Genomic DNA, 50,544 nt, shown 5'->3' with positions numbered 1-50,544 from the left:
GTCGGGGTTAGCGTGGAGCCATGCCCATCGAAGAGCTCCGCGGAGTGCGCGTCGATCGCCTCGACGTCGACGGTCCCACGATCGCGACCGACGACGACACGTCCGATCTCATCGGCGGCGCCTGGTCGGCGCAGGCCGGCCTCATCGCGATCCCGGTCGAACGACTCGACGAGACCTTCTTCGACCTCTCGAGCGGGTTCGCGGGCGAGCTGCTGGGCAAGTTCGGCAACTACCGCCTGCGCATCGCGATCGTCGGCGACATCTCGGAGCGCCTCGCCGCGGACGATGCGTTCGCGGCACTCGTGCGTGAGACGAACCGCGGCGACGCCGCCTGGTTCGTGCCCGACACCGCCGCGCTCGACGCGAAGCTCGCCGACCGCGCTCGTCGATGATTCGAGCCTCCGACGATCATGAGTGAACGCGGCATCACGTCGACGGCGACGCGCCTCGACACCTCGGCGCTCGAAGAGCACATCGACCCGGCATCGCTGCGGGCGTACCGAGCCCGGTTGCCGGCGTCGGTCAGGCCGAGCCCCGCCACCGTCGTCTGGCCGGGAGTGCTCCTCGTCGCGGCCCTCGTGCTGCTCGCCTTCTGGACGTCGCTGCTCGGCGATGACCTGTTCGCCCCCTCCGACCCGAGTGAGGGCTTCGCGGCCTGGTTCCTGCTCCTGCCGTATCTCGGCTTCGTCGTCGTGTCCGCCGTGCTCGTGGTTCGCGCACTCGTCCGTCGCGCCGGGCGGCGCCAGTACCGCCTCCACCGATTCGCCGAGGCGAACGGCATGACCTACGCGCCGGTGCAGCCCGGGCCCGCGTTCCCCGGCATGATCTTCACACGGGGCGGCACGGAGCTCGCCTACGACGTGGTGTCGCGGGCCGGGCGGCATCCCGTCTCCATCGCCAACCATTACGCAATGACGGGCGAGGGCAAGAGCCGCGAGCAGCACCGGTGGGGCTACGTCGCGATCCGGCTGCCGGCGACGCTGCCGCACGTCGTGCTCGACGCGAAGGGCAACAACTCGCTCGGTCGCCGGAACCTGCCCGTCGAGTTCGCGCGGAGCCAGCGGCTGCGCCTCGAGGGCGACTTCGACCGCTACTTCGAGCTCTACTGCCCCGACGGCTACGAGACCGATGCGCTCTACCTGTTCACGCCCGAGGTGATGGCCGGATTCATCGACACGGTGGCGGAGCTCGACGTCGAGATCGTCGACGATCATATGTTCCTGTACTCGCGCAAGGACCTCTCGACCCTCGATCCCGAGACGTGGCGCTGGCTGTTCTCGGTCGTCGATGCGCTGACCGAGCAGGTGGCGCGCTGGGCGCGCTGGCGCGACGAGCGACTCGGCGCCACTCACGTCACGCAGTCGACCGGCGCCGCTCCGGTGATCCACCGCCCGCCGCCCGGCGTCGCCGCACAGGGCCGGCGCCTCACTCCTCGCGTCGAGTGGCTCTGGATCGCAGCCGGGCTACTCGTGCTCCTGATCGGGGTGGCCTCGATCATCGAGGACGTCGTCACCTGAGCCCGCCGGCGGCCCGCCCAGTTCGGTCATGGCAGCGCCGATGGTGTGCTCGATCAGTGCCGTGTCGATCGTCTGCAGGCCGGGCAGCAGCGCTCGCATGAGGAGCGGGCCGGTGAGCAGGTCGCTGATCCACTCCACATCGACGGATGCCGGAGCGGCCCCGCGATCGATCGCCCGCTGCACGGCACGCGTGGTCGCCGTTCGCCGAGGCCCGAGGAACTCCTCGGAGAAGCGCCGCGCGGCATCGGGCTGGAGCGAGAGGTCGTCGATCAGCCCCGGAAGCCCGCGCACGATGAGCGGATGGTTGAACAGCTCGAGGCGATGCCGCTGGATCGTCCGGAGATCGGTCTCGAGGTCGCCCGTGTCGACGCCCGGGTCGGTGCCGAAGCGGTCGCCGAGCACTGCGATCGCGAGCTCGGCGGTCGTGCGGAAGCGTCGGTACACGGCGGCGCGCGTCGTCGCGGCATCCTGGGCCACTCGCCCGACGGTGAGCGCTCGGTAGTTCTCGAGCTCGATGATGCGCGCTGCCGCGTCGAGGATCGCCCGATCGATGCTCTCGTGCCGTGGCCGCCCCAACGCCGTTGCCGTCATACGATACATTCTGTACCGTAAAGCTACGAGCCCGCCATCCGACCACGATGGCAGCCTCGCCCGGCCGGGGACACGATCGAGACGGCCACCAGATCCTGACGTTCCCCTACTCCGCCGTTGAGGTGCCCATGCCCGTTCCAGCCATACTCCCCCGCCCGTCGCAGCGTTCCGGCGGCACGACGCGATCGCCGGTGCGCGATCTCCTCGCGCTCACCGAGAACCCCGACGTCATCTCATTCGCCGGCGGCCTGCCCGCTCCCGAGCACTTCGACCTCGACGGACTCCGACGCTCCTTCGACGCGGCGCTGCGGCGACCCGGCGGGCTGCAGTACTCGACGAGCGAAGGCAACCCGGCGCTCCGCGAGTTCATCGCCGACCGCTACACCGCCCAGGGGCTGCCCACGACGCGCGACGAGATCCTCGTGACGACCGGGTCGCAGCAGGCGCTCAGCCTCTTGGCGATGTCGTTGCTCGACCCGGGCGACACCGTGTTCGTGGAGCGCCCGAGCTACCTCGCCGCACTCCAGGCGTTCACGCTCGCCGGAGCACGGATCGTCGGGGTGCCCACGACCGCGGACGGCATCGACCTCGACGCGCTGGACCGGCTCGCCGAGCAGCACCGCCCGAAGCTCATGTACGCGGTGCCGACGTTCCAGAACCCCACCGGCACGAGCCTCGACGTCGCGACGCGCGAGGGGCTCGCCGCACTCGCCATCAGGCACGGCTTCCGCATCGTCGAAGACGAGCCGTACCGCGAACTGCGCTACTCGGGCGATCCGCTGCCGTATCTCGCCGCCTTCGCGGACGACCACGTCGTCACGGTCGGCAGCTTCTCGAAGGTGCTCGCCCCGGGTCTCCGGCTCGGCTGGATCCGGACCCGCGCCGACATCCACTCCACCGTGGTCGTGACCAAGCAGGCCGCGGACCTGCACACCTCGACCGTCGACCAGGCCGCCGCCGCGCACTACCTGACCACCGGCGGCCTCGAGACCGCCCTCGATCGCATCCGCGTCGCCTACGGCGAGCGCCGGGACGCGATGCTCTCGGCCCTGCCCCAGACGCTTCCGGCCGGGAGCACGTGGAGCAGCCCGCACGGCGGGATGTTCGTGTGGGCGACCTTGCCACCCGGGCACGACGCCGCCCACCATCTCACGGCGGCGATCGAGCAGTCGGTGGCCTACGTGCCGGGGGCGCCGTTCTACGCGGAGCGGCCCGACCCTGCGACGATGCGGCTCTCGTTCACGACCTACGAACCGTCCACCATCTGCGAGGGACTCGGACGTCTGGAGCGATCGTTCGCGCGGCCGTGACGCCGATGATCTGATCGGCGCGCCGGCAACGAGGGTTCGGGACCATACTGGGAGCATTCTCGCGGAGGAGGTCTTCCATGACGACGTCACCGGCTGCAGCCATCCTCCTGATCGTCCTTCCGATCGCGTTCAACGCGGCGTTCGCCGCGCTCGCGAAGGTGTTCGACTATCCCGAGATCCTTCGGCGGCCGACCGGCGAGATCCTCGCGCGCTTCCGAGCAGGAGGCTCCGGCCTCGTGCTGCTCTGGTGGGGCTTCGCGATGACGGCCGTGCTCTTCGCGCCCTTGGCCGTCCTGCTCGCGTACCGGCTCGACGGCGCCGACCCGGTGCTGCTCGCGCTCGGTGCGACCGTCGGCGTGCTCGCGTCCATCGTGCAGTTCCTCGGCCTCGTGCGGTGGCCGTTCCTCGTACCGTATCTGGCCCGCGCCGATGCCGAACCCGGCGCAACGGACGCGCGACGCGCGGCGATCGATGTGGTCTTCCAGTCCTTCAATCGCTATCTCGGCGTCGCCGTCGGAGAGCACTTGGGCTATCTGCTCACCGGGGCATGGAGCGTCCTCACGGGGGTCGCCCTCGTGCAGAGCACCGAAGCCCACCCGCTCGTCGGCACCGTCGGCATCGTGATCGGCGCCGTGCTCGTCGTGTGCTCGTTCGAGTTCGTCGGCCCCTTCGAGCGGCATGGCTGGACGCTCGCCGCCCGGCTCACCCCGGTCACGTACATCGCGTGGTCGCTCTGGCTCGTGACGAGCGGGGTGGCGCTGCTCCTGTGAGCAGGCGCCGAGCCGCAGCGGTTCGGCGTCGTTCAGTCGCGTGAGGCCGCCGGTTCGACGCGAACGAGCATCTTGCCCGTGTTGGCGCCGCGCATCATGTCGAGGAACGCATCGACGGTGTTGTCGATGCCGTCGACGATAGTCTCGTCGTAGGCGATGCGGCCCTCGGAGAACCAAGCGGTCATGCGACCGTTGAACTCCGGCGCGAGGTGGAGGTACGCCGCGAGCGTGAACCCCGTGACCGACAACCCGCGCGTGATGATGTTGGCCAGGTTGTCGGGTCCGACCGCCTTCTCGGTCGTGTTGTAGCTCGTGATCGCACCGCAGAGGGCGATCCTGCCCCCGTCGTTCATGACGTCGAGGGCCGCTTCGAGGTGGTCGCCGCCGACGTTGTCGAAGAACACGTCGACCCCGTCGGGCGCGAGCTCTGCGAGCTGCTCGCGCACCGGGGCATCCTTGTAGTTGAGAGCGGCGTCGTAGCCGTACTTCTCGGTCAGCAGGCGCACCTTCTCGGCCGACCCGGCCGACCCGATGACCCGGCCGGCGCCGAGGAGCTTCGCGATCTGCCCGGCGGCGGTGCCGACGGCACCGGCGGCACCGGAGATGAAGACCGTGTCGCCGGGCTTCAGGCCCGCGATCGCGGTGAGGCCGACGTAGCCGGTCAGCCCCGTCATGCCGAGCATGCCGAGGTACAGCGACAGCGGCACGCCCGGCAGCTCGGGCACGACGCGGAAGGTCGTCGCCTCGTGCTGCACGATGTCGGACCAGCCGTGCTGGTGCAGCACCACGCTGCCGACGGGGATCGAGTCCGCCTCGGACGCGACGACTCGGCCGATCGCTCCGCCGGCGATGGTCTCGCCGAGGGCGTATGGCGCGACGTAGCTGCGCACGTCGTTCATCCGGCCTCGCATGTACGGATCGACCGAGACGAACTCGTTCTGCACGCGGATCCAGCCGGGTTCCAGTTCGCCGTATGCGACGGTGGCGATGCGGAAGTCGGCCGGGGTCGGCCATCCCTCGGGGCGGGCGATGAGCTGGACGTGCGTGCTGGTCGTGTTCGACACGGTGGTGATTCGCTTTCTCGGCCTCGTGAGCCGATGTCATGGTGAGCGGGTGTGCGGGTGAGCGAGTGAGCGGATGCTGCGGCGAAGCTAGATCGACAGGCCGATGACGAGCGCGACGACGGCGAGCAGCGGCACGACGCCCTGCTTGAGGGCCGCCGCGCGCTTGGCCGGCGCCGAGATGAGCAGCACGAGGGCCGCCGCCGCCATCGAGCCGGTTCCGACGAAGACGAGGGTCGCGCCGATCGGCACCTGACCGGCGGCGAAGAAGACGATGCCGAGCGTCGTGACGATCGCGAGGAACAGGTTGTAGAAGCCCTGGTTGAAGGCGAGGAGCTTCATCGTGGCCGCTTCGTCGGCCGTGAACCCGAAAGTCGCGCGAGCTCGCTCCCCCGTCCAGGCGATCGACTCCAGGAAGAAGATGTAGACGTGGATGAGCGCGGCGACGCCCGCCAGCACGAGTGCTGCGATGACCATGACGTGATTCCCTGCTGCCCCGTGGGCGTTCGTTGTCGATGACTTTTTGTACTGATCGTTCTAATATATACTGGAACGACCGTTACGCAAAAAGGAGCCGATTCATGGGTCGTCTGCAGACGTTCGACACCGCAGAAGTCGTTCGCGCCGCCCGCGCCGTGTTCTGGCAGCACGGGTACGAAGACGCGTCCATTCCCGACCTCGAGGCGGCGACGGGCCTGAAGCGGTCGAGCCTCTACAACGCCTTCGACAGCAAGCGGGGACTCTTCGACGCCGCCGTGAACAGCTATCTCGACGAGGTCATCCGCCCGCGGCTCCGCCCGCTCACGGGCGCACGGGTCTCCCCCGATGCGATCGTCGAGTACTTCACCGGCCTTCGCGCGGCACTGGCACGATCCGACTCCTTCACCGCCGAGAACGGATGTCTCCTGATCAACGCCGCCGGCGGACCGATCGCACACGACGACGCCGTGCGCGAGATCGTGGCCGACTACCGCGCCGAGCTGCAATCGGCCATGCGGAGCGGCATCGCGGCGCGGCATCCCGATCGCCTCGCCGGCGAGGTCGACCGCATGGCCGAGACCTGCACGGCGCTGCTCGTCGCGACCTTCGCACTCACCCGGGTCGATGCCGCCGCCGCGCTCGGCAGCCTCGACGCCGCACTTCGCCTGGTCGACTGACCGATCCGGCATCGGAATGTCGTCGAACGAGCGATAGCGTCGGAGTCACGAGGCATCCGCTCTGCTGAAGGGGACGGCGATGGAACACGTCGACACGATCGTGATCGGTGCAGGGGTGGCCGGCTTGACGGCCGCACGCCTGTTGACGACGGCAGGCCGCCGCGTCGTCGTGCTCGAGGCCCGCGACCGGGTGGGCGGCAGGGTCTGGACCGACCGCCGTGACGGTCACGTCACCGACCTCGGCGCATCGTGGATCCATGGCATCACCGACAGCCCGGTCGCCGCGGCGGCCGCGGCGTTCGGCATGCCGACGGTCGAGTTCACGGTGGGCGGGTACCAGTCCGACAGCCGTCCGATCGCGTACTACGGTCCCGACGGCGTTCGACTCACGGATGCCGCGGCGCACCGGTTCGCCGACGACATCCGTGTGGTCGATGCCGCGCTCGCCGAGGCCGTCGCGGCATCCGACACGGATGCCTCGTACCGCGACGTCACCGAGACGGCACTCGCCGAGCAGGGCTGGGACGCCGAGCGCACCCAGCGCGTGCGCGAGTTCCTGGAGCATCGGGCGGAGGAGCAGTACGGCGCGTGGATCGAGGATCTCGCCGCCCACGGCCTCGACGACGACTCCATCGACGGCGACGAGGTGGTGTTCCCCGACGGCTACGACCGACTGCCCGAGCGACTCGCGGCCGGACTCGACCTCCGCCTCGAACACGTCGTCTCGCAGGTGCGATGGTCGACCGGCGGCGTCACCGTCACGACCGGACGCGGCGACTTCACGGCCGGCAACGCCGTGGTGACGGTGCCCGTCGGTGTGCTGCGGTCCGACGACTTCACCATCGAGCCGCCACTGCCCGAGCCCGTCGCAGGCGCCCTGGGCAGGCTCGAGATGAACGCGTTCGAGAAGGTCTTCCTGCGGTTCCCGACGAAGTTCTGGGACGACGGGGTCTACGCGGTGCGGCAGCAGGGGCCCGAGAGCCGCTGGTGGCATTCCTGGTACGACCTCACCGAGCTTCACGGCACGCCCACGCTCCTCACCTTCGCGGCAGGACCGGCGGCGCGTGCGACCCGCGGGTGGAGCGACGAGCAGGTCGCCGAATCCGTTCTCGTACAACTCCGCAGGCTCTACGGCGAGCGCGTGGAGCAGCCGAGCCACGTGCACGTCACGGCGTGGCAGGACGACCCGTTCGCCCGCGGCTCGTACGCGTACATGACGCTCGGCTCGACGACGACCGACCACGACGATCTCGCGACACCGGTCGGCGGTGTCCTCCACCTGGCCGGCGAAGCGACTTGGACGGACGACCCGGCGACCGTGCCCGCGGCGCTGTTCTCTGGCCACCGGGCGGCGTCGAGGATCGTGGGCCGCGACATCCCGATCGATGCGGTGTGGGCCGGATGAGTCGCGACGCACGCCGACGGTCACGTACTGATACGCCCGCGATATACCGCGCCTCCTAGCATTGCGAGTATGCGTGTGCTGGTGGTTGAGGACGAGCCCTTCATGGCGGAAGCCATTCGCGACGGGTTGCGCCTGGAGGCGATCGCGGCGGACATCGCCGGCGACGGGGACACCGCGCTCGAGCTGTTGAGCATCAACGCCTACGACATCGCCGTGCTCGACCGCGACATTCCTGGCCCATCCGGCGACGAGGTCGCCGAGAGCATCGTCGCCTCCGGCAGCGGCATGCCGATCCTGATGCTCACGGCGGCCGACCGGCTCGACGACAAGGCGTCCGGGTTCGGCCTCGGCGCCGACGACTACCTGACCAAGCCGTTCGAGCTGGAGGAGCTCGTGCTCAGGCTCCGAGCACTCGACCGCAGGCGGGCGCACAGCCGGCCGCCCGTGCGCGAGATCGCCGGGCTGCGGCTGGACCCGTTCCGGCGCGAGGTCTACCGAGACGGCCGGTACGTCGCGTTGACCCGCAAGCAGTTCGCGGTGCTCGAGGTGCTCGTCGCCGCGGAGGGCGGCGTGATCAGCGCCGAAGAGCTGCTCGAGCGGGCATGGGACGAGAACGCCGACCCGTTCACGAACGCCGTGCGCATCACCGTCTCGGCGCTGCGGAAACGGCTCGGCGAGCCGTGGATCATCGCCACGGTCCCCGGGGTCGGCTACCGGATCGACACCGGCGCCTCCGCCGGCGGCGAGGCGGGCGATCGTGAGTAGAGCACCCGGCATGAGCGTACGGCTCAGGCTGACCCTCAGCTACGCCGGGTTCCTGATGGTCGCGAGCGTTCTGCTGCTCGCCGCCGTGTGGCTCTTCCTCCTGCGCTACGTGCCCGCTCGCGCGACCCAATCGATCGACGGATTCGTCCCGGGGCGCGACGACCTGATTCGCGCGTTCGGCCCCGTGGTGACACTCGTGCTGCTGTTCCTACTGGTCTTCGGGCTCCTGGGAGGGTGGTTCCTGGCGGGCCGCATGCTCGTTCCCCTCGATCGGATCACGGAGGCCACGCGCAAGGCGGCCGATGGTTCGCTCTCGTACCGCATCGCGATGGAGGGACGGAACGACGAGTTCCGTGAGCTCGCCGACAGCTTCGACGCAATGCTCGCCCGGCTCGAGGCGCACGTCGCCGAGCAGCAGCGATTCGCGGCGAACGCCTCGCATGAGCTGCGGACCCCGCTCGCGATCACGCAGACGATGCTCGAAGTCGCACGCAACGATCCGGGTCGCGACGCCGACGCGCTCATCGAACGTCTCACCGCGGTCAACACCCGCGCGATCGACCTCACCGAGGCGCTGCTCCTGCTGAGTCGCGCCGACCAGCGGTCCTTCACACGCGAGGTCGTCGACCTCTCGCTCCTCGCCGAACAGGCCGCGGAGACGCTCCTGCCGATGGCGGAGCGACGCGGGGTCGCCATCGAGACATCCGGGGACATCGCCCTCGCCCTCGGCTCGCGGGCGCTCCTCCTGCAGATGGTCACGAACCTGCTGCACAACGCCATCGTGCACAACCTGCCCGAACACGGCATTGCGCGGGTCACGACGACGGTCGACGCGGGATCCGTCGCGCTCGTGGTCGAGAACAGCGGCGAGCGGCTCCCGCCGCACCTGATCGCCACGCTCACCGAGCCGTTCCAGCGCGGCAGCGAGCGCATCCGCGGCGACCACGGCGGAGTCGGGCTCGGCCTCGCCATCGTCAAGAGCATCGCCCAGGCGCACGAGGGAACGCTCTCGATCGCCGGCCGCCCCGAGGGCGGGATGCGCGTGACGGTACAGCTCCCCTCAGCGCCGGCCGGTGTCGTCTGACGCACTGCTCGCCGATCAGGGCGAGCGCCACCGGTTCCGGTTCACACTTCGACGCGTCGCCGCCGGGCAGCCGTGTACACGCGCTCGGCGATCCACAGCACGACGCCGATCCCCAGCAGCGCGATCGCGATCCCGTACTGCCCGGCCGGACGGCCGGAGGTCCATGGGAACACCAGGTACAGGCACGTGATCGCGCCGATCACCGGCAGCACCGTCGGCGTGCGGAAGTGCTTGTGGTCGACGGGCTGCCGCCGCAGCACCAGCACGGTCACGTTGACGATCGCGAACACGGTGAGCAGCAGGAGCGAGGTCGTGCCGCCGAGCAGGGCGACGATCGATCCCTCGGCGTCGAGCGAGACGTAGACGATGAGGCCTGCGGCGAGCGCGCTCGTGAACAGGATCGCCGCCCACGGCGACTGCCGCTTCGGCGCGACCTTGCCGAGGAACGGGGGCAGCACCTCCTGCCGGCTCATGCCGTAGAGGAGCCGGCTCGCCATCATCATGTTGATCAGCGCGGTGTTGGCGACCGCGAACATGGAGATGAACGGCAACAGGTCGTTGATCGGGAACCCGGGCGCCGCGGCCTCCACCGCGGTCACGAGCGGCGTCTCGCTGCCGACGAGTTCGCCGATCGGCACGAGGGCCACCACCGTGATCGACACCAGCACGTAGATCACCGCCGCGATGCCGAGCCCGCTCAGCATCATCTTCGGGAAGATGCGGCTGGGGTCCTTGGTCTCCTCAGCCATGTTGACCGAGTCCTCGAAGCCGACCATGGCGAAGAACGCCAACGACGTCGCCGTACTGACCGCGAGCAGCACGCCCTTGTCCTCAGGCGTCTCGAACGCGACGACCCGCGACCAGTCGGCGTTGCCGCCCGCGATCGCCCACATGCCGATGAGGATGACGAGCAGCAGGCCCGACAGCTCCACGAGGGTCAGGAAGACGTTCAGCCACACGCTCTCGCTCACACCGCGCAGGTTCACCAGCATGATCAGCACGATGAACGCGAGCGCGATGAGCATCGTGGTCACCGTGGCATCCGGAATTCCGAAGGCGACGAGCAGGTTCGCGGCGAATGCACGCGAGGCCGTCGAGGCCGAGGTGATTCCCGAGGTCATCACGATGAAGCACACGATGAACGTGAAGAAGTGGATGCCGAATGCCTTGTGCGTGTACAGCGCCGCGCCGGCGGCCTGCGGGTACTTCGTGACGAGCTCGAGGTACGAGAAGGCCGTCACTGTCGCCACCGCGAACGCGAGCAGGAAGGGCAGCCAGGCGGCCCCTCCGACCTCAGCGGCGACCTGGCCGGTGAGCGCGTAGATGCCAGTGCCGAGGATGTCCCCGACGATGAACAGGAGCAGCAGTCCGGGCCCCAGTACCCGCTTGAGTTGCGGCTCCTCCGGTTCGACGGCCTTGACGACTTGCGTCCAGGACGGGTCATCGTTCATGTCGCACCCCTTCCCCCGAACACAGCCGACCACATCCTGCCCGCCACATCAAGCATCCGGAGGCGAAACCACGAGCGCGTCCGGCCTGCTCGGGGAATGGGCGGGCGGCACGTCGCGCTGCCCGTAGTGCAGCGGCGAGGCGAAGAACGCCAGGCAGGCGAGCACGGTCACCGCGGTTCCGACAAGGCAGATCCGCGTCACGACGATCGTGCTCGCTCCAAGCCGGCGCGTCAGCAGCGCCGTCACGAAGAGTCCGGTGATGCCTCCGGAGGTGTTGGCGATGACGTCCGTTGCGTCGGAGCTGCCGACGGCGAGGGCATACTGGCCGATCTCGAGGAGCAGACTCGCCCCGGCAAGCGCTCCCACGTGCTTCCAGAGCGGCCAGGACGGCCGGAGGAGCACCAGGTACGCCCCGAACGGCACGAACAACAGGAAGTTCGCCGCAACCTCGAGAGGTTCGCTGGCCGTGTCCGAGCCGCTGGCGACGAATGGCACGAGCTTGACGTGTCGGAGGCCGCCGGCTCCGAGGAAGGGAACTTCAAGCTTCCACAGGATGATCCAGGCGAGCAGGACGAGGTAGACGGCGAACAGGAGGACCAGCAGCGGCGATGTGCCGCGATGCTGCCCCGAGGCGGCGACGTCCCCGTTCCGGGCGGTGGCGTGACTCATCCCACCAGCAAAGCCGGTGGGATGTTGCGTCAACGTATCGATCTCCTGCCGACCCGCCGTCACCGCACTCGCTGTGACCCTCACCGCGACGTCGGCAGAAAGGGGTGCAGCCCCACCGGCGTGAGGTCAGGAGTCCTCCGGCGTCAGCGTCGCTCGAGCACCGCTCTCCGTCCGGCGGCGCACGAGCGGGAGGATCGCCGCGGCGACGAGCGCGATCGCCGCGACGAGAGCGGCGGTGGCGAATCCGCCGTCTGAGACCGCAGCGATCGTCCCGAGGATGGCGATGCCGAGCCCGCCGCCGAGCGCGAAGCCGACCTCCTGGATCGCGCCGACCTGGCCGGCGTCGTCGTCCGTCGTCGCGTCGAACAACGCGGTCGCCGCAAGCGTTCCAGCGATGCCGAATCCGAGGCCGACGCACACCAGGGGCACCGCGACGAGCTCCGGGTCCATGACGAGCCATCCCATGCCGGCGGCCTGCAGGAGCAGCGCGACGACAGTGAGGGTCTGTGCGCGCATCCAGCGAAGCGCGATCGGGGCGACCACGCCGCCGATCGCGATCGCCGCCGCCTGCGGCAGGATCGCGAGTCCGGCATCCGCGGCGCTCCAGCCCCTCGTGTCCTGCAGATGCAGGCTCACGAGCAGGACGGACCCGGACGCGACGCCGCTGGCGATGAGCACCCGAACGATGGCGGGGCTGAACCCCTGCAGCCCGAACAGACGCATATCGATGAGCGGCTCGCTCAACCGTCGTTGCCTGGCGATGAAGAAGACGAGACTCACGACGGCGATCGCACCGGCCACAGCGGCGGACACCGGCGCCGCAAGCGCCTCGTGCAGCGCGAACGTGAGGGCGCCGAGAGCGACGATCGAAGAGACGATGCTCGGGATGTCCCAGGACTGGGGCCGGGAACTGCGCGAGTCGGGGACCAACCAGAACGCGAGAACCCCGGCGAGCACCGCGAGCGGCACGCTGCCCAGCAGCAGCCAGCGCCACCCCGGTCCGTCCGAGAGCAGCCCGCCCAAGACGGGACCGAGAGCGCTTCCGACGCCGAACGTCGCCGTCCACAGGCCGTACGCCAGCACGCGCTCCCGGGCCTGGTAGTTGGCGCCGATGGTGGCGACCACTCCGGCGACGACGAACGCTTCGGCGACGCCGAGCAGCCCGCGGATGACGATGAGCAGGGTCCCGCTGTCTGCGAGGCCTCCGACCGCGTTCAGCACCGCGAATCCCGCGAGGCCGATGATGACGATCCGCTTGCGACCGAATGCGTCGCCGATGCGCGCGGCGACGATGAGGGTTGCGGCCAACGAGAGCGAGTAGATGTCGACGAACCAGAGTCCCTCGGTGTCGGTGAAGGCCAGGTCGGCACGTATTCGGGGAAGCGCGGTGGAGACGCTGCTGATCGCGAGCGCGCCGATGAAGATTCCGAGGAGCAGTGGGACCATCGCGAACCAGAGGCGGAGGGTCGAGCGCGAATCGATGATGGCGGTGGGTGAAGTCACATCACGAGTCTGTAAAGTACAGACAAAAGGTGCAAGTACCGACAGAATTGTCACGTACTTACCTTTTGGATACTGTGCGCTGCCGACAGGAGGGAGCTCTCCATGAGGGAGAAGACGGAACGGATCGTCCGCGAGTGGTCCGATTCGTGTGACGCCGAGGTGTCGATCGCCGTGCTCGGCGGAGCCTGGAAGCCGAGCATCCTCACCCTCCTCGGCGAGCACGAGGTGCTGCGGTTCGGGGAACTCGGCCGGCTCCTTCAGGATCCGACGTCACGCGTGCTCACCCGCCAGCTGCGCGAGCTCGAAGAAGACGGCCTCATCACGCGCACGGTGTACCGACAGGTGCCCCCGAAGGTCGAGTACCGGCTGAGCGAACTCGGAGTCAGCGCGACGCCGCTGCTCGGCGAGTTGACGCGCTGGGGCACGCAGTACGCGGAACAGCAGCGCTCGTCGACCGAGCGGGTTTCGAGCCCGTCGGAAATGACGGGACAACCCGGGTAGCACCCGCGACCCGACCGCCCTCACCGCCAGGCGATCCCGCAGATCGCGGTGTTGACCGGGTAGAAGATGCTGCCACGCAGCACCCGCTCGAACATCGTGGTGCGCTCGAACCCGGCACGTTCGATGACCGCGCCGGTGTCGCGATGCAGATCGCATCCCTCGAACGTCCACCCCCACGGCCCTCGCAATGCGCGCTGCACCCGGGATCGCACGCTGCGCGGTGGCGCTGCGACGTGCTCGACGAAGCGGAACCTCCCCCCGGGCCGGAGCACACGCCGCACTTCTCGGACCACCGCGTCGGGGTCGGGCACGGTGCACAGCACGAGGGAGCAGATCACCTCATCGACCGAGGCGTCGGCAAGAGGCATCCGTTCTGCGGAGTCAGCGATGAGTCGGAGCTCGACTCCAGCTCGCTCGCAACGAGCCGCGAGGGCAGCGTGCATGCGAGTGTTGGGTTCGACGGCGACGAGCAAGGCTCCCGCGGGGAGATACGTCAGGTTCGCGCCGATGCCTGGGCCGAGTTCGACCACGGTCGTCGCGGCGAGGCTTCCGAACGCCGCCTGCTTGAGCGGTTCGGTCACGCGGTTGATATAGGTGTCGAGCGTTGCGAAGAACCAGGCGTTGAAGCGCCCGCGCACGAAGTGATCGAACGGCTCGGCATGCACGTGCGTGATGGGGCGACTGCTCATCTCTCTCACCTCACAGGACGCCATGGGCAGTCGCCCATGCCGCGGCCGCCGCGCGGGAGCTGACGCCCAGCTTGATGCGGACATTCGCCACATGCCGGTGCACGGTGTGCGGGCTGAGCACCAGCTCCCGTGCGATCTCGGAGTCGGTCATTCCCCGAGCGATCAGGGCGACCACCTCGCGTTCCCTCCCCGTCAGTTCCGCCTGCGGAGCCCGAGACGAGTTCTTCCGGTCCGAAGGAGTGCCGTTGAGGAAGGCGACCACTTCGTTCGCCATCTGCGCTCGATCGCCGCGCCACGGGAAGTGGTTCGCGCCGTCGACCGCGACGAACTCCGCACCGGGAATGGCGGCGGCGAGTTCTCGACCGAGTTCGAAGCGGATCGCCCGATCGTCGCGACGGTGCAGCACGAGCGTCGGCACCGTGATGTCGGCGAGCTCGCTGGTGCAGTCGAACGTGTACAGAGCGCGCAGGGATGCCGCGGCCTGCTCCGGAGTGGCGCACCGACGCTGGAACTCGGCGAACTCGGCGCGCTCCCGAGCCGAGGCATCGGGGATGAAGACGTCGGCGAGCAGACGGGATCCGAGCCCCCAATGCGTCTGCACCGCGGCGATGAGCGTGTCGCGCACTGCCGGCGGCGAGATGTCGGCGCCGCGGGCGTAGCCGCCGCACAGCACGAGCTTGTCGACACGATCGGGATGGCGCGCGGCGTACACGGCGGCGGTGCTGCATCCCGACGATCCTGCGAGCAGCGCGAAGTGGTCGAGTTCGAGCGCATCGACGAGGCCGGCCAACGCGCGGTACTCCTCTTCGAGCGTCGCAGGCGGAGCACCGGCCCCGCCTGACAGCCCCGTGCCTGGCCGGTCGTAGCGGATGACGGTTCGGTGCAGGCTGAGGCGCTCGATGTAGTCCCGGAACGCGGCGTCCGCCCAGTTGAGCCGGAGATGGCTGCACCACCAGCCGGTCACCACGAGCGGCGGACCGTCGCCCGTTGCCGCCCAGGCGACGGGAGCGCCGTCGAACTCGGCGTAGTGCACGAGAAGGTCTTCGGTCATCAGGTCGCTCGAGAGTTCATCGAACCCGTCGTAGCGCCAGTATGGATGGTCGGTGCGAGGGATCACAACACCTCGTTCGATGTGATGGATCATGCTGCTGCCAATCTCGAGGGGCACTCGCGTCAGACGACCGACTGGACCAGCGCGGTCGCGGTCGCGGTCGGTGGAGCGAATTCGACCCACGTCATGTCTCCCGACGCGACGACGCGGCCGGCTTCGTCGAGGACGACGGACGCGGTCCGGTGCGAACGAGTGCCGGTGCTGGTCTGCCAGCCGACCGCGACGAGCCGCTCGTCGGCGGCGACCGCACGCTCGATGTGCGCGGTCAGCTGCCCGGTGACCGCGACGGTGCGACTCGGCAGCAGATCCGCGGGGAAACTGACGCAATCGAGCGCACCCCACAGCATCTCGGGACGCAGGGCGCCGTCGGCGACGAATGGCGTGGATGCCGAGAGGGGTGCGATCAGTACGTCAGGCAGCAGACGAGAGGTCCCGAAGACCACGCCGAGGCCGCCGGGGCGGGTCGGCGAGCACACGATGCAGTCTGCGAACGGGTGGCGAACCCCGTGCAACGGGTGGCGCTGGGCCGCCTCCAGAGCATCGACGTATGTCGGCGTGAGCGGGGCGTTGTGCCGGAACGGTGCGGTCGGCTCGACGGTCGCGATGACGCTGCCGTCGTGCTCGATCGCCGCCGCGCCGCCGCGACCCTTCCGGACGTCGAGGTCGACGTCGAGCGGGACGGGCTTCATCAGCCGAACGCGCGCGGTGCCGCCGACGATTCGTGCGAACAGGCCCGACGCGATGCCGCCTTGGGCGGCATCTACGAGGCCGTTGAGATGGGGAGCGATTCGGATGCGTGTCATGCGATCATTCCAGCAGCCGGCCTCGAGCCGGGGCATCGCTCGAATGAGTCAAGTCGGCATGGCCGATTCGGGCCAGATCGCGGAGCCGGAGGGCGCTTCCTCCTGGATCGCTTGTCGAGCGCCATATTCGGCGCCCTTGCGAACGGCCGGTCACAACGTGGCTGCGCCGACGGTGATGAGAAGCTGTGGTGGTGACGACGACGCCGAGCGCAAAGCGACGACCGATCCTGCTGTTGGCAGCGCTGCCGATTCTGCTCACCGGTTGCCGCGCTGAGTATCACGGGCACGACAGCGGGATCGACGGGGTGTTGTGGAGGCAGATCGCGGCCTTTGAGGATCCTCTGTCTTCGGGCTTCTATCGGCCATCGGCGGGTGATCCTGCCGCCTACCTAGCGGGGCTGGAGGTCCAGCGGTGGGACGGGTTGGACGCGTCAGCGCCTGGGCTTGACCTTCGAAACGGCGGGGTGGTCCTCTACGACGTATCCTCGACCGATTCTGCTGCCGAGTTCTCTGTGTTCATCACTTCCGGACCGCGAGCCGATGTAGTGACCGACGAGGGCGGAAAGTACACCGGGCCGAGCACGGTGTACACGTGCTACGGAATGGAGACCGAGTTCCGGTCGAGGGAGCAGCCCTCCGCCGACAGGATCATCTTCGATGATTGCCCTCCAGCTCTCGTCGAGCTGCTTCCCGAAGACGCGGCGTTTGCCAGCGGCGAAGTATTCGATGGGTGAGCGCGCGAGCCTCGTCCAGCGACCCACGCCCTGAGTCTGAAGTAGATCCCGTCCTGCCGCCGCAAAGCGGGTCCGCCAAGAGGTCGCTGATCGGACGGCCGTAGTGGATCCAGTTTCGGGCCCTCGCCTGGTGTCCGCGGCAGATTCGCACGTTCGGATACCGTTGGTCGGAATCACGACCCAATAGGAGCAGCTCATGACGACCGGCCTCAAAGCGATCATCATCGGGGCAGGGGCTCTGACTGTTCTCGGACTCGTTCTCGTACTGCTCCCGGAACCGACTGCCACTTTCGGATGGTTCGCGTATCAACCTGTGGGTGACTTCGGTTTCGTTGGCGGTGCGCCGTTCGTACCGGCCTCCCGGCTCTGGGGCATGGGAATCCTCGCCATCGCGGCGGTCATCGGCGCTTACGCCTTGGGGTGGGTTCTTGGGAAGCGGCGCGGCTTCCAAGAGTCCGGGCCGGGTTCGGTCGACCGCGCACCCGACAATTCGGCGTGATCATTTCCGGAGGCCCGGCATGATCGCCCATGAGTAGCCGCTGCCTGACTCGGATTCACACGCAGTCATCGCATGGGTCAGGCAATGCGAAGGTCGCGATCGATTGCCTGACGTGGGTGACCGGTTCGGCTCTTCCGTCACCACTGTCACCTGGCTGCAACGTTGAGTTCCACGGCCTCGGCCACGAGCGCCTTGACCGCCGCTTCGTCCACGCGGTCTCCATCGAAGTAGTCGATGGCTCGGACGACTTTGCTGTCCAGCCGGGTGTTGAAGAGATCGCTGCTCTCCATGCGGGCACCCCTCGCGAACGTCAGCCTCACGGCGCTCTTGAGCACGTCGACGAAGCAGACGTCTCCGTCATGCGTCCAAAACGGAACTCCCTCCGGTTTTGAGGGCTTCTTGTACTTGACCACCTCGACGGCAGCGGGGTCGGCGGCCATGATCGCAGCTCGAAGCGCGACGAGCACGTCCTTTTTCCAGCCGCTCTGCTGCGCGATGATGTCGTCGATCTGCTCGGAATCGGACTTGTCACTCATGCGCGAATACTTGCGAAGAGAGCTGACGAAGTCAACAGCCGAAGTCTGTCGCAAACGCGCGTGGCAGGCCCCCTCACCGACGGATCGCGTCGGCCATGCGAGGAGATCGGCGTAGTGCATCCCTGCGATGGACTCGGCGCCGATATTGACGGGCGGCCGGCGACGGGTTTCGCCGGGTGAGCACCGCAGGCCGGACTCCCACCGGCGCTCGCGTTCTACATCAGCGCCTAAGCGACAACCAGCCGCCCGAGATTCCCCCTATGACCCGGGACCATCCGCGACCCCCTGCTCGATCTTTTCAAGGACTACGGCATGGGAATGAGATCTGTTCAATTGGGTGGAATCGTAACGGAATAGCCGGAAGCGGATCCACGTGCGGGCAGAGTCAATGCAGACTCAGGTCTCTCGGCCGGCCTACGCGGTGGCGTAGACGAGGAGCCCTTCCGCCTCCATACGTTTGAGCGTTTCCAGGACATCGGTGGAAGCTGGCCACGAGATTCCGACGAGCCTCTCGGTGTAGATGTCGACGATGCATCCTTCAGCCGCAAGCTGCTCCGTCGGCTCACGCCAGGTCACCCCTCCGTTCTCGAACCACAGCCGTGCGCTGTCAAAGCCGCCGCGAGCGACGACCTCGGTCACCACGAGGCCCCGCTCACCTGAGGCGATCACTCGCACGGTGTCGCCAAACGCGACCCCGGCGGACAGAACGGGGCACCCGCACAGGACGTAGATATCTGACGACGTTCGCGTGGCATTCAACGCCTCCCACAAGACTGGAGCGTCCGGGAAATCCGGGTCGGGAGGCACTGCGAACCACACCGACTCTTCCGCTGCAGCCGCAGATGATTTCGGGACCAGCCGTGCGCCGTCCCAGACAGACGCCAACGATGGGTGCTCGCGAAACTCAGTCACGACGAAACGCTAACAGGCTGCAACACGGCGCATGTGCCAGTTCACCATCCGGTACGCTCCACGCATGAATGAGGGCCTGGACGAGGAAGCCGACCCCTTCCGTGCCCAGTTGCACTCCCGGTGGGAGGAGTACCTGTCAACCGGCCAAGCCGCTGATGACCACGGACAATGGATCACCATGGCTCTCGCCTATTACCGTGACGAGATCGTTCACTACGGAGCGCAGCTCTTGAATGACTCCGCCATTCGGCCTTGGGACGCCGAAACTTCGCAGGCTCGGTTCATGGACTATCAGGACGCCGCCCACGCGTACGACGCTGACCCACCGAATTGGGAGGCTGCCTTCTGGGCGCGGGTTCGTCGTCGCGCGTCGGCCGGGTCGAACTCGCCGTTCGATGGACAGGAGCCGTAGGCAGGCAGCTTCAGGCCTGCTTGTGCCGGGCCGCCCGCAAATGGATCGAACGGGATGCCGAGCGCCGAGGCTGAGTTCAGAGGAGGATAAGGCCCGGAGTCAGAAGGTTCTCCGACTTGTCATTCGGGAGAATGACCACTGGCCGGTCTTCAGAGGAGCGAGGCGTTCATACCGGTGAGGTGCGCATTGCGCCCCTCACAGATCGGAACCGACCGGTATGAACACGGCCGTCTCGGACGGCAGGTCCGGCTCAAGGGTGCGGCAAGGGTGAAGTGACGGGGGTTCGATGAGAGGATCAAATCTCTTAACCGCAGAAGTCCCGGAAACCCTAGAGTTTCCGGGACTTTCTGGTCGGGCTGACAGGATTTGAACCTGCGACCCCTTGACCCCCAGTTGAGCCCGACGCCTCCGCCGACGTCCGCTGAAGTCCACCCTGAGCCGCCCTCTCGCCCGGAATACCACGGATGCGCGGCCCTCGCGACCCTCTGAGCGTCCACCCCCGTCCGAGGCCGTCTGAGGGCCTCTCTGGGGTCTGGTTGGGGTCAGCGTTGGGGTCAGTCCAGAGCCGCCGCAAGCAGCTCCGCCGCGCGCTTCTGCCCGTCCGTCGAGACATGCCCGTAAATGTCGCCAGTGATCGCGACGGAGGAGTGACCGAGCATCCGCGAGACGTCTGTCAGGGGCACGCCCGCCGAGAGCATCGTCGAGGCGGCGGAGTGCCTGAGTGTGTGCAGACCGATGCTCTCGACGCCCGCCTTCTTCGCGGCCGTCGTGAGCGCACGGAGCGCGTTCCGAGGGTCGACCGGGCCGCCTGTCTCGGTGGCGAAGACGAGCCCGCGGTCCGCCCACAGCTCCCCCGCCCGGAGCCGCTCGGCGGCCTGTGCGGCTCGATGCTTCCGGAGGAGCTCAACCGTCGAGGGCGAGATCGTCACAGCGCGCCGCGAGAGGTCCGTCTTCGGCTCTGTGATGATGAGCTCGCCGCCGACTCGCCCGAGGGTCCCGCGGACGCGCAGCTCGCCGCCGTCGAGGTCGACGTCCTGCCAGCGAAGCGCGAGGGCCTCGCCTCGGCGGAGGCCGGTCCGCGAGAGCAGCGAGAGGAGCGTTGAGTACCTCGACCCCTCCGCCCCGGCGAGCACGGCCTTTACCTCTTTGGACTCCAACGAGCGCGCCTCGACCCGCTCAACCGCGGGCCGCTTCACGAGCGCGGCGACGTTGCGCGCTACGTAGTGATCGCGCACGGCGGCGTCGAGGATCGCACGAAGGACCGTGTACGTCTGGCGCACGGTCGACGACGCGAGCCCGGCCTCTTGCATCAGCAGGACCATTGCCTCGACGTCTTTCGCGCGCAGCTTGTCGAGCGCGATCGCCCCGATGGGCGCGTTCTGGATGTGCTTCCGGGCGAGGATTCCGTAGGTCGCTTTCGTCGTCGCCTTGCGATCGGACGCGCGGAGCGTCGTCTCGATCCATCCCTGCGTGAACGCGGCGAGCGTCTGCCGGGAGTCGTTGACTGGCTTCCCCTCTTCGGCGCGTCCCTGCTTCTCCTTCATCTTCGCTCGGACCTCGGCCTGGGTCTTCCCATACGCCGATCCGCGGCGAATCTCGCCCGTCGCCGCGTCGGCGTAAGTGAAACGCGCCTCCCAGCGCCCATCCGTCCGCTTCCGGACGTTGCCCTCGCCGTTCGCCCTCTTCGTCACTTGCTCCCTTTCGCTCGGATCACCTGAGGTTGACCCTAACAAATCAAGGGGTCATGTCTCGAATCCCGCGCGCGACTCGCCGGAGCCCCGATCGGGTGATCGACTTCGGGGACGCCGCCGGGCGCGTGTAAACGCCCTGACTCCGGGAAAGGCCGCCGAGAGCGAACGTGTAAACGCCTCTCGGCGGCCCTTCAGCGTCTCGGTGGTGACAGAGTGACGGAAGTACGTCACTAATCCCTTCCACTCTTAAGGCTCGTCTTCACTAGTGCGGAGAATAGGTATCGTGACGAACTTCCGTCACTGCGTCACCACGCGCCGCCGCAAGCACGCCGAGCCCGATCCGCGTCCGGCGACGTCGCGTGAGCAAAGCGAGGCCTCCCGGCCGCCTTCTCCTGTGTCCCCAGTTGTCCGCGCACGGCGGCCGACGTTTACAGAAGGCTCCCCATGACCCCCGACGCTCCCCTCCTCTACTCGCCCGAGTCCGCCGCCCGTCTCCTCGGGATCGCACGCTCGACGCTGTACGAGCTCCTCAGCTCCGGCGCGCTGCCCTCCGTCAAGATCGGCCGCTCCCGGCGCATCCGCCGCGACGCGATCGAGATGTTCGTCGATCGGCTCTCGGCGTGAGCCCTGAGGAGCTCGTCTCCGCCGTCGCCGAGCAGTACGACGACGAGCGGGGCGAGCTCACTCAGAGCGCCCTCAGGCGGCTTGCCCGCTACCGCGCCGACGCCGGGAAGACGTGCTCGACGTGCAGGGAGAAGAAAATCCTCCCGGCCTTCGGAAAAGGCCCGATGCGCCGAGACGGGCTCGCTCACCGTTGCCTCAAATGTGAGGCCGAGCGAAGGCGCGAAGCCCGGCGTCGGGCCGTGCAAACGTCCCCCAACGCTGGCCGCCTACTCCCATGTACCCCTCTTAGGCCTGTGACAGACAGGCGGGCCTAGATCAGACTTCGCCGCCGCGACCTTCATTGAGGGCTTCGTCCGCGCGGCGATCGCCGCCCGCCGCTCCTCTCGTCGGCGTGTGGCCGGGAGCGCCTCCGAGCTTGGGTTACTCGTCGAGGCGCTCCCCCTTCCAGCTTCCGCCGTCCTGGGCACCCGCCCGCCGACGTCGGCATGCTCCCGAGGCAGGCCCTCGGCGAGCAACCTTCGGCGCGCCCTGCGCCACCTAGGCGAGACGCCGCCCGGCAGGCCCCGGAACGCGCGACGCCCCGCTAGAAGCGGCTCCTCCACACTCACCCCTATCTAGGAGCACAACACCATGACCAATGACTTCCTCACCGCCGACCACGTCGCCCCAATCGCTGCGGGGCTCGTCGGCGCGGACCTCGGCCTCGCAGGCCTCGTCTATCGCGACCTCGAAGCCGACTTCTCGGCAGGACAGGGCGACACTGTGAAGGTGCGCGTTCCCGGCGCAGTCGCCTCTCAGAGTCGCGGCATCTACGACACGAGCACGCCGCTCGTTCAGGGCGCGATCACCGAGAACTCGATCGACGTCAAGCTGACGGAGCACGTTTACGACAGCGTCCCGCTGAGCGAGGGCGACCTCGATCTCGACATCGTCGATTTCGGCAAGCAGGTCCTCCTGCCTCAGACGTCGGCCGTCGTGAAGCACGTCGAGCGCGCGGTCGCGACCGCCATGTCGGCAACCCCGGAGACGACGGCGATCACCTATGCCGCCGCGTCTCCGGCGAAGGCCTTCACGGCTATCCGAACCACCCTCCGCGACCGCGGCGTCCCTACTGAGGCACGCCTGATCGCGGCTGTGGGTTCCGGCGTGTACGGGCACCTTCTCGACGCCGAGGCGATCGACGAGAACGGCAAGGTTCGCGGTTTCGAGATCGTGGAGTCGACCCGGCTCGCGAGCGACGAGATCGTCGCCTTCATCCCCGAGGCCTTCGCGCTCGTGGTTCGAGCGCCTCAGGTCCCGGACGGCGCGCCCTTCGGCGCGAGCGTCAACGAGGGCGGCTTCGCGCTCCGCTGGATCCGCAGCTACGACGCAACCGTCGCTGTCGATCGCTCTCTCGTTTCTGCCTTCGTCGGCGTCAAGGCGATGCCTCTGGCCGTCGACAGGGAGAACGGCACGGTCGAGCTCGTCGCGAACGGCGGCGCTGTGCGCGTCCTCACCGCTGCGTAAAGGCCGTACCCCGCGGGCCGCTTCTCCTCTTCACCGAACGAGAGGCGGCCCGTCTCCTATTCGACTCTCATCTGTCGGTCACACACCCAAGGAGCCGCCTTGCACAACCTCGAATGTCGCCACTGCGGCGGAGAGTTCACAGCAGTTAACGCCCATGCGTTGACGTGCTCCACCCGATGCCGACAGGCTCGCGCCCGCGCCTCTCACGCCGCACTCCATGCCCTCGCCGTCGAGCTCCTCCTCGCAGACGCCGACCTCGACGCCTACGAGTCCGACGACCCGAAGCGTCCCGACTACGTCGACAGCATCCTCGACCGCGTGTAAGCGCCCTACCCCCTGACGAAAGGCCCCGCTATGACCCTCCGCAACCGCGCTCGCGTCCTCGACGTCGTCGAGTCCGCTATCCGCGAGGACGCCACCCTCGACCCGGCGGCACGTAACGGCCAACTCGCGACAGTCGCAGAGGCTCGCGCCCTCGACCGCCTCGTCGACGGCATCCGCACCCGCTCGACGCTGCCAGAGGGACCGCTCCCCGCCGACCTCGCCGACCTCGACGGCCACTCCCGCGCCGCGATCGAAGCCCTCGCAAAGAGGCACCGGATCACACCATCCTCGGCGCTTGCCCTCCTCCGCTCCGGGCAGAAGGCCCGCGCGGATGCAGCCCGCCTGAACGGAGGCGCACGCCGTGGCGAGTAGCAACCGGAAGCGCCAGATGCTCCGCTCTGACGGCGCGGGTTGGCTCCGTCCCAGCGTGTCCCGTGTCCCATCCTTCGGCGTCCCGGCCGAGGCGTCCCTCTCGTCCCGCGAGGAGCGCCGCGCCGCCGAGCGTGCCGCCCGCAAGGTCGCGAAGGGGTCCCTGTGACCGCGCTACCGCCCGCTGTCTCCGAACTCGAATCGCGCCTCGGCCTCCCCTCGGGCGCGCTCGAAGGCCCCGAGAAGGTCCGCGCGACAGCGGCCCTCGACGACGCCTCGACGCTCGTCCTCGCGGAGGCTCCGGCGTCCGTCGCTGGGCGCTGGGAAGCGGACGCCCCGAAGGTCGTCCGTCTCGTCGCGCTGAAGGCCGCTCGCCGCGAGTTCGAGAACCCGCGCGGCATCGCGCAGGAGACGCAGGGCGAACACACGATCGGGCTCTCCGAGAGCTCCGGCGTCTACCTCACGGCCCGCGAGATCGCGCAGGTCTGGCGCTCCGCCTTCGGCCGCGCTGGCGGCTTCGTCGGCTCTGTTCGCCTACGACTCACCGCGGAGGACTGAGCGGATCCTCGGCCTTGAACCGGCTAGCTACACCGCCGACACCGACCGCCACTCTTCAAGCCAGCTCAGCGCAGCTCGCAGCGGCTCTCCAGCGGGCCGCCTCTCGACGTGTTGTCGGTACGCCGAGAGTTGCGCGCCACCTTCGTTGTTGGCCTTTCCTCGCGGCTCCCACCGAGACAGGATGCGGTCGGATTGCGTCCACACGTTCGGCCCGTAGTCGATCGGATACCTCATGGGCCACTCGATTCCGCGCTGACCTGCGCAGAGTACGAAGCCGTGCGTGACTGCATCTCGAGCGAACCGAAGACCGAGCATGACCAGACCGGTCGGTGATTCAGCGGCGAGCTTGGTGTAGTTCGAATGGCGATCCCTGAGAGCCTCGTCGAGCGAGCAGGCCCAGAAGATCGCTGTCCCGACGACGATATCGACCCGCGGATGCCGGTCGTCTGCTTCGAGTTCCGCCACCCACTCCGCGAGCGATCGCATCGACGATCCGTATGTCTCGATCGGCTGATTCATGAGCCGAGTCTGGCAGCCTGCGACGATCGTTAGTCGAACCGCGCTTACAGGCCGAGAACTCCGCCAAGCAGTTGCAGCACGATTCCGCCGACGGCCCAGAAGAGGCCGAGCGCAGCCGCACGGGTGTCATCGCGTGTCTTGTCTCGCTCCCTCTGATCCTCGGCGCGACGTAGATCGTCAACATCACGGCGAAGGGCATCCTCGGACTCCTGGCGTGAGTCCGCCTCCGAGTCGAGACGCCGGTAGAGCGCATCGAGTTCCGAGCGAATGGCGGTAAGAGCTTCTTCGGTGGTCTCATCCACGCGGCCGACCCGACCATAGGCGCGCGACCGTCCGCGGGCGACCAGACCGACAACTGCCCCCGAGGTCGTCTTGCCCCTGTTTGTGAGCAACGACCGACCATCGGCAACGTCCCCCCAAACACGTAGAAGCGCGCGCCCCGCGAGTAGGAGGCCGATGCCTTCAACGACGATCCCGAGAACTGTAAGCCACGCCATGCGTCGACCATATCTACAGCCGCCGTCTCTTCAGGTCCGGCGAGGGTGGGGAGGGACTCCCTCTCCCCACTCGTCTCCCTATCGAAGAGGCATAGCGTCTTCCCCTGCCTACGTATCGCTTCCGTTTTTCTGCGCCCGTCTCCGGCCTCTAGAGATTCGGCCGGCTCCGACGGCTTCCGCTGCTCCGCGAGCCCGTCAACAATCCACCTGGCATTTGTCAGATCACGAAAGGACGCCGCATGCGCGCACCCGCCCGCCCACTCCCGCCCATCGTCGAGGACGTCGCCGCCGAAGCGCTGGCGCTCGCGTCCCAGCTCCACACCGCACGGGGTTTCCAATGGGAGGCTCCTCCGATGGGCCGCTACGACTCACCCGACCCGGCGCTTGACGGATTCAGGAACGATCCGACCGGCCACGCCGCCGCCGACCCTCGACGCCTTGCGCTCCGCGCCGCCGTCGTCGACGCCGAGCTGAAGCTCTCGGCCGCCACGGAAACGATGAAGCACGCCCGCACCGACCTCGACCACGCGCTCCGGCGCTGGCAGGGCGAGCCAACCCTCGCCCGCGATGCCGCCTGACAATTGACAGGCTGCCCTAGACAAAACGAACGCCCCTCGACTGGCCCATGCCAGCCGGGGGGCGTTTCGTTGTTTCTGAGGGGCTCTGGACCGACTCGTCTCTACGATGGAATCGGGCGACCGAGGCGACTGCTTCGTCTCGGTCGCTCCTCTACTCCGCAGGGACCCAGTCGCGAACTCGACTCCCGTCTGCGCCCACGGTCCAGCCGTCCGGCGTCACCTCGAAGCTCCCGTCGAAGGTGCCGAGCTCGTCCTCGATCGTGTGCATGTCCTACCTCTCTCCGGCATCACCGTGACGCCTTCTGAGCACAGACATTAATGCAGATTCGAGGCCGCGCCGACCACGCAAAACGACTCACGCGAGACGCCTTTCGCAACACCTGACGGCCACCGAGGAGCGCCGATAACCTGATCGGCTACCCGAAAGGACGAGCCATGATCGACGACCCTCTCGCCGCCCTCGCGAACACGCCCCGCGCGGACCTGTCCCTCCTCGCGCCTGACTCGTTCCCCGGCTGGGACGAGCTCCCCGAGCCGGGCGTCCCGACCGTCCGCGTCTTCACCCGCGGGGACGTGACGGTCGTCCTCGTGGCCGGGACGAACCTCTTCGACGTGATCGCGTCCCGCGGCCCGGAGCGCCGTGTCCTCGTGCTGAAGCTGGAGGAGCTTCACGCCTCCTTCGCCGCGCTCGCCGAGCTCGACTAGGCCGTGACGATCTCCGCCTCGTCGATCCAGCGCGCGAGGAGGCTCACCGTTGCAAGCTGTTCCAGCGCGACGTGCTCTCCCACGTCCGCAATCGGGTCGTGACTTGCGGGGTTCCTGAGCGCTGCAAAGCACACCTCGCCCATCGACCGGATGCCGCGCCGGAGGCTAAGCGAGGTCGTGCCGCCGTCGTCACCGAGCGGACGAAGGCGCGGGCTTCGCTCGTTCGGCTCGTTGTCACTGAAGGCTTCCTTCACGAGCTTCTCCTCGCTGATGTCCCGTCGCCCGACCTTGTTTTGAAGTTCAGCGTTGACCTTCGTGATTGCCGCCCGAACCGCCTCGCCGTAATGGCCGCTCTGCCACAGCGAGCGAGCACCTTCCCATACCCACGGATGCATCGCGGCGGCGTTCAGAGTCGGCGCGCTGTCGCCGAGCTTCTCCGCGAGTTCCTCGGCGTGTTCGACCTCGACAAGCGCACGCACGGCTGCCGCTCGATGGGGCTGCCAAAGCTGCGCCGGATCCTCCGCTATCTCCTGTCGCCACGTCGGAGTCACTCGATCCATGATCTTCTCGACGATTTGAGCTGAACTGTGGAGCTGCTCCGGAGTCGCTGCGAGCTCACCGACGGTACCGAAATCCTCGTAGTACGTCTGAGTCAGAGTCGTGAGCCCGATGTGCTCGTTGAGTCGCTCGGCTGCCCATTCGAAATCCATGATGCGAGCCTAGCTAGCGACTCGGACAGGTCGGCGGCCAATGCGATGCTCGACCAATGCGAAACACGCGCTCGGCAATCTCCTCAGTAGCGATCCGGCTCACGCTCGCCGACGGACGATCCTCCGTTCTCGACGTCGACCCCGCGCCGCCCTACCGCGTGCAGTTCCGCGACGGCTTCGACGATTTCGTCGATCCCGGCACGCGTGAGGTGCTCATTCAGGGCGTTCTCTCGGCACTTCGCTTCGAAGCGGGCACCCGCGACGCCGGGAGCTAGCCTCAACCTATGCATGACGACGTCGACGGACTCCCGGAAGGGCCGCTGTGCCCAGTGTGCGACTCCGAGCTCATGCGCGAGCCGCTCGTTACGGAGACGTCGATGACGCTCGTCTATGTCTGCGCTGAGCACGGCCTCGCTTACGCGGTGGACCCATTCGGCGAGTGACGACCGCTCAGCCCCCGTCGATCTCGATCGTCGCATCCTTCGCGATCAGTCGCCGGAAGAGCTCGATCGCCTCAGCGAGGTCCTCGTCCGTGAGCTCTTCCGCGAATTGTTGCGCGAGGTCCTCGCCGACGAGCTCCTTCAACTCGGCGCGACGGTCGTCGGCGACTGCGCTGCCCATCGCGCCGAGCTGCACTGTCATCTTGTTGAGCGCGCGCACCCGGCCGAGGGCCTCCGCCTCCTGAAGCGCTCGCTCCTCATCCGTCAGCGCAGTGCCCGCGCGTATCTTGTCGGCCTCGGCGTGAGCCCGCTTCGCTTCTGCGAGGGCCTTCTCAGCCTCGGCGTAGTTCCGACTTGCCTCCGAGTGCTTGATGGAGGCCTCCTTCAGGTTCCGCACGCCTGCTGTGATCCGCTCCCATGCGAGCGCAAGCGCCCCGATAACGGCCGCCGCGCTGCCAGAAATGCCGAACACCACTTCGAGCGGGCTCCCATAGCGAATGGAAATCACAAACGGTTGAGACGCCTCACCCGTCGCGGCAGCCCGAACGGCTTCTCCGGCATCGACTGGGCCTCCGAGAACCTCGGCGAGCAACACGAACGCCTCGACGTCCTGGAGATCGCGAATAACGTCTCCGAGTGGGAGATCGCGCGGCTCGTCGAGCCGAATCGTTGCCGTCTGAGCCCTGGTGATCGTCGCTGTCGACATGCCGGAAGGCTAGCGCCGACAGCGCATATCGCAATGTAGGCACAGTGCGCGCCGGGTAGCCCACCGTTGGGGTCCGGTGCTGGTTGGGGTCAAGGGTTGGGGTCACGGGACCCACCAACACAGAGAGGCCGTCTCCGGAATCACCGGAAACGGCCTCTAACCTGCATTTCTCTGTGTCGGGCTGACAGGATTTGAACCTGCGACCCCTTGACCCCCAGTCAAGTGCGCTACCAAGCTGCGCCACAGCCCGATGCCACCGGATTTCTCCGAAGACAACTTGACCATCATAGCGGCATCCGGAGGGGTGCTCGTGACACTCGGGCGCCTCAGAGGCATCCGTTCGGTGCGAATTCGGCGACGAACCCGACGAACGACTCGCTCAGATGTGCTTCCGCACCTCGTCCATGAACGCGACCGGGTCGTCGACCCAGATGCGCACGGCGGTCACCGCCTGCTCACCGCCCGCGACGCCATGCCCCGGCAGCCGCACGACGGTCGCCCCCTCGAGCTCGATCTCCACGTTGGTCTCGTTGTTGATGCGAAGCATGAGGGTGCGCGAGGCATCCGTCTCGACGATCTTCAGCGACTTCGGCTCGTCGACCCGCAGGTTGCGCGCGACCGAGGCGATGTCGTCCCAGCTCAGCGCGATGTCGGTCTCGAGACCGGCGCGCACGCGGATGCCGTCGGGACCGACCGTGTGCGGTCGCATGACGTACGAGCAGAGCAGCCCGAACATCCAGGTGAGCCCCCAGATGCCGAGCACGAGCAGCGTGATGCGTACCGCGGGCCAGCGATGCACGATCATGTCGAAGATCGGGATCTCGACAGCCGACAGCACGATGAAGATCATGAGGATCGTCAGCACCGGCTTGTGGAACCCGAACCCCTTGGCGTCCGGCGCGATCGCCGGTCGCCGCGCGACGAACCGCCCGATGCTCGCGTAGATGCTGAGCTCCATGAGCAGCGCGCGGTGCAGGAACCAGCCGATGCGCTGCCAGACGGATGCCTCGGCGCGCGCCGAGGTCGCGGTGCTCACTCCCCCACCGCCTGCGGCTCACCGCCGGCCCGGCGCTGCTCGTCGGCCTCGATGAGTTCGCGCAGGCGCCCGGCGATCGCCTCGACGCCGCGCAGGAGCGCAGCGCGGTCGGCAGGCGCGACGGCACCGAGCAGCTCGGCCGAGAGCTCGGCATGGTCGCGTTGCATGTCGCGCATGAATTCTTCAGCGGATGCCGCGAGCGACACGATGATCGCCCGGCGATCGGTCGGGTGTGGCGAGCGGGTGACATATCCCCCGGCTTCGAGCGCGTCGACGAGTCCGGTGATGTTGCGGGGACTCACCTCCAGGCGGGTCGCGAGCGCGTGCTGCGTCGAGGGGCCGGTGGCGGCGAGCTCCCAGAGCAGCCGGGTGCGCGAGGGTGTCAGCGGGGTGCCTGCGAAGGCCTGCGCCATGTCTTTCTGGAAGAGCTCGCTGACCTCGAGCAGCCGGTCGAGCACGGTGATCTCGGGAGTCATATCATGATGATACTGCATTGTTACCTACCTTCACGATTACCGCGCAAGGGAGCTGCTGAACCACTGCGGATGTCGGTGGCCGGCGCTACATTCGAATGGTGATCACCGATGTGACCGAAGATCTCGAACCGATCCAGCTCCGGGTCTCCCCGGCGAGCGAGGTACCGTTCGCCGATGTCGAAACCGTCTTCGGCACTCGAGGCGACCCCGCGCACTGCTGGTGCCAGTGGTACAAGATCCCCGGCAGCGACTGGCGCAGATTCGGCGACGAGGGCCTGCACGACCGGCTGCAAGACCAGTTGCACGCTTCGGGCATCGGGCGCGGGCTCATCGCCTACGACGGTGAGACACCGGTCGGCTGGTGCGCCGTCGAGCCCCGCAGCGATCTCCCCCGGCTCAGCCTGAGCACCATCGTCAAGGGCGGCACCGCGCACCCCGACTTCGATGACACTGCGGTGTGGGCCGTCTCCTGCTTCGTCGTGCCGCGTAACCATCGGGGCCGCGGCGTCGCCCGCGCTGGCGGAGCGCTCGTGGTCGAGGCCTACGCCGTCGACCCGAAGATCCGAGCGAAGGTCTCAGCCGACGCACTCTTCCACGGCACGGTCTCGATGTTCACGCACGCCGGCTTCACCGAGGTCGCCCGCCCCCGGCCCGACCGCGCGATCATGCAGGTCGAGCTGGCCAAGTAACGGGGCTTGAACCCGCGACCTCGAGTCAATCGTCCAGCTCGGTCGCTGAGCCGGGTGCACTGACCAGATCCCCGTCAGAGTGAGAGCCAGTCGCGTTCAGCGCGGCGCAGCTCACGCACCGCGTCACTGAGATCAGCGATCCGCTCGGCGGCACGCTCCTCGGCAGCTTCCGCGAGCTGCTCGAGTGCACGCGGCTCGCCCCCAGGTTCGACTGAAGCGGTCGCCGAGCTCCGCAGGTACTCGGCGAAGAGCATCTGATCCCGGTGAGCGCCGAGCAGGTCTTGTATTCCCTGCCCGGCGGCGGCCAGCCGAAGCGCCGGCGCTCCGAGCGTCTCGCCGGGGCCGTCGCCCAACGCCTCGGCGGCATAGCGGAGCCGGCGACAGGCCCTCCGCACTCCGTGCAACTGTGCGGGGGTACTCGCCGCGTCCGCTTCTGATGCCCGCGCCACGGCACGACGTGCTTCGTGTGCGAGGAACGCGCCGAGCACGGGTCGGGCTGCCGCACCTGCCAGCCGAGTCGAAGGCGCGGCGGAGAGGAGTTCGTCGAGCGTGGCGCGGCGGCGGTCAGCTTCAGGTCGTCGCTGGTGTTCGACGAATCCCTGGTGTGCGAGATGATGCGCTGCCGCCGTCTCCGCGACGATCCCGGCAGCGACTCGCCCCAGCTCCGCAGGGTCGAAGTCCGCCGATGCTGCGGCGAGCTGCAGCGCCTCCTCCGCCACCAGGAGCCGCACCTCGAGGTCGCGCACCGTGCCGAGCCGCCGGCCGAGCTCGCGATATCGACGGCTCACCTCATCGGCCTTGGAGACGTCGAACAACGGGCCGTAGGCGGCGAGCACGCTGCGGAGGCGACGCACGGTCGTTCGCAGGCGGTGCACGGCGTCGGGCTCATCGGCCACGGCCGCCGGCTGGAGTTCGTCGAGTCGCTCGCCGGTCGCGCGCAGCACCGCCAGCACCACTGCGCCGGCGTCGCCGTCCGCATCGACGAGATCCATGGCGCCATCGTAGGCGCCTCGTCACGGCCACTGCGGCTCAGGCGTCGTCGACACGCACGCGCTTCACGCGCGACGACTCCCCGCGCAGGATGTGCACGCGACTCCGCGGTACGCCGTAGTGGGCGGCGAGGGCCGCGATGACCCCGGCGTTCGCTGCACCGTCGATCGCGCGCTCGCGCACGAACACCGTGAGCGAGGCGGCAGAATCCCCGTCGAGCGTCTCCACGAGCGGCCCCTTGCGGCTGCCGGGCTTGACCCGGATCGTGACGTCCACCACGCTCAGTACCGCGGCTCGTGCCGCTTGGGCAGCACATGCGCGGGCGCCCCGACCGCCTCGGCGAACTCGCTCACGAACCATCCCTCGTATCCGAAGAGGAATCCGAAGACACGGTTGCGCACCTCGAGGCGCACACGGAAGACGCCGGCGTCGTCGTCGAACCGCTCGCGCAACTCCGCGTACCCCGAGAACAGCATCGGGAATCCGAAGTCGACCCACCCCTCGCGGAATCGCTGCGCACCCGAACGCAGCAGCAGCGACCCGTCGGCGTCCACTTCGAGCTTCAGGTCCACCGCGAGGTGCTGGTGCGTGCCGAGATAGTCGACGACCGCGCCTCGTCTCGGGTCGAACACCATCGTCGCGTCGAAGCGACTCGACCGACGTCGTCCGGGCACCCGGTACTCGCGCACGAACGTCACGGTCTCCCGACCGAACGGATCGACGTAGGCGTGGTTCTCGATCGTGAACGGCACTTCGCGGCCGGCATCCGGGATCAGGATGTTGCGGAGGCGCCCGATCTGCAGGAATGGCACCGTCCACCACGGCCCGCGTCGAACGCTCGTCATGACGCCACGGCCGATGCAGGCGTAGCCGCCGTCGAGGGAGACACCGAACCGGCGCTGCATCATGGGATGGAGGCGCTCGAAGTCGTCACCGAGGGCCCGGCGGAACACCGGGCCGAGAGTCGTCGTAGCCGTAGCCGACCCGGCGTCGCCGCTGGTCTCGGTCATGGCTGCTCCAGCTCGGCAAGGCTGTCGGGTACGAACGCGAACGCACCGCGCGGTGGCGGTGTGGTCCGGCATCGTCGGGCACGGGGCCGGTCGCCCCGCCAGAACATGATGACGGATGCCACGGGCCGGCGCTCGGGCTCCACGCCGGTCTCCGCCCAGATGCGGAGGCGGTCGAAGCTCCACGCCGTCATCCAGCGCACGAACGGGCGAATGACGAGGTCGGCAAGGCGCCCGAACCCGGGCTCGTAGTCGTAGCCCGTGATGAAGCGCACACCGTCGGACGTCGGGACGTACCGCCAGTAGCCGCGGCCGTCGCGGAGCGGAGACCACGGGTCATCCGTATCGAATCGAAGTGCGGACGTGGCACCGCCGTCGGCGTGCACCCGCTCGCCGAGCGAGACACCCGTGCCGCGGATGACGTGCACGCCGAGTGAGCGCTCGTAGGTGAATCGCGTTGCCCCGTCGGACGTCGACGCCGTGGGAGTGATCGAAGAGAAGCGCAGATCCCACCGCGGATGCAGTTCGGGGCTCTGCGTGAGCCGCCACACCTCGTCGAGTTCGGCGCGTATGAAGATCTCGATGTAGAGACCACGAACGCCCGAGCCGCTTCCCTCGCGGGAACGACTCGGGCGCCGCGACATCCGTGACCTACTTCGAGCGGTCGCGCTTCTCGCGCACACGCATGTTGATGACGATGGGCGAACCCTCGAAGCCGTAGATCTCGCGCAGGCGCCGCTGGATGAACCGGCGGTAGCCCGGGTCGAGGAACCCGGTCGTGAAGAGCACGAATGTCGGCGGTCGGCTGGCCGCCTGCGTGCCGAACAGCACGCGGGGCTGCTTGCCACCGCGCACGGGGTGCGGGTGCTCCTGCGTCAGCTCGGTGAGGAACGCGTTGAACTTGCCCGTCGGAATGCGGGTGTCCCACGACTCGAGCGCCGTCTCGAGGGCGGGCACCAGCTTTTCGAGGTGACGGCCCGTCTTCGCCGAGATGTTGACGCGCGGCGCCCACGCGACGTGGTGGAGGTCTTGCTCGATCTCGCGCTCGAGGTACCGGCGGCGTTCGTCGTCGAGCAGGTCCCACTTGTTGTAGGCGAGCACGAGCGCGCGGCCCGACTCGAGCACGAGGTCGATGATGCGCACGTCCTGTTCGGAGATCGGCACCGAGACGTCGAGGAGCACGACGGCGACCTCGGCCTTCTCGAGCGCCGCCTGCGTGCGGAGCGAGGCATAGAAGTCGGCGCCCTGCTGCAGGTGCACGCGACGACGGATGCCGGCGGTGTCGACGAAGCGCCAGATCTTGCCGCCGAGCTCGATCTGCTCGTCGACGGGGTCGCGCGTGGTGCCGGCGAGCTCGTTCACGACGACGCGCTCTTCGCCTGCCGACTTGTTGAGCAGGCTCGACTTGCCGACGTTCGGGCGACCGAGGATCGCGACGCGGCGCGGGCCGCCGAACTCGTCCTTCGCGACGGCCGAGACCTGCGGCAGCACCTTGAAGACCGATTCGAGCATGTCGGCGACGCCGCGACCGTGCAGTGCGGAGACCGGGTAGGGCTCGCCGAGACCGAGGTTCCAGAGCGCTGCGGCCTCGGGCTCCTGGCGAGCGTCGTCGACCTTGTTGGCCAGCAGGAAGACGGGCTTCTTCGTCTTGCGGAGGAGCCGCACGACGTGCTCGTCGGTCGACGTCGCACCGACGGTTGCGTCGACGACGAAGAGCACGACGTCGCAGAGGTCGATCGCGACCTCGGCCTGCGCGGCGACCGATGCGTCGATGCCCTTCGCGTCGGGCTCCCAGCCGCCGGTGTCGACGAGCGTGAAGCGACGGTCGAGGTACTCGCCCTTGTACGAGACGCGGTCGCGGGTGACACCCGGGGTGTCTTCGACCACGGCCTCTCGCCGGCCGAGGATGCGGTTGACGAGCGCGGACTTGCCGACGTTCGGTCGACCGACGATCGCGATGACGGGCAGCGCGGGGAGGTAGCGGATGCCCTCCTCACCCTCGTCGGAGAGCTCGAGCACATCGAGGTCGTCGTCGTCGAGTGCGTAGTCGGCGAGCCCCGAGCGCAGCGTGGCTGCGCGCTGCTCGGCGAGCTCGTCGTCGACGCCGGCGAGACGCTCGGCGAGGTCGTCGTCGGGAGCGTCGAACTCTTCGCTCTTGTCGGTCATGGTGTCTCCTCTGAAATCTGTGCGCCCATGGCGTCATGCTCCTGGGCGAGCGCGGGGTGCGCTGCGCGGATCACGTCGATCACCGCATCGACCGTCTGGTCGAAGTCGAGTTCCGTGGAATCGACGGTGGTGACGCCGTCTGCCGCGGTCATGAAGTCCACGACCTTGGAGTCCGCCGCGTCGCGCTTCCGCAGCTGCTCCCCCACAGCTTCGACCGACGATCCGGTCAGCTCGGCGGAGCGCCTGCCCATTCTAACCGCTTCGGATGCTGTGAGGAGTATGCGAACGGGGGCATCGGGCGCCACCACGGTCGTGATGTCGCGGCCCTCGACGATGATGCCGGGCGCATCGACTGCGGCCATGATCGACCGGAACAGTTCGATGAGATGACGGCGCACCTCGGGCACCCGGGCGACGGCGCTCACGACGGCGGAGATCTGCGGGTCGCGGATCGCCTCGGTCACGTCGACATCGCCGACGTGCACGGAGTAGCCGGTCGGGTCGGTGCCGATGCGGTAGTCGAACGAATCGAGGCACGAGACGACGGATGCCGCGTCGTCGGTGTCGACCCCGGATGCCTCGGCGTGCCATGCCAGCGCACGATAGGCGGCGCCCGTGTCGAGGAAGCCGAAGTCGAGTCGGCGTGCGACCTCCTTCGAGACGCTCGACTTGCCGCTGCCGGCCGGGCCGTCGACGGCCACGACGAACGGAATGACGGGTGACACGTTCAACCTGCAATCCGCCAGCCGCGTGCGGCCAGCTCATCGGTGAGGTGCTGCTGCACCTCGGGGAGCACCGAGATCTCGGCGAGACCGATCTGCGCGCCGGGCGAGTGCTCGAGCCGCAGGTCCTCGATGTTGGCGCCGGCCTCGCCGACGTCGTTGAAGAGACGGGCGAGCTGGCCGGGCCGGTCGTCGATCATGACGATGAGGCTCGAGTAGCGGCGATCGACGCCGTGCTTGCCGGGCAGCCGCTCGACACCGGTGTTGCCGCCGAAGAGCTCCTCGGCGACGCGGCGCCGCGCGCCCGGGGCATCCATGTTGTCGAGCGCGTCGATGAAGCGGTCGAGGTCGTCGCGGTAGCCGCGCAGGATCTCGGCGACGGGTTCGGAGTTCTGCCCGAGGATCTGCACCCAGAGCTCGGGGTCGCTCGCGGCCACGCGCGTGACGTCGCGGAGCCCTTGCCCGGCGAGGTTGACCGAGGCGTGCGGTGCATCGATGAGGCGCCGCGCCATGAGGCTCGAGACGACCTGCGGCACGTGGGAGACGAGCGCGACGGCGGCATCGTGCTGCTCGGGCGTGAGCTCGACGAGCGTCGCGCCGAGGTCGAGGATGAGGTCGTCGATCGCCGACCCGTCCTGGTACGAGATGCCGCCGTGCGCGGCGACGACCCACGGGCGCCCGACGAAGAGGTCGGCGCGGCCCGACATGGGTCCGCCGCGCTCCCGCCCCGCCATGGGGTGGGTGCCGATGTAGCGTGAGAGGTCGGCGCCACGCGCCTTCAGGTTCTCGTAGACGGCGAGCTTGACGCTCGCGACGTCCGTGACGATCGCCTCGGGGAACTCCTCGAGCTCGGCGGCCACGACATCGGCCGTGACATCGGGCGGCACGCACACCACGATGAGCTGCGGGCGGTCGCCGGCTGCGGCCGCGCGACCGGCTCCGTAGTCGACCGCGATCGCGAGATGCGTCGGCGAGGCGTCGGCGAGGATGACGTCGACGCCCTTGGCGCGCAGTCCGAGGCCGATGCTCGCGCCCAGCAGGCCCACCCCGACCACGCGAACCGGGCCGGTCAGACGCGATTCGGTCACGACTCACCTTCGTTCGGATCGGCGCGGTGCTCCCGGCCGGCGTCCGCGGCGCGGGAGATGGTGAGCAGCTGGCCCCGCTCCACCTTCGTCAATTCGCGCATCTGACCCGATCGGAGGGTACCGAGGTTGAGCGGGCCGAAGCTGCGACGCACGAGGTCGACGACCGGATGCCCCACGGCGTCGAGCATGCGGCGAACGATGCGGTTGCGACCCGAGTGGAGCGTGAGCTCGACCATCGAGTGCCGGTCGTCGCCCTGCTGCTGCAGGATTCGGGCCTTGTCGGCCTTGATCGGGCCGTCTTCGAGTTCGATGCCGTTCTTCAGCTGCTGGATGACCTGCGGCGTGACCCGACCGGTGACCTTCGCGATGTACGTCTTCGAGACGCCGAACGACGGGTGCGCGAGCACGTGCGCGAGGTCGCCGTCGTTCGTGAGCAGCAGCAGTCCGCTCGTCTCGGCGTCGAGGCGGCCGACGTTGAACACCCGCTCCTCGAGGTCGTCGGTGAAGCGCGTGAGGTCGGGTCGGCCCTGCTCGTCGCGCATCGACGAGACGACGCCGCGCGGCTTGTTGAGCATGTAGTACCGCTTCGCGGGGTCGAGCTGCACGGCGACGCCGTCGACGGCCACGAGGTCGGTCTCGGGATCGATGCGACGGCCGAGCTCGGTGACGACCTCGCCGTTCACCTCCACGCGGCCCTCGGCGATGTACTGCTCCGAGACCCGTCGGCTCGCGACACCCGCAGCTGCGAGCACCTTCTGCAGTCGTACGCCCTCAGGGGCGGGTTCGCCGCCCCAGCCGGTTGCGTCAGTCAAAGTCGAATCCTTCCTGGCCGTCGTCGAGCAACGGCGAGATGTGGGGCAGCTCGTCGAGCGAGTTGATGCCGAGGTTCGTGAGCAGCAGCTCGGTCGTGCCGTAGAGGATCGCGCCGGTCTCGGGGTCGGTGTCGACCTCGGTGACGAGGCCGCGCCCGAGCAGCGTGCGCACGACCGAGTCGACGTTCACCGCGCGGATCGATGCGACCTGCGAGCGTGAGATCGGCTGCTTGTAGGCGATCACCGACAGCGTCTCGAGGGCCGCCTGCGAGAGCCGGGTCGACGACTGCGTGAGCACGAAGTCGGCGACGAGCGTGTCGTACTCGGCACGCACGTAGAAGCGCCAGCCGCCACCGACCTCGCGGAGTTCGAACCCTCGACGGATGCTTCGCGGCTCGGGCTCCCCCGCGACATCCGTTCTCGGTTCGCCCGACGGGCCGGCGCCGTCGTAGTCGGCACGGAGCCGCGCGATGGCAGCGCGCACCTCGGCGACCGGGCGCGCGACGGCTGCCGCGAGCGAGACGACGCTCTGCGGCTCGTCGGCGATGAAGAGGATCGCCTCGAGGGCGCGGTCGAGGTCGAGGCGGGGCTGGCCCGGCACGTCGAGCGGGGTCACGATCGAGAGCTCGGGGCCGCCTGCGTCGGTTTCGTTCGCCGAAACGGCGCCGTTCTCGTCGGCGGGCTCGTTCACCGCGTCGAAGACCTGCTCGTCGGGCACGTCCGTCGCCGCGACATCCGTCTCATTCGTCATAGTCAGCCCCCAGGCTCTCGAGGTTCTCGTCCGACCAGTTCTCGGCCGACCATCGCAGCGTCAGCTCGCCGAGCGGCTCGAGCTGCTCGAAGCCGATCGCCGCATGGCGGTAGAGCTCGAGCACGGCGAGGAAGCGCGCCACGACGACTCCCGACTGGCCGACGCCGGCGATCAATTGGCGGAAGGTCACGGGGTCGCCGCGGCGGAGCACGGCGACGACGTGCGCGGCCTGCTCTCGGATCGAGACGAGCGGTGCGTGCAGGTGGTCGAGGCCGACGACCGGAATCTCGCGCGGTGTCAGCGCCAGGGTCGCGAGGGCGGCGAAGTCCTCGGCTGACAGGGTCCAGAGCAGTTCGGGTGCGCGCTGGCGGAACTTCTCTTCAAGGCGCACGTTTCGCGCGTGCCGCAGTGATTCGCGCTCGATGTTGCCCGAGAACCAGCGCGCCGCCTCCTTGAAGGCGCGGTACTGCAGCAGGCGCGCGAAGAGCAGGTCGCGGGCCTCGAGCAGGGCCACGTCTTCGGCGTCGACGAGCTCGCCCTGCGGAAGCAGGCCCGCCACCTTCAGGTCGAGCAGCGTCGCCGCGACGACGAGGAACTCCGAGGCCCGGTCGAGCTCCTCTTCGGAGTCGAGACCCCGCAGATACGAGATGAACTCGTCGGTGACCGCCGACAGCGAGACCTCGGTGATGTCGAGTTCGTGCTTCGTGATGAGCGAGAGCAGCAGGTCGAAGGGGCCCTCGAAGTTCGTGAGCGCGACGCGGAAACCGCTGTCGTCGGCAGCGGGTGCGTCAGGCGCTGCCTCGACAGGCTCGACGGCCTCGCCGGTCTCGATGCCGGCCGACAGCGCCGTCGCCGAGTCATCCGACCGCGCGTGCGCGTGATCCGCTCCGGCCGACACCGTCGCGTCGGACGCGTGCTGTTCGGGGGCCGAAGCCGCCTCAGGCGACCGCGCCACGGAAGACCAGCTCCCTGGCGAGCTGGCGGTAGGCCCGCGACGCCTGGTGCTCGGGTGCGAACTCGGTGATCGGCGTGCCCGCGACGCTCGCGTCGGGGAACTTCACCGTACGGGTGATGACGGTCTCGAGCACCTCGTCGCCGAACGCGTCGACGACGCGCTCGAGCACCTCGCGCGAGTGCAGCGTGCGCGAGTCGTACATCGTCGCGAGGATGCCGTCGAGCTGGATCGCCGGGTTCAGGCGGTCGCGCACCTTGTCGATCGTCTCGATGAGCAGCGCCACGCCGCGCAGCGCGAAATACTCGCACTCGAGCGGGATGACGACGCCGTGGCTGGCCGTGAGCGCGTTCACGGTGAGCAGGCCGAGCGACGGCTGGCAGTCGATGAGGATGACGTCGTAGTCGGCCGAGACGCGGCGCAGCACGCTCGCGAGGATCTGCTCGCGGGCGACCTCGGTGACGAGGTGCACCTCTGCGGCCGAGAGGTCGATGTTCGCGGGGATCACGTCGAGTCCGTCGACGCTCGTCTTCTGGATCACGTCGGCCGGGTCGAGCGTGCGCGAGAGCAGCAGGTCGTAGATCGTCGGCACGTCGTGCGTCGGCACGCCGAGGCCCGCCGAGAGCGCGCCCTGCGGGTCGAAGTCGATCGCGAGCACCCGGCGGCCGTACTCGGCGAGCGTCGCCCCGAGGTTGATCGTGGTGGTCGTCTTGCCGACGCCGCCCTTCTGGTTGCAGAGGGCGATGATGCGGGCGGGGCCGTGCGAGGAGAGCGGGGCGGGCTCGGGGAATTCGCGATAGGGACGACCAGTGGGACCGAGCTCTGGCGGCGTTGCGATTCCGTCCGCTGAGTGGTTCGTCTGGTGCGTCACGTGTCGTCTTCTCTCCTGGGGCCGGGCGGGTGCTTGGTCGATTCTAGCGAGCACGCGGGTGGGCTGCTGTGTACATCTCCCGGAGTGTGTCCGCTGTGACGAGCGTGTAGATCTGCGTGGTGGCGACCGAGGAGTGGCCGAGGAGCTCCTGCACGACGCGCACGTCGGCGCCGCCCTCGAGCAGATGGGTCGCGAACGAGTGCCGCAGGGTGTGCGGCGAGACGGATGCCGCGAGCCCCGCCGTCTCGGCGGCATCGCGGATCGCCTCCCAGGCGGCCTGCCGCGACATCCGCTTGCCGCGCACGCCGAGGAAGAGCGCGGGCGTCGCCGTGCCGCGAGCGGAGAGCAGCGGGCGGGCGCGCACGAGGTAGGCGTCGACGGCCCTGCGGGCGTAGCTGCCGAGCGGCACGATGCGCTGCTTGCCGCCCTTGCCGAAGAGCCGCACGACCTCCTGGTCGACGAGGTCGTCGACGTTCAGCGACACCGCCTCGGAGACGCGCGCGCCGGTCGCGTAAAGCACCTCGAGTAGTGCGGTGTCGCGCAGGTCGGTCGGCTCCTCGCCGCCGGCGGCCGCGATGAGCGCCTCGACATCGTCGACCGGGATCGCCTTGGGCAGCCGCATCGGCAGCTTCGGTGGGCGCAGCTCACGCGAGACGTCGGCCGCCACGAGCCCCTCCTCGGCCAGGAACCGGTGCAGGCCGCGCACAGCCGACAGCACTCGGGCGATCGACGAGGTCGCGAGCTGCGGCACGCGGTCGGCTCCGAGGAACCGCACGAAGTCGCCGAGGTCCTGCTCGGTCGCCGTCGTCGGCCCGGCGATGCCGTGGGACGCGAGCCAGTCGTCGTAGATCGCCAGGTCGCGTCGATACGACGAGATCGTGTTCTGCGCGAGCCCCCGCTCCACGGCGAGATGCCGCAGGTAGTCGTCGACGGGGGTCCTGGTCATCGGCCCGGGGGCTCCGTGCGACCGATGGCGTTGCCCGGCCACGCGGCATCCGCCGCACCGAGGCTCGACCAGCCGCGTGCGCGAGCGGCCGAAGCCGCGAGCACCGCGATCGCCAGCGGGGCGTTGTGGATGCGCCGATCGAGCACCGCGTCGACGCACTCGTCGAGCGGCACCCAGCGGGTCTCCATGTCGGCCTCTTCACCCTCGCGGGCGAACGCCTCGGCCGTCGCGGACAGACCGCGGGCCAGGTAGACCCGGATGAGCTCGTCGCTCCCGCCGGGCGAGGTCGCGAAGTCGCTGAGCACCGCCCAATCGGATGCCTCGAGGTCGGCCTCTTCTGCGAGCTCCCGCTTCGCAGCGGCCAGGGGCGGCTCGCCGTCGATGTCGAGGAGCCCGGCGGGGATCTCCCAGTCGCGCATGCGCACGGGGTGGCGGTACTGCTTGATCAGCAGCACGCGATCGTGGTCGTCGATCGCGAGCACGCCGACGGCGCCGGTGTGGTCCATGTACTCGCGCACGATGGTCTCGCCGCCGAAGTCGAACGCGTCGCGACGGATGTCCCACACGCGGCCCTCGAAGACCCGTTCGCTCGAGACGACGGGCACCTCGACCCGTTCATCGGCGAGCGGCTCACGCCGCCCGCCGATGAACGCGTCGCGGGAATCAGCCATTGCTGACGTCGTCGAAGAGCAGACTCGCCTGCTGGCGCTCGAGCGCGGCACCGACGAGGCCGCGGAACAGCGGGTGCGCGTCGTTCGGGCGGCTGCGCAGCTCGGGGTGAGCCTGCGTGCCGACGTAGAACGGGTGCACCTCGCGCGGCAGCTCGACGAACTCGACGAGGTGCCGGTCGGGCGACATGCCCGAGAACGAGAGGCCGGCCTCGGCGATGCGGTCGCGGTAGGCGTTGTTGACCTCGTAGCGGTGACGGTGGCGCTCGGAGACCTCGGTCGAGCCGTAGAGCTCCGCCGCGATCGAGCCCTCGGCGAGCTTCGCCGGGTAGAGGCCGAGACGCATAGTGCCGCCGAGGTCGCCACCGGCGATGATCTCGACCTGCTCCTCCATCGTCGCGATGACCGGGTACTGCGTGTCGGGGTCGAACTCGCTCGACGAGGCGCCGGGCAGGCCGGCGACGTTGCGCGAGTACTCGATGACCATGCACTGCAGGCCGAGGCAGAGGCCGAGCACCGGAATGCCGTTCTCACGCGCGAAGAGCAGAGCGCCGAGCTTGCCCTCGATGCCGCGAACGCCGAAGCCGCCCGGCACGCAGATGCCGTCGAGGTGGGCCAGGTGCTTCTGCGCACCCTCGGGCGTCTGGCACTCGTCGGACGGGATCCACTCGATGTTGACCTTGGCGTCGTTCGCGAACCCTCCGGCACGGAGTGCCTCGGTGACCGAGAGGTAGGCGTCGGGCAGGTCGATGTACTTGCCGACGAGGCCGATCGTGACCTCGTGCTTGGGGTCGTGCACGACGTCGAGCAGACCGCTCCAGCCCGACCAGTCGACGTCTGCCGCCTTCTCGCCGAGGCCGAGGGTGTCGATGATGTAGGCGTCGAGCCCCTGGTCGTGCAGCATCGTCGGGATGTCGTAGATCGACGGCACGTCGACCGCGTTCACGACGGCCTGCTCGTCGACGTCGCACATGAGCGCGATCTTGCGCTTGTTCGACTCCGTGACGGGCCGGTCGCTGCGCAGCACGAGCGCGTCGGGCTGGATGCCGATGGAGCGCAGCGCCGCGACCGAGTGCTGGGTGGGCTTCGTCTTCTGCTCGCCTGATGCGCCCATGAACGGCACGAGCGAGACGTGCACGAAGAAGACGTTCTTGCGGCCGAGCTCGTGACGCACCTGGCGAGCCGACTCGATGAACGGCTGCGATTCGATGTCGCCGACCGTGCCGCCGATCTCGGTGATGATGACGTCGGGCTTCGGCGACTCCGAGGCCTGCAGCCGCATGCGCCGCTTGATCTCGTCGGTGATGTGCGGGATGACCTGCACCGTGTCGCCGAGGTACTCGCCGCGGCGCTCCTTGGCGATGACCGTCGAGTAGATCTGGCCGGTGGTGACGTTCGCCGCCTGGCTCAGGTTGATGTCGAGGAACCGCTCGTAGTGACCGATGTCGAGGTCGGTCTCAGCACCGTCGTCGGTCACGAAGACCTCGCCGTGCTGGAAGGGGTTCATCGTGCCCGGATCCACGTTGAGATACGGATCGAGCTTCTGCATGACGACTCTGAGGCCCCTGGCAGTCAGGAGATTGCCGAGACTCGCCGCCGTGAGTCCCTTGCCCAACGAAGAAACGACACCACCGGTCACGAAGATGTGCTTGGTCGTGTCGTTCTGATTGTCTGTGCTCGCACGAGCTGTTCCGCGTTCATCCACCACGGGCTTATAGCCTAACTCACGTTCCTGATCGTTCGACCCGACATGCCCCACGCGCTCCCCCATCTTTTTCTCGGGATCCACTCGATCCCGTTCGTTCACGATCGTCGATCGCGTGTCACGCCGCGCGATCGGCGGCGATCTCCAACAGTTCCCTCGCGTGCGCGAGTCCGCTCTGCGAGTCGGCCAGCCCCGACAGCAGGCGCGCCATCTCGGCCTCGCGGTCGGCTCCGGCCAGCTGGCGAACGCTCGACGAGGTGACCTGCCCATCGGTGCCCTTGACCACGCTCAGGTGGTTCGTCGCGAACGCGGCGACCTGCGCGAGGTGGGTGACGACGATGACCTGCGAGCGTTCGGCGAGGCGTGCCAGCCGTCGCCCGATCTCGATCGCCGCGGCGCCGCCGACGCCGGCGTCGACCTCGTCGAACACGAAGGTGGGCACCGGATCGCTGCCCGCGATGACGACCTCGATCGCGAGCATGACCCGCGACAGCTCGCCGCCGGAGGCTCCGCGCGAGACCGGCCGCGGCTCGGCCCCGGGGTGCGGCCGCAGCAGGATCGACACGGCGTCGCGGCCGTGCGCAGTCGCTTCCGCGGCGGGCTCGATCACGACCGCGAGCTGCGCGTCGGGCATCGCGAGCGCCGCGAGTTCGGTCGTCACGGCCGTGGCGAGTCGGCCGGCCGCGTCGGTGCGCAGTTCGGTGAGCGAACCGGCGAGCCGGTCGACCTCGGCTTCGAGCTCGGCGACGGATGCCTCGAGCCCTTCGATGCGCTCGTCGTCGCTGTCGAGTTCGACGAGTCGGAGGCCGCCGGTACGGCGGAACTCCAGCACGTCGTCGAGGCCGCCGCCGTGGCGCCGAACGAGGCCGCTGAGCACTGCTCGACGCTCCTGCACGATCTCGAGCTCGCGCGCGCCGTCGGCGTCGAGTCCGGCGAGGTAGCCCGACAGCTCGGCGGCGGCATCGGCGAGCAGGAAGCCCGCGTTCGTCAGCATCTCGCCGATGGGCTGCAGTGCTGCGTCGTGTTCGGCGACGCGCTCGAGCTGCCGGCGCGCGCCGTCGACGAGCGCGACGGCGTCGGGAACGTCGTCGACGACGTCTTCGGCCGAGATCAGCGCACGAGCCTGCGCGGCGGCGAGTCGCAGCTCCTCGAGATTCGAGAGCCGGTCGGCGCGCTCTTGCAAGTCGACGTCTTCGCCGGGCTGCGGATCAGCGGCTTCGACCTCGTCGAGGGCGGCCCGAAGCTCCTCGGCCTCGCGCATGCGGGACTCGTGATCGGCTCGCAGCCGCTCGAGCTCCGCGGCATCCGTTCGCCACGCGTTGAACGCGATGCGGTACTCGTCGAGCACGGCCTGCAGCTTCGACCCGGCGAAGCGATCGAGCGCCTCGCGCTGCGCAACCGTCGAACGGAGTCGCTGCTGGTCGGCCTGGCCGTGCACCACGACGAGTTCGTCGCCGAGCTCGGAGAGCACTCCGACCGGAGCGCTCCGGCCGCCGACGACCGCGCGGCTCCGCCCTTCAGCCGAGACGGAGCGGCCGAGCAGCAATTCGCCCGCTTCGATCTCACCGCCGGTCTCGGCGACGCGTTCGGCGACGATGCCGTCGTCGGGCACGAGCCAGCGGCCCTCGACCCACGCCTGCTTGGCGCCGGCTCGCACGGCGCCGGCGTCGGAGCGCGAACCGAGCAGCAGCCCGAGTGCGGTCACCACCATCGTCTTGCCCGCGCCGGTCTCGCCGGTCACGGCCGTGAATCCGGCCCCGAGCGGAAGCGTCGCCTCGGCGATGACGCCGAGGTCGCGGATACCGAGTTCCTCAATCAACGCAGACCTCAATCACTGCAGCCCTCGATCACTCTCTGCCTCATTCACGCCCGACCGGCCCCCTCCACCCCGTGACCGGGAGCTGGAACTTGTTGACGAGCCGATCGGTGAACGGCGCTTCGTGCAGTCGTGCGAGGCGCACGGGCACGGGCGACTTGCGCACGATCACGCGCGCACCGGGCGGAAGATCGAAGGTGCGCCGACCGTCGCACCAGATGACCGCGGATGCCTCGGTGCGCTGCAGGATCTCGACGGCGAGCGACGATTCGGGGCCGACCACGAGCGGGCGGGCGAAGAGCGCGTGGGCGCTGAGCGGCACGAGCAGCAGGGCTTCGAGGCTCGGCCAGACGACGGGGCCGCCGGCGGAGAACGAGTAGGCCGTCGAGCCGGTCGGGGTCGACATCACGACGCCGTCGCAGCCGAATGACGACAGCGGGCGCCGATCGACCTCGATGACGACCTCGAGCATGCGCTCGCGTTCGGCCTTCTCGACGGTGACTTCGTTGAGCGCCCAGCTCTCGTAGACGACGCCCTCGCCGACCTTCGCGCGCACCGAGAGGGTCATGCGCTCCTCGACGGTGTAGTCGCGCGCCAGTGCACGGCCGATCGTGTAGCCGAGGTCGTCTCGCTCGCTCTCGGCGAGGAAGCCGACATGGCCGAGGTTCACGCCGAGCAGCGGCACCGGGTAGTCGCGCATGATCTCGGCGGCCCGGAGGATCGTGCCGTCGCCGCCCAGCACGATGACGAGCTCGATGCCGGTGGGGTCGGTCTCTTCGAACCGCTCGACCGAGCCGTTGAGCTCGGGCACGAAGTCGTGCACCTCGTCCCAGTGCTCGGCCGCGATGACCGGCACCGCACCGGCGGCGAGCAGCTGCGCGCAGACCTCGCTCGTCGCCTCGAGGGCGGACTGCCGACCCGTGTGGGAGACCACCAGGAAGCGCCGTGCGTCGCTCACGCCTTCGCCCTCCCTGTCAGTTCGTCGATCCGACCTGACCATTCTGTCGGATTCGCACCGCGCACGGCGCTCAGGTGCACGAGGTATTCGAGGTTTCCGTGGCTTCCGGCGATTGGGGAGGACAGGATGCCGGCGGTGCCGAGCCCCGCGTCGAAGGCCGCCCACAACACGTTCGAAACGGCCTCGGAGCGGAGCCCTGCGTCGCGCACGACGCCCTCGCGCACTCCGCCGCGGCCGACCTCGAACTGCGGCTTGACGAGCAGCACGAAGTCCGCGTCATCCGTCGCGCTCGCGCGGAGCGCAGGCAGCACCACGGTGAGCGAGATGAAGGAGAGATCGGCGACGACGAGCGACGGCTGCTCGGCGACCCCCGTGAGTTCTGCGAGGAGGGCCGCATCGAGGTGGCGCACATTGCAGCCTTCGACGAGCACGAGGCCCGATGCTTCGGCGAGTTCGGGCGCGAGCTGACCGTGCCCGACATCGACGGCGAGCACCTGCCGGGCGCCGCGCTCGAGGAGCACCTGGCTGAACCCGCCGGTCGAGGCGCCGGCGTCGAGGGCGACTCGGCCGGCGACCTCGACGCCGAAGCCGTCGAGGCCCGCGATCAGCTTGTGCGCCGCGCGACTCACGTAGTGATCGGATGCCGCGACCTCGAGCACCGCGTCATCGCCGACCTTCGCGGCGGCCTTGACGACGGGGCGGCCGTCGACCGTCACCACTCCCGCGGCGATGAGCGTCGCGGCATGGGTGCGCGAGCGAGCGAGTCCGCGGGCCGCGAGGGCCGCATCGAGTCGTTGTTCGGCCATGCGTCAGGTGCGCAGCGACGGGTCGGACTGCTCGAGCTGCGTGCGCAACTCGCCGGCGAGGGCCTGGTACGCCTCTGCACGTTCGGCGAGCGGTCGCGACTCCACCTCGGCGAGCACGGCCGACACCGACGACGACGTCGCATCGGACGCGCGCGGGATCATCTCGGCCGCTCCTGATCGATCGGGTTCAGTGCTCACGAGTCAACGCTACCCCGAGCCGCCGACGACCGGCCGACGACCGACCGATCAGCTGTAGAGCCGAGCCGGGACGTCGAGCACGTGGATGCCCATGCCCGAGCCCCAGATCGCGGCGCAGGCAGCACGGAGCAGGTCGAGTCGATCGTCTCCGTCGTCGACGATCTCCACCCGGTTGCCCGAGAGGCGCACTCGAGCCGTGCCCACGCGGGTGACGCCGCCACGTGCCTGCTCGGTCACCGGATACGGGGCGTGGAGGCCGTCGAGGTCTGCGAGGATGAAGTCGGGCCGGCTCGATTCAGGCGCCGCGAGCACCTGCTTCGCCTGGTCGATGCCGGTGAGCACGAGCGCGCTCAGCATTCCGGCGCGTCGAGCACCCAGGATGTCGGTGTCCAGCCGGTCGCCGACCATGAGCGGCCGCTCGGCGCCGAACCGGCGGCGGGCCTCGTCGAAGATCGGTGTCTCTGGCTTGCCCGCGACGAGCGGGAAACGGCCGACGGCCGTGTGCACGGCGGAGACGAGCGTGCCGTTGCCCGGCGCGATGCCGCGTGCGACGGGGATCGTCCAGTCCATGTTCGTCGCGATCCACGGGATCACCGGAGATGCGGCATCGGGGCCCGCGCCCGCGGTCAGTGCGAAGGAGGCCTCGGCGAGCTCGCGCCATCCGATCTCGGGCGTGAAGCCCTGCACGACGGCATCGGGCGCATCGTCGGCCGACCGCGTGATGCGGTAACCGCGCCGCTCGAGCTCGGTCGTGATGCCCTCGCCGCCGACGACGAACACGAGCGCGCCGGGTGCCACCTGCTCGGCGAGCAGGGACATCGCCGCTTGCGGCGACGTCACGACATCGGCCGGTACGACCTCGAGGCCGAGTTCGGCCAGGTGATCGGCGACGGATGCATCGCTGCGCGACGCGTTGTTCGTGATGTACCCGACGGCCCGGTCGCGCTTGGCGAGGTTCAGGCTCTCGACCGCGCGCGGAATCGCGTGGGCGCCGGCGTAGACGACGCCGTCGAGGTCGGCGAGCACGGCGTCGACGCCGTCGAGCGGCGTCGCGTGCTCAGTCTTCGCGCGGAACAGTCCCACCGGACGTGCCCTCGCTCTCGTCGGCCTCGATCGCGGCGAGCACCTCGCGCACGTCGTCTTCGAGCACGTCGCGAGGGTCGCCGTCGAGGACGTCCTCGACCGCGGCTTCAGTGGCGTCATCGTCGTCGTGCGCCGCGGCATCCGCGGTCTCGGTCTCGGTCTCGGTCTCGGTCTCGACGACGTCGACGGACTCCGCCGCCTCGGTCTCGACGGGCGCATCGGTCTCGTCGACCTCGTCGGCGAACTCCTCGAGCTCCACCTCGAAGATCTCGATCGACTCCGCTTCGGCCGGGCCGCCGAGCACCGCTTCCGCGCGGTCGGCGCGTGCACGCCACTTCGCGGCCTCGTCGGCGCGTCCCAGCTCTTCGAGCACCTCGGCGTAGGCCGAGAAGAGTGCCGGGCTGTACGAGAAGGCACGGTCGGGATCGAGCTGCGGAATCTCGAGCTCGGCGAGGGCGATCTCGGGCTGGCCGAGGTCGAGTCGGGCGCCCGACATCGCGATGGCGAGCCCGACCTGCACCGCTGCCGGAAGCGTCGAGCGATCGACCGCACGACCGACCTCGAGGGCTCGGTCGGGTCGACCGACTCCACGCTCGCTGTCGACCATGAGCGGAAGCTGGTCGTTGCTGCCGGAGATGCGGCGGTAGGTGCGCAGCTCGCGGAGCGCGAGTGCGAAGTCGCCGGTCGCGTACGCGGTGATCGCGAGCGTCTCGCGCACGACCGCGATGCGGCCGGCGCGGCGCCCTGCCGAGAGGGCGTGCTGGTGGGCGAGCTCGGGATCGTCGTCGAGCAGTTCGGATGCCGCGACCAGGTGTCGTGCGACCCAGTCGGCGTTCTCCTTGCTCAGCGTCTTCAGCTCGGCGCGAGCGCCCTTGTCGAGGTCGCGCGCCTCGATCGATTCGGGGATGAACGGGTCGTCGTGACGCGGACGCACCTGCAGTTCGGGCGCGCCATGGACCTCGCGGGGAGGAGCGTCGCGCTGATCGTCGCGACCGGTGTACGGCTTGCGGTTGTCGCGGTCACCATAGGGCTTCTTCGCGTCGCGGTCCCCGTAGGGCTTGCGGTTGTCGCGGTCGCCATACGGCTTCTTCGCATCGCGGTCCCCGTAGGGCTTGCGGTTGTCGCGGTCGCCATACGGCTTCTTCGCATCGCGGTCCCCGTAGGGCTTGCGGTTGTCGCGGTCGCCGTAGGGCTTCTTCGCGTCACGGTCGCCGTAGGGCTTCTTCGCGTCACGGTCGCCGTAGGGCTTCCGGTTGTCGCGGTCGCCATACGGCTTCTTCGCATCGCGGTCCCCGTAAGGCTTGCGGTTGTCGCGGTCGCCATAGGGCTTGGACGCACCACGGTCACCATACGGCTTCGCATCACGATCGCCATAGGGTTTCCGGTCGCCGTAGGGCTTCTTCGCGTCGCGGTCGCCATACGGCTTGCGGTTGTCGCGGTCGCCGTAGGGCTTCTTCGCGTCACGATCGCCGTACGGCTTCTTCGCGTCGCGGTCCCCGTAGGGCTTGCGGTTGTCGCGGTCACCATAGGGCTTGGACGCGCCACGGTCACCATACGGCTTCGCATCACGATCGCCATAGGGCTTCCGGTTGTCGCGGTCACCATACGGCTTCTTCGCGTCACGATCGCCATACGGCTTCTTCGCGTCACGATCGCCATACGGCTTGCGGTTGTCACGGTCGCCATACGGCTTCTTCGCGTCACGGTCGCCATACGGCTTGCGGTTGTCGCGGTCACCGTAGGGCTTCTTCGCCGGGGCGCCATCTCGAGCGCCGGAACCGGAGCGCGCACCCGTCGGTCGGCCGGCTCCATTGCCGCCGCCGCTGCGCTGTTCGCGTCGCTCAGGTCGCCCCTGGTCTGCCGAGCCGTGCTGTGAGTCGCTCACGATAGTCCCGTCGTGTGTGGAGTCCTCATGGAACTCAACCGTAATGGGGCACCTTGTGAAGTACCCCGTTAACGAAGAAAGGCCACCCGTCTTCGGGTGGCCTCTCTCCTCAATGTTTGTCCGGCGGTGTCCTACTCTCCCACAGGGTCCCCCCTGCAGTACCATCGGCGCTGCGAGTCTTAGCTTCCGGGTTCGGAATGTGTCCGGGCGTT

Annotated in this window: 60 protein-coding genes, 1 tRNA gene and 1 rRNA gene; 22 read left to right on the top strand and 40 right to left on the bottom strand. The window is 68.7% G+C overall.

Annotated features, from left to right (window positions below; all coding sequences use genetic code 11):
• The first annotated feature begins 20 nt into the window (after positions 1-20).
• Positions 21-392, top strand: coding sequence for a DUF4180 domain-containing protein (locus ACFTQE_RS08375; protein ID WP_376924617.1), 372 nt, complete (start codon positions 21-23; stop codon positions 390-392).
• Positions 393-410: 18 nt separating this feature from the next.
• The gene (locus ACFTQE_RS08370) at positions 411-1,517 is read left to right on the top strand and encodes a hypothetical protein (RefSeq protein ID WP_376924616.1); all 1,107 of its coding nucleotides are present in this window, start codon (positions 411-413) and stop codon (positions 1,515-1,517) included.
• Here ACFTQE_RS08370 and ACFTQE_RS08365 read toward each other — a convergent pair.
• Positions 1,464-2,108 (bottom strand): TetR/AcrR family transcriptional regulator, encoded by a 645-nt coding sequence (locus tag ACFTQE_RS08365; RefSeq protein ID WP_376924615.1) that lies wholly within the window; start codon positions 2,106-2,108, stop codon positions 1,464-1,466. The genes ACFTQE_RS08370 and ACFTQE_RS08365 overlap by 54 nt on opposite strands.
• Before the next feature lie 191 nt (positions 2,109-2,299).
• On the opposite strand from ACFTQE_RS08365, the gene ACFTQE_RS08360 reads away from it, so the two are divergent.
• On the top strand, positions 2,300-3,418 hold the full coding sequence (locus ACFTQE_RS08360; RefSeq protein ID WP_376924614.1) for a PLP-dependent aminotransferase family protein: 1,119 nt from the start codon (positions 2,300-2,302) through the stop codon (positions 3,416-3,418).
• A 77-nt stretch (positions 3,419-3,495) separates the two neighbouring features.
• Entirely contained in the window at positions 3,496-4,188 is a 693-nt protein-coding gene (locus ACFTQE_RS08355; protein WP_376924613.1) for a DUF4386 domain-containing protein, read from the top strand.
• A 32-nt stretch (positions 4,189-4,220) separates the two neighbouring features.
• Here ACFTQE_RS08355 and ACFTQE_RS08350 read toward each other — a convergent pair whose 3' ends face one another.
• Together ACFTQE_RS08350 and ACFTQE_RS08345 are read right to left on the bottom strand one after the other, a co-directional pair.
• Complete coding sequence (locus ACFTQE_RS08350) at positions 4,221-5,252, bottom strand: NADP-dependent oxidoreductase (RefSeq protein WP_376924612.1); 1,032 nt, start codon at positions 5,250-5,252, stop codon at positions 4,221-4,223.
• An 87-nt stretch (positions 5,253-5,339) separates the two neighbouring features.
• The gene (locus ACFTQE_RS08345; protein ID WP_376924611.1) at positions 5,340-5,726 is read right to left on the bottom strand and encodes a DUF1304 domain-containing protein; all 387 of its coding nucleotides are present in this window, start codon (positions 5,724-5,726) and stop codon (positions 5,340-5,342) included.
• A 104-nt stretch (positions 5,727-5,830) separates the two neighbouring features.
• Here ACFTQE_RS08345 and ACFTQE_RS08340 point away from each other — a divergent pair, with 104 nt between their 5' ends.
• The 4 genes from ACFTQE_RS08340 to ACFTQE_RS08325 all read left to right on the top strand — a co-directional run bounded on the left by ACFTQE_RS08340 (position 5,831) and on the right by ACFTQE_RS08325 (position 9,660).
• Positions 5,831-6,406 (top strand): TetR/AcrR family transcriptional regulator, encoded by a 576-nt coding sequence (locus ACFTQE_RS08340; RefSeq protein WP_376924610.1) that lies wholly within the window; start codon positions 5,831-5,833, stop codon positions 6,404-6,406.
• Between the two features lie 79 nt (positions 6,407-6,485).
• Entirely contained in the window at positions 6,486-7,811 is a 1,326-nt protein-coding gene (locus ACFTQE_RS08335) for a flavin monoamine oxidase family protein (protein ID WP_376924609.1), read from the top strand.
• Between the two features lie 69 nt (positions 7,812-7,880).
• Positions 7,881-8,576 carry a response regulator transcription factor gene (locus tag ACFTQE_RS08330; RefSeq protein ID WP_376924608.1) on the top strand — a complete coding sequence of 232 codons (696 nt, stop codon included), beginning with the start codon at positions 7,881-7,883 and terminating at the stop codon, positions 8,574-8,576.
• A 10-nt stretch (positions 8,577-8,586) separates the two neighbouring features.
• The gene (locus ACFTQE_RS08325) at positions 8,587-9,660 is read left to right on the top strand and encodes a sensor histidine kinase (protein ID WP_376924607.1); all 1,074 of its coding nucleotides are present in this window, start codon (positions 8,587-8,589) and stop codon (positions 9,658-9,660) included.
• Positions 9,661-9,701: 41 nt separating this feature from the next.
• Here ACFTQE_RS08325 and ACFTQE_RS08320 read toward each other — a convergent pair whose 3' ends face one another.
• From ACFTQE_RS08320 to ACFTQE_RS08310, 3 genes are all read right to left on the bottom strand, one after another.
• A complete protein-coding gene (locus tag ACFTQE_RS08320; RefSeq protein WP_376924606.1) occupies positions 9,702-11,111 on the bottom strand; it encodes an APC family permease in 1,410 nt (469 codons plus the stop codon).
• Positions 11,112-11,159: 48 nt separating this feature from the next.
• Positions 11,160-11,780 carry a VanZ family protein gene (locus ACFTQE_RS08315; protein ID WP_376924605.1) on the bottom strand — a complete coding sequence of 207 codons (621 nt, stop codon included), beginning with the start codon at positions 11,778-11,780 and terminating at the stop codon, positions 11,160-11,162.
• 126 nt (positions 11,781-11,906) lie between these two features.
• Complete coding sequence (locus ACFTQE_RS08310; RefSeq protein WP_376924604.1) at positions 11,907-13,283, bottom strand: MFS transporter; 1,377 nt, start codon at positions 13,281-13,283, stop codon at positions 11,907-11,909.
• A 102-nt stretch (positions 13,284-13,385) separates the two neighbouring features.
• On the opposite strand from ACFTQE_RS08310, the gene ACFTQE_RS08305 reads away from it, so the two are divergent.
• Positions 13,386-13,784 (top strand): winged helix-turn-helix transcriptional regulator, encoded by a 399-nt coding sequence (locus ACFTQE_RS08305; RefSeq protein WP_376924603.1) that lies wholly within the window; start codon positions 13,386-13,388, stop codon positions 13,782-13,784.
• A 20-nt stretch (positions 13,785-13,804) separates the two neighbouring features.
• Here ACFTQE_RS08305 and ACFTQE_RS08300 read toward each other — a convergent pair whose 3' ends face one another.
• The 3 genes from ACFTQE_RS08300 to ACFTQE_RS08290 form a co-directional block, all read right to left on the bottom strand.
• Positions 13,805-14,473 (bottom strand): class I SAM-dependent methyltransferase, encoded by a 669-nt coding sequence (locus ACFTQE_RS08300; protein WP_376924602.1) that lies wholly within the window; start codon positions 14,471-14,473, stop codon positions 13,805-13,807.
• Between the two features lie 10 nt (positions 14,474-14,483).
• Positions 14,484-15,524 (bottom strand): alpha/beta fold hydrolase, encoded by a 1,041-nt coding sequence (locus ACFTQE_RS08295; RefSeq protein ID WP_376924601.1) that lies wholly within the window; start codon positions 15,522-15,524, stop codon positions 14,484-14,486.
• A 122-nt stretch (positions 15,525-15,646) separates the two neighbouring features.
• Positions 15,647-16,387 (bottom strand): hypothetical protein, encoded by a 741-nt coding sequence (locus ACFTQE_RS08290; protein ID WP_376924600.1) that lies wholly within the window; start codon positions 16,385-16,387, stop codon positions 15,647-15,649.
• Between the two features lie 188 nt (positions 16,388-16,575).
• On the opposite strand from ACFTQE_RS08290, the gene ACFTQE_RS08285 reads away from it, so the two are divergent.
• Positions 16,576-17,121, top strand: coding sequence for a hypothetical protein (locus tag ACFTQE_RS08285; RefSeq protein ID WP_376924599.1), 546 nt, complete (start codon positions 16,576-16,578; stop codon positions 17,119-17,121).
• A gap of 196 nt (positions 17,122-17,317) precedes the next feature.
• A complete protein-coding gene (locus ACFTQE_RS08280) occupies positions 17,318-17,620 on the top strand; it encodes a hypothetical protein (protein WP_376924598.1) in 303 nt (100 codons plus the stop codon).
• Positions 17,621-17,766: 146 nt separating this feature from the next.
• Here ACFTQE_RS08280 and ACFTQE_RS08275 read toward each other — a convergent pair whose 3' ends face one another.
• A complete protein-coding gene (locus ACFTQE_RS08275; RefSeq protein ID WP_376924597.1) occupies positions 17,767-18,156 on the bottom strand; it encodes a DUF1801 domain-containing protein in 390 nt (129 codons plus the stop codon).
• Positions 18,157-18,570: 414 nt separating this feature from the next.
• Positions 18,571-19,068 (bottom strand): DUF4265 domain-containing protein, encoded by a 498-nt coding sequence (locus tag ACFTQE_RS08270; RefSeq protein WP_376924596.1) that lies wholly within the window; start codon positions 19,066-19,068, stop codon positions 18,571-18,573.
• A 64-nt stretch (positions 19,069-19,132) separates the two neighbouring features.
• On the opposite strand from ACFTQE_RS08270, the gene ACFTQE_RS08265 reads away from it, so the two are divergent.
• Positions 19,133-19,480, top strand: coding sequence for a hypothetical protein (locus tag ACFTQE_RS08265; protein ID WP_376924595.1), 348 nt, complete (start codon positions 19,133-19,135; stop codon positions 19,478-19,480).
• Positions 19,481-20,034: 554 nt separating this feature from the next.
• Here ACFTQE_RS08265 and ACFTQE_RS08260 read toward each other — a convergent pair.
• The gene (locus ACFTQE_RS08260) at positions 20,035-21,171 is read right to left on the bottom strand and encodes a tyrosine-type recombinase/integrase (protein WP_376924594.1); all 1,137 of its coding nucleotides are present in this window, start codon (positions 21,169-21,171) and stop codon (positions 20,035-20,037) included.
• Positions 21,172-21,615: 444 nt separating this feature from the next.
• Between ACFTQE_RS08260 and ACFTQE_RS08255 the strand changes: the two genes are divergently transcribed.
• From ACFTQE_RS08255 to ACFTQE_RS08235, 5 genes are all read left to right on the top strand, one after another.
• Complete coding sequence (locus tag ACFTQE_RS08255; RefSeq protein ID WP_376924593.1) at positions 21,616-21,795, top strand: helix-turn-helix domain-containing protein; 180 nt, start codon at positions 21,616-21,618, stop codon at positions 21,793-21,795.
• A 630-nt stretch (positions 21,796-22,425) separates the two neighbouring features.
• Positions 22,426-23,301 carry a P22 phage major capsid protein family protein gene (locus ACFTQE_RS08250; protein WP_376924592.1) on the top strand — a complete coding sequence of 292 codons (876 nt, stop codon included), beginning with the start codon at positions 22,426-22,428 and terminating at the stop codon, positions 23,299-23,301.
• A gap of 159 nt (positions 23,302-23,460) precedes the next feature.
• On the top strand, positions 23,461-23,625 hold the full coding sequence (locus ACFTQE_RS08245) for a hypothetical protein (RefSeq protein ID WP_376924591.1): 165 nt from the start codon (positions 23,461-23,463) through the stop codon (positions 23,623-23,625).
• Positions 23,626-23,655: 30 nt separating this feature from the next.
• On the top strand, positions 23,656-23,997 hold the full coding sequence (locus tag ACFTQE_RS08240; protein ID WP_376924590.1) for a hypothetical protein: 342 nt from the start codon (positions 23,656-23,658) through the stop codon (positions 23,995-23,997).
• 162 nt (positions 23,998-24,159) lie between these two features.
• Positions 24,160-24,552 carry a hypothetical protein gene (locus tag ACFTQE_RS08235; protein ID WP_376924589.1) on the top strand — a complete coding sequence of 131 codons (393 nt, stop codon included), beginning with the start codon at positions 24,160-24,162 and terminating at the stop codon, positions 24,550-24,552.
• A gap of 27 nt (positions 24,553-24,579) precedes the next feature.
• On the opposite strand, the gene ACFTQE_RS08230 is transcribed toward ACFTQE_RS08235, so the two are convergent.
• Both ACFTQE_RS08230 and ACFTQE_RS08225 read right to left on the bottom strand, forming a co-directional pair.
• Positions 24,580-25,071 carry a hypothetical protein gene (locus tag ACFTQE_RS08230; protein ID WP_376924588.1) on the bottom strand — a complete coding sequence of 164 codons (492 nt, stop codon included), beginning with the start codon at positions 25,069-25,071 and terminating at the stop codon, positions 24,580-24,582.
• A 44-nt stretch (positions 25,072-25,115) separates the two neighbouring features.
• Positions 25,116-25,373, bottom strand: a complete 258-nt coding sequence (locus ACFTQE_RS08225; protein ID WP_376924587.1) for a hypothetical protein — start codon at positions 25,371-25,373, stop codon at positions 25,116-25,118.
• A 434-nt stretch (positions 25,374-25,807) separates the two neighbouring features.
• Here ACFTQE_RS08225 and ACFTQE_RS08220 point away from each other — a divergent pair, with 434 nt between their 5' ends.
• The gene (locus ACFTQE_RS08220; RefSeq protein ID WP_376924586.1) at positions 25,808-26,146 is read left to right on the top strand and encodes a hypothetical protein; all 339 of its coding nucleotides are present in this window, start codon (positions 25,808-25,810) and stop codon (positions 26,144-26,146) included.
• Positions 26,147-26,581: 435 nt separating this feature from the next.
• Positions 26,582-26,851: a hypothetical protein gene (locus ACFTQE_RS08215; RefSeq protein ID WP_376924585.1), complete on the top strand. Its 270-nt coding sequence runs from the start codon at positions 26,582-26,584 to the stop codon at positions 26,849-26,851.
• Here ACFTQE_RS08215 and ACFTQE_RS08210 read toward each other — a convergent pair.
• On the bottom strand, positions 26,848-27,561 hold the full coding sequence (locus ACFTQE_RS08210; protein WP_376924584.1) for a TIGR02391 family protein: 714 nt from the start codon (positions 27,559-27,561) through the stop codon (positions 26,848-26,850). The two genes, ACFTQE_RS08215 and ACFTQE_RS08210, sit on opposite strands and share 4 nt — an antisense overlap.
• 56 nt (positions 27,562-27,617) lie before the next feature.
• On the opposite strand from ACFTQE_RS08210, the gene ACFTQE_RS08205 reads away from it, so the two are divergent.
• Both ACFTQE_RS08205 and ACFTQE_RS08200 read left to right on the top strand, forming a co-directional pair.
• Complete coding sequence (locus tag ACFTQE_RS08205; protein ID WP_376924583.1) at positions 27,618-27,836, top strand: hypothetical protein; 219 nt, start codon at positions 27,618-27,620, stop codon at positions 27,834-27,836.
• A gap of 9 nt (positions 27,837-27,845) precedes the next feature.
• Positions 27,846-28,004, top strand: a complete 159-nt coding sequence (locus ACFTQE_RS08200) for a hypothetical protein (protein ID WP_376924582.1) — start codon at positions 27,846-27,848, stop codon at positions 28,002-28,004.
• Between the two features lie 7 nt (positions 28,005-28,011).
• On the opposite strand, the gene ACFTQE_RS08195 is transcribed toward ACFTQE_RS08200, so the two are convergent.
• The 4 genes from ACFTQE_RS08195 to ACFTQE_RS08180 form a co-directional block, all read right to left on the bottom strand.
• Positions 28,012-28,707 carry a hypothetical protein gene (locus tag ACFTQE_RS08195; protein ID WP_376924581.1) on the bottom strand — a complete coding sequence of 232 codons (696 nt, stop codon included), beginning with the start codon at positions 28,705-28,707 and terminating at the stop codon, positions 28,012-28,014.
• A gap of 176 nt (positions 28,708-28,883) precedes the next feature.
• Positions 28,884-28,957: transfer RNA gene (locus ACFTQE_RS08190), tRNA-Pro, on the bottom strand.
• A 129-nt stretch (positions 28,958-29,086) separates the two neighbouring features.
• Positions 29,087-29,743 carry a hypothetical protein gene (locus ACFTQE_RS08185; protein ID WP_376924580.1) on the bottom strand — a complete coding sequence of 219 codons (657 nt, stop codon included), beginning with the start codon at positions 29,741-29,743 and terminating at the stop codon, positions 29,087-29,089.
• Entirely contained in the window at positions 29,740-30,219 is a 480-nt protein-coding gene (locus ACFTQE_RS08180; RefSeq protein WP_376924579.1) for a MarR family winged helix-turn-helix transcriptional regulator, read from the bottom strand. The genes ACFTQE_RS08185 and ACFTQE_RS08180 overlap by 4 nt, the downstream gene beginning before the upstream one ends.
• 98 nt (positions 30,220-30,317) lie before the next feature.
• Between ACFTQE_RS08180 and ACFTQE_RS08175 the strand changes: the two genes are divergently transcribed.
• Positions 30,318-30,908, top strand: coding sequence for a GNAT family N-acetyltransferase (locus ACFTQE_RS08175; RefSeq protein ID WP_376924578.1), 591 nt, complete (start codon positions 30,318-30,320; stop codon positions 30,906-30,908).
• A 74-nt stretch (positions 30,909-30,982) separates the two neighbouring features.
• Here the strand turns inward: ACFTQE_RS08175 and ACFTQE_RS08170 are convergent, their stop codons facing one another.
• From ACFTQE_RS08170 to rrf, 21 genes are all read right to left on the bottom strand, one after another.
• On the bottom strand, positions 30,983-31,900 hold the full coding sequence (locus ACFTQE_RS08170) for a CHAD domain-containing protein (RefSeq protein WP_376924577.1): 918 nt from the start codon (positions 31,898-31,900) through the stop codon (positions 30,983-30,985).
• Positions 31,901-31,937: 37 nt separating this feature from the next.
• Complete coding sequence (locus ACFTQE_RS08165; RefSeq protein WP_376924576.1) at positions 31,938-32,177, bottom strand: DUF167 domain-containing protein; 240 nt, start codon at positions 32,175-32,177, stop codon at positions 31,938-31,940.
• A 2-nt stretch (positions 32,178-32,179) separates the two neighbouring features.
• A complete protein-coding gene (locus tag ACFTQE_RS08160) occupies positions 32,180-32,908 on the bottom strand; it encodes a DUF4166 domain-containing protein (RefSeq protein ID WP_376924575.1) in 729 nt (242 codons plus the stop codon).
• Positions 32,905-33,549, bottom strand: coding sequence for an SRPBCC family protein (locus ACFTQE_RS08155; RefSeq protein WP_376924574.1), 645 nt, complete (start codon positions 33,547-33,549; stop codon positions 32,905-32,907). The genes ACFTQE_RS08160 and ACFTQE_RS08155 overlap by 4 nt, the downstream gene beginning before the upstream one ends.
• Positions 33,550-33,556: 7 nt before the next feature.
• Positions 33,557-35,071 carry a ribosome biogenesis GTPase Der gene (gene der, locus ACFTQE_RS08150; protein WP_375838341.1) on the bottom strand — a complete coding sequence of 505 codons (1,515 nt, stop codon included), beginning with the start codon at positions 35,069-35,071 and terminating at the stop codon, positions 33,557-33,559.
• Positions 35,068-35,796, bottom strand: coding sequence for a (d)CMP kinase (gene cmk / locus ACFTQE_RS08145; RefSeq protein WP_376924573.1), 729 nt, complete (start codon positions 35,794-35,796; stop codon positions 35,068-35,070). The genes der and cmk overlap by 4 nt, the downstream gene beginning before the upstream one ends.
• 2 nt (positions 35,797-35,798) lie before the next feature.
• Positions 35,799-36,881 (bottom strand): prephenate dehydrogenase, encoded by a 1,083-nt coding sequence (locus ACFTQE_RS08140; protein WP_376924572.1) that lies wholly within the window; start codon positions 36,879-36,881, stop codon positions 35,799-35,801.
• A complete protein-coding gene (locus ACFTQE_RS08135) occupies positions 36,878-37,693 on the bottom strand; it encodes a pseudouridine synthase (protein WP_376924571.1) in 816 nt (271 codons plus the stop codon). The genes ACFTQE_RS08140 and ACFTQE_RS08135 overlap by 4 nt, the downstream gene beginning before the upstream one ends.
• Positions 37,686-38,444: an SMC-Scp complex subunit ScpB gene (locus ACFTQE_RS08130; RefSeq protein WP_376924570.1), complete on the bottom strand. Its 759-nt coding sequence runs from the start codon at positions 38,442-38,444 to the stop codon at positions 37,686-37,688. Before ACFTQE_RS08130 ends, ACFTQE_RS08135 begins: the two co-directional genes overlap by 8 nt.
• Positions 38,434-39,288, bottom strand: coding sequence for a segregation and condensation protein A (locus ACFTQE_RS08125; protein ID WP_376924619.1), 855 nt, complete (start codon positions 39,286-39,288; stop codon positions 38,434-38,436). Before ACFTQE_RS08125 ends, ACFTQE_RS08130 begins: the two co-directional genes overlap by 11 nt.
• Before the next feature lie 94 nt (positions 39,289-39,382).
• Positions 39,383-40,267, bottom strand: a complete 885-nt coding sequence (locus ACFTQE_RS08120; protein WP_376924569.1) for a ParA family protein — start codon at positions 40,265-40,267, stop codon at positions 39,383-39,385.
• A 43-nt stretch (positions 40,268-40,310) separates the two neighbouring features.
• Entirely contained in the window at positions 40,311-41,213 is a 903-nt protein-coding gene (gene xerD / locus ACFTQE_RS08115; RefSeq protein WP_376924568.1) for a site-specific tyrosine recombinase XerD, read from the bottom strand.
• Positions 41,210-41,884, bottom strand: a complete 675-nt coding sequence (locus tag ACFTQE_RS08110) for an NUDIX domain-containing protein (protein ID WP_376924567.1) — start codon at positions 41,882-41,884, stop codon at positions 41,210-41,212. The genes xerD and ACFTQE_RS08110 overlap by 4 nt, the downstream gene beginning before the upstream one ends.
• Positions 41,877-43,652, bottom strand: a complete 1,776-nt coding sequence (locus tag ACFTQE_RS08105; RefSeq protein WP_376924618.1) for a CTP synthase — start codon at positions 43,650-43,652, stop codon at positions 41,877-41,879. Before ACFTQE_RS08105 ends, ACFTQE_RS08110 begins: the two co-directional genes overlap by 8 nt.
• A gap of 52 nt (positions 43,653-43,704) precedes the next feature.
• Positions 43,705-45,405: a DNA repair protein RecN gene (gene recN / locus ACFTQE_RS08100; RefSeq protein ID WP_376924566.1), complete on the bottom strand. Its 1,701-nt coding sequence runs from the start codon at positions 45,403-45,405 to the stop codon at positions 43,705-43,707.
• A 40-nt stretch (positions 45,406-45,445) separates the two neighbouring features.
• Positions 45,446-46,360, bottom strand: a complete 915-nt coding sequence (locus ACFTQE_RS08095; protein ID WP_376924565.1) for an NAD kinase — start codon at positions 46,358-46,360, stop codon at positions 45,446-45,448.
• Entirely contained in the window at positions 46,357-47,166 is an 810-nt protein-coding gene (locus ACFTQE_RS08090) for a TlyA family RNA methyltransferase (RefSeq protein ID WP_376924564.1), read from the bottom strand. Before ACFTQE_RS08090 ends, ACFTQE_RS08095 begins: the two co-directional genes overlap by 4 nt.
• Before the next feature lie 3 nt (positions 47,167-47,169).
• Positions 47,170-47,364, bottom strand: a complete 195-nt coding sequence (locus ACFTQE_RS08085; RefSeq protein WP_376924563.1) for a hypothetical protein — start codon at positions 47,362-47,364, stop codon at positions 47,170-47,172.
• A gap of 48 nt (positions 47,365-47,412) precedes the next feature.
• Positions 47,413-48,447, bottom strand: coding sequence for an HAD-IIA family hydrolase (locus tag ACFTQE_RS08080; RefSeq protein WP_376924562.1), 1,035 nt, complete (start codon positions 48,445-48,447; stop codon positions 47,413-47,415).
• The gene (locus ACFTQE_RS08075; RefSeq protein WP_376924561.1) at positions 48,422-50,332 is read right to left on the bottom strand and encodes a primosomal protein; all 1,911 of its coding nucleotides are present in this window, start codon (positions 50,330-50,332) and stop codon (positions 48,422-48,424) included. The genes ACFTQE_RS08080 and ACFTQE_RS08075 overlap by 26 nt, the downstream gene beginning before the upstream one ends.
• Before the next feature lie 118 nt (positions 50,333-50,450).
• Positions 50,451-50,544 (bottom strand): 5S ribosomal RNA (rrf, locus tag ACFTQE_RS08070); the annotation flags it as partial.

The sequence above is a fragment of the Agromyces sp. NPDC056965 genome, assembly GCF_042673425.1.
Taxonomy (GTDB): Bacteria; Actinomycetota; Actinomycetes; order Actinomycetales; family Microbacteriaceae; genus Agromyces.
Note: the sequence above shows the minus strand (reverse complement) of the source record. Positions and strands in the feature narration are given on the sequence as shown.

Bases quoted from the DNA above. Each gene is read 5' to 3' on its own strand.
- ACFTQE_RS08200 (WP_376924582.1), top strand. From the start codon at position 27,846: ATGCATGACGACGTCGACGGACTCCCGGAAGGGCCGCTGTGCCCAGTG.
- ACFTQE_RS08370 (WP_376924616.1), top strand. From the start codon at position 411: ATGAGTGAACGCGGCATCACGTCGACGGCGACGCGCCTCGACACCTCG.
- ACFTQE_RS08280 (WP_376924598.1), top strand. From the start codon at position 17,318: ATGACGACCGGCCTCAAAGCGATCATCATCGGGGCAGGGGCTCTGACT.
- ACFTQE_RS08130 (WP_376924570.1), bottom strand. From the start codon at position 38,444: ATGACGAATGAGACGGATGTCGCGGCGACGGACGTGCCCGACGAGCAG.
- ACFTQE_RS08105 (WP_376924618.1), bottom strand. From the start codon at position 43,652: ATGGGGGAGCGCGTGGGGCATGTCGGGTCGAACGATCAGGAACGTGAG.
- ACFTQE_RS08355 (WP_376924613.1), top strand. From the start codon at position 3,496: ATGACGACGTCACCGGCTGCAGCCATCCTCCTGATCGTCCTTCCGATC.
- ACFTQE_RS08240 (WP_376924590.1), top strand. From the start codon at position 23,656: ATGACCCTCCGCAACCGCGCTCGCGTCCTCGACGTCGTCGAGTCCGCT.
- ACFTQE_RS08375 (WP_376924617.1), top strand. From the start codon at position 21: ATGCCCATCGAAGAGCTCCGCGGAGTGCGCGTCGATCGCCTCGACGTC.
- ACFTQE_RS08090 (WP_376924564.1), bottom strand. From the start codon at position 47,166: ATGGCCGAACAACGACTCGATGCGGCCCTCGCGGCCCGCGGACTCGCT.
- ACFTQE_RS08215 (WP_376924585.1), top strand. From the start codon at position 26,582: ATGATCGACGACCCTCTCGCCGCCCTCGCGAACACGCCCCGCGCGGAC.
- ACFTQE_RS08110 (WP_376924567.1), bottom strand. From the start codon at position 41,884: ATGGCTGATTCCCGCGACGCGTTCATCGGCGGGCGGCGTGAGCCGCTC.
- ACFTQE_RS08155 (WP_376924574.1), bottom strand. From the start codon at position 33,549: ATGTCGCGGCGCCCGAGTCGTTCCCGCGAGGGAAGCGGCTCGGGCGTT.
- ACFTQE_RS08305 (WP_376924603.1), top strand. From the start codon at position 13,386: ATGAGGGAGAAGACGGAACGGATCGTCCGCGAGTGGTCCGATTCGTGT.
- ACFTQE_RS08230 (WP_376924588.1), bottom strand. From the start codon at position 25,071: ATGAATCAGCCGATCGAGACATACGGATCGTCGATGCGATCGCTCGCG.
- ACFTQE_RS08340 (WP_376924610.1), top strand. From the start codon at position 5,831: ATGGGTCGTCTGCAGACGTTCGACACCGCAGAAGTCGTTCGCGCCGCC.
- ACFTQE_RS08210 (WP_376924584.1), bottom strand. From the start codon at position 27,561: ATGGATTTCGAATGGGCAGCCGAGCGACTCAACGAGCACATCGGGCTC.
- ACFTQE_RS08180 (WP_376924579.1), bottom strand. From the start codon at position 30,219: ATGACTCCCGAGATCACCGTGCTCGACCGGCTGCTCGAGGTCAGCGAG.
- ACFTQE_RS08265 (WP_376924595.1), top strand. From the start codon at position 19,133: ATGAATGAGGGCCTGGACGAGGAAGCCGACCCCTTCCGTGCCCAGTTG.
- ACFTQE_RS08325 (WP_376924607.1), top strand. From the start codon at position 8,587: ATGAGCGTACGGCTCAGGCTGACCCTCAGCTACGCCGGGTTCCTGATG.
- ACFTQE_RS08170 (WP_376924577.1), bottom strand. From the start codon at position 31,900: ATGGATCTCGTCGATGCGGACGGCGACGCCGGCGCAGTGGTGCTGGCG.
- ACFTQE_RS08300 (WP_376924602.1), bottom strand. From the start codon at position 14,473: ATGAGCAGTCGCCCCATCACGCACGTGCATGCCGAGCCGTTCGATCAC.
- ACFTQE_RS08250 (WP_376924592.1), top strand. From the start codon at position 22,426: ATGACCAATGACTTCCTCACCGCCGACCACGTCGCCCCAATCGCTGCG.
- ACFTQE_RS08345 (WP_376924611.1), bottom strand. From the start codon at position 5,726: ATGGTCATCGCAGCACTCGTGCTGGCGGGCGTCGCCGCGCTCATCCAC.
- ACFTQE_RS08320 (WP_376924606.1), bottom strand. From the start codon at position 11,111: ATGAACGATGACCCGTCCTGGACGCAAGTCGTCAAGGCCGTCGAACCG.
- ACFTQE_RS08255 (WP_376924593.1), top strand. From the start codon at position 21,616: ATGACCCCCGACGCTCCCCTCCTCTACTCGCCCGAGTCCGCCGCCCGT.
- ACFTQE_RS08335 (WP_376924609.1), top strand. From the start codon at position 6,486: ATGGAACACGTCGACACGATCGTGATCGGTGCAGGGGTGGCCGGCTTG.
- xerD (WP_376924568.1), bottom strand. From the start codon at position 41,213: ATGACCAGGACCCCCGTCGACGACTACCTGCGGCATCTCGCCGTGGAG.
- ACFTQE_RS08160 (WP_376924575.1), bottom strand. From the start codon at position 32,908: ATGACCGAGACCAGCGGCGACGCCGGGTCGGCTACGGCTACGACGACT.
- ACFTQE_RS08220 (WP_376924586.1), top strand. From the start codon at position 25,808: ATGCGCGCACCCGCCCGCCCACTCCCGCCCATCGTCGAGGACGTCGCC.
- ACFTQE_RS08290 (WP_376924600.1), bottom strand. From the start codon at position 16,387: ATGACACGCATCCGAATCGCTCCCCATCTCAACGGCCTCGTAGATGCC.
- ACFTQE_RS08275 (WP_376924597.1), bottom strand. From the start codon at position 18,156: ATGAGTGACAAGTCCGATTCCGAGCAGATCGACGACATCATCGCGCAG.
- ACFTQE_RS08330 (WP_376924608.1), top strand. From the start codon at position 7,881: ATGCGTGTGCTGGTGGTTGAGGACGAGCCCTTCATGGCGGAAGCCATT.
- ACFTQE_RS08315 (WP_376924605.1), bottom strand. From the start codon at position 11,780: ATGAGTCACGCCACCGCCCGGAACGGGGACGTCGCCGCCTCGGGGCAG.
- der (WP_375838341.1), bottom strand. From the start codon at position 35,071: ATGACCGACAAGAGCGAAGAGTTCGACGCTCCCGACGACGACCTCGCC.
- ACFTQE_RS08205 (WP_376924583.1), top strand. From the start codon at position 27,618: ATGCGAAACACGCGCTCGGCAATCTCCTCAGTAGCGATCCGGCTCACG.
- ACFTQE_RS08295 (WP_376924601.1), bottom strand. From the start codon at position 15,524: ATGACCGAAGACCTTCTCGTGCACTACGCCGAGTTCGACGGCGCTCCC.
- ACFTQE_RS08365 (WP_376924615.1), bottom strand. From the start codon at position 2,108: ATGACGGCAACGGCGTTGGGGCGGCCACGGCACGAGAGCATCGATCGG.
- ACFTQE_RS08195 (WP_376924581.1), bottom strand. From the start codon at position 28,707: ATGTCGACAGCGACGATCACCAGGGCTCAGACGGCAACGATTCGGCTC.